Annotated in this window: 57 protein-coding genes (2 of these 57 cut by a window edge); 41 read left to right on the top strand and 16 right to left on the bottom strand. The window is 68.0% G+C overall.

Translation table 11 applies throughout. The features are described 5' to 3' along the window. Positions 1–576 carry the 3' portion of an aminodeoxychorismate synthase component I gene (pabB, locus tag AC0IX4_RS06705; protein ID WP_471828800.1) on the top strand. The gene continues 1,533 nt to the left of window position 1, outside the view, so only the last 576 of its 2,109 coding nucleotides appear in the window; the start codon falls outside the window, past its left edge; its stop codon occupies positions 574–576. Here pabB and AC0IX4_RS06700 read toward each other — a convergent pair. Genes AC0IX4_RS06700 through AC0IX4_RS06685 form a run of 4 tightly spaced genes read right to left on the bottom strand, consistent with a single transcriptional unit; the run spans position 506 to position 3,504 of the window. Beyond that, complete coding sequence (locus tag AC0IX4_RS06700; RefSeq protein ID WP_471828477.1) at positions 506–1,273, bottom strand: class I SAM-dependent methyltransferase; 768 nt, start codon at positions 1,271–1,273, stop codon at positions 506–508. The genes pabB and AC0IX4_RS06700 overlap by 71 nt on opposite strands. Before the next feature lie 31 nt (positions 1,274–1,304). Continuing rightward, a complete protein-coding gene (locus AC0IX4_RS06695; RefSeq protein ID WP_042574921.1) occupies positions 1,305–1,808 on the bottom strand; it encodes a DUF2505 domain-containing protein in 504 nt (167 codons plus the stop codon). Between the two features lie 22 nt (positions 1,809–1,830). Next, positions 1,831–2,349, bottom strand: coding sequence for a DUF2505 domain-containing protein (locus tag AC0IX4_RS06690; RefSeq protein ID WP_042574920.1), 519 nt, complete (start codon positions 2,347–2,349; stop codon positions 1,831–1,833). Between the two features lie 21 nt (positions 2,350–2,370). Next, a complete protein-coding gene (locus AC0IX4_RS06685) occupies positions 2,371–3,504 on the bottom strand; it encodes a glycoside hydrolase 5 family protein (protein WP_471828475.1) in 1,134 nt (377 codons plus the stop codon). 221 nt (positions 3,505–3,725) lie between these two features. Between AC0IX4_RS06685 and AC0IX4_RS06680 the strand changes: the two genes are divergently transcribed. Genes AC0IX4_RS06680 through AC0IX4_RS06665 form a run of 4 tightly spaced genes read left to right on the top strand, consistent with a single transcriptional unit; the run spans position 3,726 to position 10,436 of the window. Next, positions 3,726–5,846 carry a hypothetical protein gene (locus AC0IX4_RS06680; protein ID WP_471828474.1) on the top strand — a complete coding sequence of 707 codons (2,121 nt, stop codon included), beginning with the start codon at positions 3,726–3,728 and terminating at the stop codon, positions 5,844–5,846. Further along, positions 5,843–7,300: a hypothetical protein gene (locus AC0IX4_RS06675; protein WP_471828473.1), complete on the top strand. Its 1,458-nt coding sequence runs from the start codon at positions 5,843–5,845 to the stop codon at positions 7,298–7,300. Before AC0IX4_RS06680 ends, AC0IX4_RS06675 begins: the two co-directional genes overlap by 4 nt. Continuing rightward, positions 7,297–8,805: a glycosyltransferase gene (locus AC0IX4_RS06670; RefSeq protein ID WP_471828472.1), complete on the top strand. Its 1,509-nt coding sequence runs from the start codon at positions 7,297–7,299 to the stop codon at positions 8,803–8,805. Before AC0IX4_RS06675 ends, AC0IX4_RS06670 begins: the two co-directional genes overlap by 4 nt. Then, positions 8,802–10,436 carry an ArnT family glycosyltransferase gene (locus AC0IX4_RS06665; protein WP_471828471.1) on the top strand — a complete coding sequence of 545 codons (1,635 nt, stop codon included), beginning with the start codon at positions 8,802–8,804 and terminating at the stop codon, positions 10,434–10,436. The genes AC0IX4_RS06670 and AC0IX4_RS06665 overlap by 4 nt, the downstream gene beginning before the upstream one ends. An 8-nt stretch (positions 10,437–10,444) precedes the next feature. Here the strand turns inward: AC0IX4_RS06665 and AC0IX4_RS06660 are convergent, their stop codons facing one another. Beyond that, a complete protein-coding gene (locus tag AC0IX4_RS06660) occupies positions 10,445–11,998 on the bottom strand; it encodes a Rieske 2Fe-2S domain-containing protein (protein WP_471828470.1) in 1,554 nt (517 codons plus the stop codon). A gap of 97 nt (positions 11,999–12,095) precedes the next feature. Here AC0IX4_RS06660 and AC0IX4_RS06655 point away from each other — a divergent pair, with 97 nt between their 5' ends. Both AC0IX4_RS06655 and AC0IX4_RS06650 read left to right on the top strand, forming a co-directional pair. Next, positions 12,096–13,163, top strand: a complete 1,068-nt coding sequence (locus AC0IX4_RS06655; RefSeq protein ID WP_471828469.1) for a UDP-N-acetylmuramate dehydrogenase — start codon at positions 12,096–12,098, stop codon at positions 13,161–13,163. 37 nt (positions 13,164–13,200) lie between these two features. Beyond that, positions 13,201–14,382: a L,D-transpeptidase gene (locus tag AC0IX4_RS06650; protein WP_471828799.1), complete on the top strand. Its 1,182-nt coding sequence runs from the start codon at positions 13,201–13,203 to the stop codon at positions 14,380–14,382. A 10-nt stretch (positions 14,383–14,392) separates the two neighbouring features. Here the strand turns inward: AC0IX4_RS06650 and AC0IX4_RS06645 are convergent, their stop codons facing one another. Together AC0IX4_RS06645 and AC0IX4_RS06640 are read right to left on the bottom strand one after the other, a co-directional pair. Then, positions 14,393–15,133 (bottom strand): SDR family NAD(P)-dependent oxidoreductase, encoded by a 741-nt coding sequence (locus AC0IX4_RS06645; RefSeq protein WP_471828468.1) that lies wholly within the window; start codon positions 15,131–15,133, stop codon positions 14,393–14,395. A 26-nt stretch (positions 15,134–15,159) separates the two neighbouring features. Continuing rightward, entirely contained in the window at positions 15,160–16,047 is an 888-nt protein-coding gene (locus AC0IX4_RS06640) for a TauD/TfdA dioxygenase family protein (RefSeq protein ID WP_471828467.1), read from the bottom strand. A gap of 324 nt (positions 16,048–16,371) precedes the next feature. Between AC0IX4_RS06640 and AC0IX4_RS06635 the strand changes: the two genes are divergently transcribed. After that, a complete protein-coding gene (locus AC0IX4_RS06635) occupies positions 16,372–17,655 on the top strand; it encodes an ROK family protein (protein WP_471828466.1) in 1,284 nt (427 codons plus the stop codon). Between the two features lie 22 nt (positions 17,656–17,677). Beyond that, complete coding sequence (locus tag AC0IX4_RS06630) at positions 17,678–18,406, top strand: mycothiol-dependent nitroreductase Rv2466c family protein (protein WP_471828465.1); 729 nt, start codon at positions 17,678–17,680, stop codon at positions 18,404–18,406. On the opposite strand, the gene AC0IX4_RS06625 is transcribed toward AC0IX4_RS06630, so the two are convergent. Then, positions 18,407–19,630: an alkane 1-monooxygenase gene (locus AC0IX4_RS06625; protein WP_471828464.1), complete on the bottom strand. Its 1,224-nt coding sequence runs from the start codon at positions 19,628–19,630 to the stop codon at positions 18,407–18,409. Positions 19,631–19,719: 89 nt separating this feature from the next. On the opposite strand from AC0IX4_RS06625, the gene AC0IX4_RS06620 reads away from it, so the two are divergent. Beyond that, complete coding sequence (locus tag AC0IX4_RS06620) at positions 19,720–20,547, top strand: alpha/beta fold hydrolase (protein ID WP_471828463.1); 828 nt, start codon at positions 19,720–19,722, stop codon at positions 20,545–20,547. A 19-nt stretch (positions 20,548–20,566) separates the two neighbouring features. Here AC0IX4_RS06620 and AC0IX4_RS06615 read toward each other — a convergent pair whose 3' ends face one another. After that, positions 20,567–22,039, bottom strand: coding sequence for a DUF222 domain-containing protein (locus AC0IX4_RS06615; protein ID WP_471828462.1), 1,473 nt, complete (start codon positions 22,037–22,039; stop codon positions 20,567–20,569). A 162-nt stretch (positions 22,040–22,201) separates the two neighbouring features. Here AC0IX4_RS06615 and mshA point away from each other — a divergent pair, with 162 nt between their 5' ends. From mshA to AC0IX4_RS06595, 4 genes are all read left to right on the top strand, one after another. Continuing rightward, positions 22,202–23,581, top strand: a complete 1,380-nt coding sequence (mshA, locus tag AC0IX4_RS06610) for a D-inositol-3-phosphate glycosyltransferase (RefSeq protein WP_471828798.1) — start codon at positions 22,202–22,204, stop codon at positions 23,579–23,581. Further along, complete coding sequence (locus AC0IX4_RS06605; RefSeq protein ID WP_471828461.1) at positions 23,578–24,111, top strand: type III secretion system chaperone family protein; 534 nt, start codon at positions 23,578–23,580, stop codon at positions 24,109–24,111. The genes mshA and AC0IX4_RS06605 overlap by 4 nt, the downstream gene beginning before the upstream one ends. A 140-nt stretch (positions 24,112–24,251) precedes the next feature. Continuing rightward, complete coding sequence (locus AC0IX4_RS06600; RefSeq protein ID WP_471828460.1) at positions 24,252–25,853, top strand: AMP-binding protein; 1,602 nt, start codon at positions 24,252–24,254, stop codon at positions 25,851–25,853. 98 nt (positions 25,854–25,951) lie between these two features. Continuing rightward, the gene (locus AC0IX4_RS06595; protein WP_471828459.1) at positions 25,952–27,418 is read left to right on the top strand and encodes a carboxylesterase/lipase family protein; all 1,467 of its coding nucleotides are present in this window, start codon (positions 25,952–25,954) and stop codon (positions 27,416–27,418) included. Here AC0IX4_RS06595 and AC0IX4_RS06590 read toward each other — a convergent pair. Further along, entirely contained in the window at positions 27,415–28,233 is an 819-nt protein-coding gene (locus AC0IX4_RS06590; RefSeq protein WP_471828458.1) for an esterase/lipase family protein, read from the bottom strand. The two genes, AC0IX4_RS06595 and AC0IX4_RS06590, sit on opposite strands and share 4 nt — an antisense overlap. 111 nt (positions 28,234–28,344) lie before the next feature. Between AC0IX4_RS06590 and AC0IX4_RS06585 the strand changes: the two genes are divergently transcribed. From AC0IX4_RS06585 to AC0IX4_RS06575, 3 genes are all read left to right on the top strand, one after another. Then, complete coding sequence (locus AC0IX4_RS06585; protein ID WP_197074869.1) at positions 28,345–29,109, top strand: phosphoglyceromutase; 765 nt, start codon at positions 28,345–28,347, stop codon at positions 29,107–29,109. Between the two features lie 105 nt (positions 29,110–29,214). After that, positions 29,215–30,381 carry a sensor histidine kinase gene (locus tag AC0IX4_RS06580; RefSeq protein WP_056073906.1) on the top strand — a complete coding sequence of 389 codons (1,167 nt, stop codon included), beginning with the start codon at positions 29,215–29,217 and terminating at the stop codon, positions 30,379–30,381. 16 nt (positions 30,382–30,397) lie between these two features. After that, the gene (locus AC0IX4_RS06575) at positions 30,398–31,081 is read left to right on the top strand and encodes a response regulator transcription factor (protein ID WP_042576719.1); all 684 of its coding nucleotides are present in this window, start codon (positions 30,398–30,400) and stop codon (positions 31,079–31,081) included. 81 nt (positions 31,082–31,162) lie between these two features. On the opposite strand, the gene AC0IX4_RS06570 is transcribed toward AC0IX4_RS06575, so the two are convergent. Continuing rightward, a complete protein-coding gene (locus AC0IX4_RS06570) occupies positions 31,163–32,032 on the bottom strand; it encodes a DUF559 domain-containing protein (RefSeq protein WP_471828457.1) in 870 nt (289 codons plus the stop codon). 181 nt (positions 32,033–32,213) lie between these two features. Then, positions 32,214–33,014: a DUF3109 family protein gene (locus AC0IX4_RS06565; RefSeq protein WP_471828797.1), complete on the bottom strand. Its 801-nt coding sequence runs from the start codon at positions 33,012–33,014 to the stop codon at positions 32,214–32,216. Positions 33,015–33,159: 145 nt separating this feature from the next. Between AC0IX4_RS06565 and AC0IX4_RS06560 the strand changes: the two genes are divergently transcribed. The 10 genes from AC0IX4_RS06560 to AC0IX4_RS06515 all read left to right on the top strand — a co-directional run bounded on the left by AC0IX4_RS06560 (position 33,160) and on the right by AC0IX4_RS06515 (position 41,444). Next, the gene (locus AC0IX4_RS06560; protein ID WP_056073899.1) at positions 33,160–34,116 is read left to right on the top strand and encodes a Ppx/GppA family phosphatase; all 957 of its coding nucleotides are present in this window, start codon (positions 33,160–33,162) and stop codon (positions 34,114–34,116) included. Beyond that, entirely contained in the window at positions 34,113–35,075 is a 963-nt protein-coding gene (locus AC0IX4_RS06555; RefSeq protein ID WP_471828456.1) for a hypothetical protein, read from the top strand. Before AC0IX4_RS06560 ends, AC0IX4_RS06555 begins: the two co-directional genes overlap by 4 nt. Beyond that, positions 35,072–35,926 carry a sugar phosphate isomerase/epimerase family protein gene (locus tag AC0IX4_RS06550; RefSeq protein ID WP_471828455.1) on the top strand — a complete coding sequence of 285 codons (855 nt, stop codon included), beginning with the start codon at positions 35,072–35,074 and terminating at the stop codon, positions 35,924–35,926. The genes AC0IX4_RS06555 and AC0IX4_RS06550 overlap by 4 nt, the downstream gene beginning before the upstream one ends. 52 nt (positions 35,927–35,978) lie before the next feature. Continuing rightward, the gene (locus AC0IX4_RS06545; RefSeq protein WP_471828796.1) at positions 35,979–36,635 is read left to right on the top strand and encodes a MerR family transcriptional regulator; all 657 of its coding nucleotides are present in this window, start codon (positions 35,979–35,981) and stop codon (positions 36,633–36,635) included. Further along, a complete protein-coding gene (locus AC0IX4_RS06540; protein WP_471828454.1) occupies positions 36,632–37,483 on the top strand; it encodes a thioesterase family protein in 852 nt (283 codons plus the stop codon). The genes AC0IX4_RS06545 and AC0IX4_RS06540 overlap by 4 nt, the downstream gene beginning before the upstream one ends. 44 nt (positions 37,484–37,527) lie before the next feature. Next, positions 37,528–38,343: a pyrroline-5-carboxylate reductase gene (proC, locus tag AC0IX4_RS06535; RefSeq protein ID WP_042576714.1), complete on the top strand. Its 816-nt coding sequence runs from the start codon at positions 37,528–37,530 to the stop codon at positions 38,341–38,343. A 124-nt stretch (positions 38,344–38,467) separates the two neighbouring features. Further along, complete coding sequence (locus tag AC0IX4_RS06530; protein ID WP_027504502.1) at positions 38,468–38,713, top strand: helix-turn-helix domain-containing protein; 246 nt, start codon at positions 38,468–38,470, stop codon at positions 38,711–38,713. A 260-nt stretch (positions 38,714–38,973) separates the two neighbouring features. Beyond that, positions 38,974–39,075: a 30S ribosomal protein bS22 gene (locus AC0IX4_RS06525; RefSeq protein WP_003402602.1), complete on the top strand. Its 102-nt coding sequence runs from the start codon at positions 38,974–38,976 to the stop codon at positions 39,073–39,075. A 123-nt stretch (positions 39,076–39,198) separates the two neighbouring features. Continuing rightward, positions 39,199–40,335 carry an NAD-dependent epimerase/dehydratase family protein gene (locus tag AC0IX4_RS06520; protein ID WP_082518413.1) on the top strand — a complete coding sequence of 379 codons (1,137 nt, stop codon included), beginning with the start codon at positions 39,199–39,201 and terminating at the stop codon, positions 40,333–40,335. Further along, positions 40,332–41,444: a lysophospholipid acyltransferase family protein gene (locus tag AC0IX4_RS06515; protein ID WP_056073891.1), complete on the top strand. Its 1,113-nt coding sequence runs from the start codon at positions 40,332–40,334 to the stop codon at positions 41,442–41,444. Before AC0IX4_RS06520 ends, AC0IX4_RS06515 begins: the two co-directional genes overlap by 4 nt. A gap of 3 nt (positions 41,445–41,447) precedes the next feature. On the opposite strand, the gene AC0IX4_RS06510 is transcribed toward AC0IX4_RS06515, so the two are convergent. Then, a complete protein-coding gene (locus AC0IX4_RS06510; RefSeq protein ID WP_471828453.1) occupies positions 41,448–42,965 on the bottom strand; it encodes a phytoene desaturase family protein in 1,518 nt (505 codons plus the stop codon). After that, positions 42,962–43,927 (bottom strand): HAD family hydrolase, encoded by a 966-nt coding sequence (locus tag AC0IX4_RS06505; RefSeq protein ID WP_471828795.1) that lies wholly within the window; start codon positions 43,925–43,927, stop codon positions 42,962–42,964. Before AC0IX4_RS06505 ends, AC0IX4_RS06510 begins: the two co-directional genes overlap by 4 nt. 203 nt (positions 43,928–44,130) lie before the next feature. On the opposite strand from AC0IX4_RS06505, the gene AC0IX4_RS06500 reads away from it, so the two are divergent. The 12 genes from AC0IX4_RS06500 (at position 44,131) to AC0IX4_RS06445 (ending at position 53,297) form a co-directional block, all read left to right on the top strand. Then, positions 44,131–44,391, top strand: a complete 261-nt coding sequence (locus AC0IX4_RS06500; protein WP_042574100.1) for a glutaredoxin family protein — start codon at positions 44,131–44,133, stop codon at positions 44,389–44,391. A gap of 233 nt (positions 44,392–44,624) precedes the next feature. Beyond that, the gene (locus AC0IX4_RS06495; protein ID WP_471828452.1) at positions 44,625–45,485 is read left to right on the top strand and encodes a redox-sensing transcriptional repressor Rex; all 861 of its coding nucleotides are present in this window, start codon (positions 44,625–44,627) and stop codon (positions 45,483–45,485) included. After that, the gene (locus tag AC0IX4_RS06490) at positions 45,482–46,876 is read left to right on the top strand and encodes a glutamyl-tRNA reductase (RefSeq protein WP_056073883.1); all 1,395 of its coding nucleotides are present in this window, start codon (positions 45,482–45,484) and stop codon (positions 46,874–46,876) included. Before AC0IX4_RS06495 ends, AC0IX4_RS06490 begins: the two co-directional genes overlap by 4 nt. Further along, entirely contained in the window at positions 46,873–47,907 is a 1,035-nt protein-coding gene (gene hemC, locus AC0IX4_RS06485) for a hydroxymethylbilane synthase (protein WP_471828451.1), read from the top strand. Before AC0IX4_RS06490 ends, hemC begins: the two co-directional genes overlap by 4 nt. 186 nt (positions 47,908–48,093) lie before the next feature. Continuing rightward, positions 48,094–49,656 carry a bifunctional uroporphyrinogen-III C-methyltransferase/uroporphyrinogen-III synthase gene (locus tag AC0IX4_RS06480; protein WP_042574096.1) on the top strand — a complete coding sequence of 521 codons (1,563 nt, stop codon included), beginning with the start codon at positions 48,094–48,096 and terminating at the stop codon, positions 49,654–49,656. 16 nt (positions 49,657–49,672) lie between these two features. Then, complete coding sequence (hemB, locus tag AC0IX4_RS06475) at positions 49,673–50,647, top strand: porphobilinogen synthase (RefSeq protein ID WP_471828450.1); 975 nt, start codon at positions 49,673–49,675, stop codon at positions 50,645–50,647. Then, positions 50,644–51,300, top strand: a complete 657-nt coding sequence (locus tag AC0IX4_RS06470) for a DUF5336 domain-containing protein (RefSeq protein WP_156148838.1) — start codon at positions 50,644–50,646, stop codon at positions 51,298–51,300. The genes hemB and AC0IX4_RS06470 overlap by 4 nt, the downstream gene beginning before the upstream one ends. 89 nt (positions 51,301–51,389) lie before the next feature. Further along, entirely contained in the window at positions 51,390–51,527 is a 138-nt protein-coding gene (locus AC0IX4_RS06465) for a hypothetical protein (RefSeq protein WP_156148837.1), read from the top strand. A gap of 282 nt (positions 51,528–51,809) precedes the next feature. Beyond that, entirely contained in the window at positions 51,810–52,265 is a 456-nt protein-coding gene (locus AC0IX4_RS06460; protein ID WP_156148836.1) for a hypothetical protein, read from the top strand. Then, positions 52,262–52,744: a hypothetical protein gene (locus AC0IX4_RS06455; RefSeq protein WP_042574132.1), complete on the top strand. Its 483-nt coding sequence runs from the start codon at positions 52,262–52,264 to the stop codon at positions 52,742–52,744. Before AC0IX4_RS06460 ends, AC0IX4_RS06455 begins: the two co-directional genes overlap by 4 nt. Further along, a complete protein-coding gene (locus tag AC0IX4_RS06450; protein WP_471828449.1) occupies positions 52,741–52,989 on the top strand; it encodes a hypothetical protein in 249 nt (82 codons plus the stop codon). Before AC0IX4_RS06455 ends, AC0IX4_RS06450 begins: the two co-directional genes overlap by 4 nt. Positions 52,990–53,021: 32 nt before the next feature. Further along, positions 53,022–53,297: a metal-sensitive transcriptional regulator gene (locus AC0IX4_RS06445; RefSeq protein ID WP_027504515.1), complete on the top strand. Its 276-nt coding sequence runs from the start codon at positions 53,022–53,024 to the stop codon at positions 53,295–53,297. A gap of 24 nt (positions 53,298–53,321) precedes the next feature. Here the strand turns inward: AC0IX4_RS06445 and AC0IX4_RS06440 are convergent, their stop codons facing one another. Then, positions 53,322–55,313, bottom strand: a complete 1,992-nt coding sequence (locus AC0IX4_RS06440) for an acyl-CoA dehydrogenase family protein (RefSeq protein WP_042574090.1) — start codon at positions 55,311–55,313, stop codon at positions 53,322–53,324. A 42-nt stretch (positions 55,314–55,355) separates the two neighbouring features. After that, positions 55,356–55,595: a hypothetical protein gene (locus tag AC0IX4_RS06435; RefSeq protein ID WP_042574089.1), complete on the bottom strand. Its 240-nt coding sequence runs from the start codon at positions 55,593–55,595 to the stop codon at positions 55,356–55,358. A 107-nt stretch (positions 55,596–55,702) separates the two neighbouring features. Between AC0IX4_RS06435 and AC0IX4_RS06430 the strand changes: the two genes are divergently transcribed. Continuing rightward, positions 55,703–56,197: a GNAT family N-acetyltransferase gene (locus tag AC0IX4_RS06430; protein WP_042574088.1), complete on the top strand. Its 495-nt coding sequence runs from the start codon at positions 55,703–55,705 to the stop codon at positions 56,195–56,197. Positions 56,198–56,237: 40 nt separating this feature from the next. Then, positions 56,238–57,193: the 5' portion of a glutamate-1-semialdehyde 2,1-aminomutase gene (hemL, locus tag AC0IX4_RS06425; protein ID WP_042574087.1), read on the top strand. 382 nt of this gene lie beyond the right edge of the window; 956 of the gene's 1,338 nt are visible here — the first part of the coding sequence; its start codon is at positions 56,238–56,240; its stop codon lies off the right edge, out of view.

Genomic DNA, 57,193 nt, shown 5'->3' with positions numbered 1-57,193 from the left:
GAGGACGTCGCGGCGCGGGAGGATCTGCGGTCCAGCGAGAAGGACCGCGCCGAGAACATCATGATCGTCGATCTGGTGCGCAACGATCTGAACAGAGTGTGCGAGTCCGGGTCGGTCCGGGTGCCCGTGTTGTTCGACGTGGAGACCCACACTCATGTGCACCAGTTGGTGTCCACGGTCGTGGGGCACCTGCGGGCGGGAGCGACTGCCGTCGACTGTGTGCGCTCGGCGTTTCCGGGTGGCTCCATGACCGGCGCGCCGAAGCGTCGGACGACGGAGATCATCGACCGTCTCGAGAACGGTGCGCGCGGCGTGTATTCCGGTGCGCTGGGCTGGTTCTCGCTGTCGGGCGCTGCCGACCTCTCCATCGTCATCCGGACGATCGTGCTGTCGGGCGGTACGGCGAGCGTCGGTACCGGCGGCGCGATCGTCGCGTTGTCGGACCCCGAGGATGAACTCCGTGAGATGCACCTGAAAGCGGCAGCGCTGCTCGGTGTCCTCGGGCTCACGCCGGTGCGACCGCCTCCCACGGCAGCTGGAGCACGTTGTCCCGCATCCGACGTCGCGGGACCGTGATCGGAAGGCCCTGTGCAGCAAGCGCTGTCGCCGCCGAGCGCCACCGCACCCGCGGGCCGAACGGCGCCAGGGGAGCGGCGACGTCCCACGCACGGTCGGCGGCGCGCAGCACGTCGTGGATGCGTTCGCCGGGAACGTTGCGATGGATCAGGGCCTTGGGTAGGCGCTCGGCGATGTCCGACGGGCGGTCCACCGTGAACGGATCCCAGGCAATGGTCAGGGACACCGGTCCCTGCGCGGCCACGGTCACCCATGTCGCGCGTCTGCCCAGTTCGTCGCACGTCCCGTCGATCAGCAGACCTCCGTCGGCGAGCGAGGACGTGATGCGGGACCACGCCCCCGGCACCGCCTCCTCGGGGTACTGACGCAACACGTTGAACGCGCGCACCAGGTGGGGGCGCAGCCCGGCCAGTTCGAAACCGCCGCGTCGGAAGCTCACGCCGTCCTGATCGGGGACCACTCGCCCCGGGTCGATCTCGAGTCCGACGACGGCGATATCGGCACGGACGGTCCGCAGTCGAGAGGCCAACTCCAGCGTCGTCACCGGGGACGCCCCGTACCCCAGATCGACGACCAGCGGCGCCGACGAGGAGATCAGCAGCGACCGGATCGCCGGATCGTGCACCAGCCTGCGATCACTGCGACGCAACCTGTTGATGTTCGTCGTGCCGCGGGTGACGACACCCTCGAAGGCCATGAGCCGACGGTCCGGAAGCGCAGAGGGGGGATCAGGCGTTCTTCGTCAGCCACTCGTGCGTGACGTCGCCCTCGCCGCGCCACAGATCGACGAGGTTGACCAACATCAGCTGTTCGAGCTTGCCGCCGATGAACGGGATGTAGACCTTCGCCTCGGACGTGGTGCGCAGCGTGGAGCCGGTCTCGGTCGCGAACAGCGACGTCGTGCCGGTGAGGCTGCCGGGACCGGCGGGGATGGACGCGTCGTACTTGCCGGCCGTCGTCTCCGAGTACGCGTCGTGGTGGATGTTGCGGGTGATGACCATGTCCTTCTTCATCACGGCCTGCGCCACGTCGGGAAGCGTGTTGCGAGGGATGATGTGGCGCATGACGACGTCGACGCCGTCGGCGGTGACCTCGAACTTCGTCAGCTCGTTCTCGGACAGTTTGCGCAGTTCGACGATGATCGCGTCCCAGTAGTCCCGGGTCGTCAACGCTGCGTACACCTGTTCCGTCGTGAACGGGAGTCGAGCCGAGTAGTTCATGCGACGTGCCATGGTCGATGAGGTTACCGGTGAGTCAGAGGTGCTCCGGCGCCCAGGTGTCGGTGAAATCCTGTTCGGCGTCGATGAGGGCGAGGACCTGCTCGATGACGGCCTGCTCGATCTTCCCGCCGAAGATGGGCACCTTGACCTCGGCCTGACCCGTCGCGGTGAGCGCGGATCCGGCACCCTTCGACCGCAGCGCGAGAGTTCCGGTGATCGAGGCGGGAGCGCCCTCGACCTTGGCCTCGAACGTGCCCGAGGCGCCCTGGGCGTCCAGTGAACCCCACGACTCGGTGCGGTGGATGACCAGGTCACCGGGGCGGATGGAGGTGATCGCGCCCGGCAGCAGCTCCTCGGCGATGGCCTGCGTCATGGATACGGACACGGTGCGGGTGTCGGCCGTGTCCCCGGAGACGGTGACATCGTTCAGCACGGCCTTGGGGCCGCCCACGGCCTCGAGGCGATCCGCCCAGTACTTCTCCGACGTGAGCGCGGCGTGCACCGTCGCGGCGGAGAGGGAGGACGGGACCGTGTGATCGAACCTGCGTGGCATGGACTGAGATTAGCGTGCCGGTCAGCCGGACCCGTGGCGCGCCACCACGGAGAAGAGCGGATCGTCGTACCCGATGTCGAAGGTGCACTCGCCCGGCCGCGGATCGGGCACGAACGCCCACAGAAGGAAGCCCGCGGTGCCCGCGTCACGCTGGCCGACGATCTTGGTCTCGATGTCCGTCGCCCGCTTCTCCAGCGAGGTGCAGGACCCCGCAGTCTGGCCGATCTCGCCCATGAGCAACGGCTTCCCGGCCTCCCGTGCCTGCGTGAGGCGACGTGCGAGCCCGTTCCACTGATCCCCCGGCAACGCGACGCCGTCCGCGCCGTAGTCGTGGTACTGCACGATGTCGACGAACGGAGACTCGGCGATGGTGCGGTACTCGTCTCCCTGCGTTCCGCACTGTCCGCCGCCTGTCAGGCCCGCCGTGATCGGAGTCGACGGATCCGACGCCCGGATCAGCGCACCCGCGTCGTCCATGAAACGCCGCAACACCGCGCCGGCGTCGGACGGGCACGTGCGCTCGGACCAGTCGCAGGAGTCGCCGCACACACCGGGCTCGGGCTCGCCCACCAGTTCCCACGCCGCGACGGCGGGATGGCCTGCCCATCGCTGGACGGCCGTGTCGACCCAGTCCTCGAAGCTGACGACGGCGCGCGTGTCCGCCACGTCGTGCCATCCCTCGGTGTACCAGTAGCGATCCTTGAACTCGTCGTTCTCGCACGCGCCGTCCTGCGCGGCCAGCACCGGGATCACGAGCTGGTCGTGCGTCCGTGCCGCCTCCAGCACCGCGTCGATCGGCGCGAAGTTCAGGGTGCCGGTGGTGCGGTCGACGGCCAGCGCCTGGAATGCGTCGAAGCGGGTGATCGATCGCGGGGGCAGGGAGGCGAAGTACTCGTCGAGGTCGACCATCGCTCCGCAGCCCTCGTTGATCGACCAGTTCGTCGCGAGTTGATAGGCGTCGAACCCTGCGGGCCACCAGGGCCGGCCGTCGAGTGTCAGACCGTCGACGGTCGAGCCGACCCTCGACGACGGCGTGGTGGGAGCCGCGACGGACGGCGCCTGCTGCGTGCAGCCTGCGATGAGCAGCAAGGTCAGCACGACGATCACCCGTGTCGCCGCGAGGGGCCTGCGGCCGTGGCCGGACGCGGATGGCATTGCGCGACTCTATCCCGAACCGGCGCGTATCGAATGCGTCCGGGCGATGCGCAGCCGTTTTGTTTAGACGACGAAAACCGCCCATGACAATGGTTTGACGGTGGATAGTCACCCTCCGGGATGGGTTTCGTTCTTGTCGGTAGTTCTGCGAAAGATGTTGTGCTGGTTGAACATGTAACGGAACGGTCACCGCCCTCTTCGAATGCACAACTGGTCGGTTCGTGACTTACGATCAACATCCGTTCGCCGTCGTGCGGGTCCGTTCATCCTTTGTCGAGAAAGCCGAGCCCGCACCGATGCGTAGTTGTTCCCTTCGCGGACGAGGTGCATTCGTCGTCGTCTCCGTGCTCGCGTTGTCCCTGGGGTCGATTCCCGGGGCCGCAGCTCAGGAGGACACCGACGTCACCGCCGAGTCCGCACCGCCGATCCCGTCGACAGCCCTGACGTTCGGCTCCATGGGTCTCGGTGGCTCGGTAGCACTGACGGGGCAGCGGGGAACGGCGGTGGCGACTCTTCCGGTGCCGCCGGGAACCATGCCCACCGCACTGCGCGGCAGTCTCGACGTTCCCGCGGGGATCGATCGCGGGTGGCTCGACGTGACGTCGGGCGACCGGATCATCGGTCGGGTCGATCTCTCGTCGGGAGCTCCGAACGTTCCGGTGAACGTCCCGCTGGCCGGGCTCGAGGTCGTCGACGACACCGTCACGCTGCAGATGACCACGTCGGTGATCCCCGCTGCGGGCTACTGCCTCGACTCACGCGACGCCTCGACGGTACGTCTGCAGGATCCGGTGATGGACGTGGCAGGGGTACCCGCCGTGCCGACGGTGGTGGCCGACTTCCTGCCCCCGGTGCTGTCCACACTCACGATCTACGTGCCCGACGAGCCCACGGCGGACCAGTCGACCGCCGCCCTGACCCTCGCGACGTCGGTCGTCGACTTCTACGGGTCGCAGCCGGTCCGAGTGGTGGTCCGTCCGGAGCGTGATCTCTCCACCGCGGCACCCGACGGTCCCTTCGACCGCTCGGTCGTCCTGCAGTCCAACTCGGACGGCGACGCGCAGCTGATCTTCACGGACGCACCCGATGCCCCGCCGCAGCTCTACGTGTCCGGCGAGGGGACGGTGCTCACCGATCAGATCGCGCTCCTGACCAGCGACATCTCCGCGCTAGCGGTGTCGACCCGGGTGTCCGCGGGCGCCGTGGCGGCCGTCCCGACCCTGACGGCCGACACGATGACCCTCGCCGACATGATGCTCGGACCGCTGACGGCGTCGGGATCGGGAAACGTGACGGTCACCGTCCCGCTGGACCAGACGCGACTCGGTCGCGCCGCGTCGGACATGCGCGTGCACGTGCTGGGCGACTACACGCCGATCTCGTCGGGAATGGCGGGCGCACTCCGGATCTCCGTCGGCGACACCGACCTCACGTCGTGGCCGGCCGACGCATCCGGGACCATCGACCGCTGGGTGGATGTCCCCGCCGACTTGGTGGAGCGCGTCACGTCCCTCGACGTGTCGATGCAGACGTCGGGCAACGGTGACACCTGCAGCTCGGGCGGTTCCCTGTCGCTGACGGTGAACGACGACACCGCCGTCGAGAGTGCCGGCGGAACGCCCGACGCGGGTGGATTCGCGTCGGTCCCCCAGGGGTTGATGCCCAGCGTGGACGTCGCCTTCACCGACGCCTCGTTCGAGAACACCGTGCGCGCGACGACGCTGCTGACCGGGTTGCAGCGGCTGTCCGCGCGTGTCCTCTCACCCTCCGTGGTGCCGTTCGAGGACGTCCTGAACGGGACCGACCCCGCGATCGTCCTGGCGCCGAACGGGTTCGACGATTCGGGCGCGAGTGCTCCGCTGGACCTTCCGCTGGCGACCACCGGAACCAGCATTCTCACTCTGCAGGACCAGGGCGGTAGCGACGACGGCGTGCAGGTCACCGTCGACAGCGGCGTGCCGTTCGCGTCTGTACAGGTGACTCGCCAGAACGACCGGACGCTCCTCGTCGCCACCTCGTCCGATGCGTCCCAGCTCGACGGTCTGGTGTCCTGGTTGGGCGAGGACCCGACGCGGTGGGACGGACTGACCGGCAACGTGTTGTTCGGAGCCGGTGCGCGGGAACCGGTGTCACTGTCGTCCGCGAGCGACGAGGTGGCCGCCGAGCCGGTCGCCGGTGGATCGACGGCACCGTCCGGCGTGATGTCCATCCTCGTCGCCGGGGGCATCGCGGTGGCCGTCGGAGTGCTGGCCGCGGTCCTGGTGTGGATCCGGAGCCGGGGCAAGCAGGACGTACGTCCCGGCGATTCCGGCGCCCGGGACAGGGATCCGGACGCGTCGTGACACCGGCCGTCCGCACGATGATCGTGCGGTGGAGCATCCTCCTCGCCTGCGTCACGCTGGCGTTCTTCCCCACCTGGACGCGCCTGCTGGACGAGGCGCAGGCCGGCGCGGTCACGAGCTACATCTTCATCCTGCCGGTGTTCGCGGTGGTGGCCGGAGTGGGGATCCAGCGCCGCAGGGCGAACGAGCTGCCGATCCACGACCGTCAGACCGACATCATCGTCGGCGGCATCGGCGCGCTCGTCGCGCTGGCCGTGCAGGCGCTGTGGCTCCCGCGGTACTCCGATCAGTACGCACTGCTGCACATCGACGTCGCGGCGGCCGTGATCTTCACCCTCAGCGGGGCCGTCCTGCTCTTCGGGCTCCGGCCCGTCGGGCGGTTCTGGCCGCTGCTGGTCCTGACGCTCTCGCTGTCGCCGGTGGTGTACCGCATGACGGCGGTGGCGCTGGGCGGTAGCCGCTTCGCGTACGGAATCGTCCTCGTTCTGCTGGCGGGTGCGGCGGTCGGCATCGCGGTGGGGCGCACAGGACGGCGAGCGGTTCTGGGTTTCCTGATGACCGTGGCCGTGGGGGCCGCGGTTCTTAAGGTCGTCCTCGTCCTGCGCCCCACGATCCATATCGCTGCGCTGCAACTGATCCCGACGGTGAGCGCCGCGGTCGCGACAGGCGCACTCTTCCTCGTGCTCGCTCGTCGTGACCCGACGCTGTCGGCCCGTGAGCGCCCGTCGTCCGCACCTCCGACGAAGTCCGTTCGATCCGCGGTGGGCACCGTCGTCGTCGTGGCGGTCGTGCTCTTCCTCCTTCCGCTTCCCGACGAACCACGGCCGATCGAGACCGCCGGTCCGCCCGGTCTCGAGACGGCGCTTGCGGTACCGACAGGGTGGCGTCAGATCGACGACGAGTCCTACTCCTGGGTGCGCTCCTACTTCGGATCCCGGTCGTCACTCGTGCGCCAGGAGTGGCAGGCCGCGACCGCGAACCCCGACTGGGACAGCCGGAATCGGCCGCGAACGGTGGTCGTCGACACCTTGACGACGACCAACGCGGCCAGTCTCGCGATCTACCCCGAACGCACGCTGTACCGCCTGGTGAACACGCGCACCAGTACCTCGCTCCCCGTGACGCTGGGACGCGGCGTCACCGCATCGCTGTACACGTCCGTGAACGACGCGCTGCTGCTGACGTGGACCAAGCTGGTCTTCGACTGGGTACGGGACGGAGCCTTCCAACGCGTCACGATCATCAGCGTCGACAATCACGAACCGGATGCCGACTTCCCCGTTCCGACGCCGTCGATGGCATCGAACATGTCGTCGGTTCTCTCGGTCTTCCTGCGCGGCAACACCATCGTCGCCGACGACGACCCCGATTTCGACGACCGCGACATGCTCGCCTCCGTAGGATCGGCACTGGTGTCCGCGCAGTTCCCGGCGGGAACGGGCGGAGCGCCGTGACCGCGCAGCGGCCACCGCGGGTGGGTTCCGAAACGGCCGAGTTCCGTGCCGCGGCACTCGAGGACGCCATCGACGGTCTGGCCCGACGTGACCCGCTGGCGTCCGCCGCGGTGGCATTCGTTCCGTGGCAACGCAATCTGGGCATCGGGGTGCTGGCGGTGCTCGTGGTCGCTCTGGTGCTGGCGCCGATCGCGACGATGGTCACGGTCAGCGTCGTCTGCACCGTCGGCTATCTCGCCATGATGATCGACCGGGTGCTGCTGTTCGCGCGGGGGCTCGACGCGTCGGCGATCGTCACCGTCACCGACGCCGAAGCGCTCGCCGTGCCGGATGCCGACCTACCGGAGTACACCATCCTGGTCCCCGCCTACGACGAACCCGAGGTGGTCGGCGATCTGATCGCCGCGATGACCGCGTTGAACTATCCCCCGGAGAAGCTGCAGGTGTTGTTGCTGCTCGAGGAGGACGACGACGTCACCATCGAGGCCGCGCGACGTACCGGGGTGAGCCAGGTCGTCGAGGTGGTCCTGGTGCCGGCCGGAGATCCGCGCACCAAACCCAAGGCGTGCAACTACGGTCTGCACTTCGCTACGGGCACGATCATCACCATCTTCGACGCCGAGGACCAACCCGACCCGTTGCAACTGCGCCGGGTCGTCGTCGCGTTCGGTCGACTGCCGTCGACGGTGGCGTGCGTGCAGGCGAAGTTGGCCTTCCACAACGGTTCCCAGAATCTGCTGACCGGATGGTTCACCGCGGACTATGCGCTGTGGTTCGGCTACCTGCTGCCCGGCCTGATGAAGAGCAAGTCGCCCATCCCGCTGGGCGGGACCTCCAATCACCTGCGTGCCGACGTCATCGCCGAGGTCGGCGCGTGGGACGGCTTCAACGTCACAGAGGATGCCGATCTGGGAGTGCGGATCGCCGCGTCCGGCTACTCCACCGCCGTCCTCGACTCCACCACCCTGGAGGAGGCCAACAGCGATCCGATCAACTGGGTGCGCCAGCGGTCGCGCTGGTACAAGGGATACCTGCAGACGTGGCTGGTGCACATGCGGCGGCCACGTCGCACCGTCCGCGCACTCGGACTGGTCGGCACGTACCGGTTCACCCTCCTGCTGGCCGGGACACCGATCACCGCCTGCATCAACATGGTCTTCTGGTTCACCACGGCCGCATGGATTCTGGGTCAACCGAGCATCGTCATCCAACTCTTCCCGCCGTACATCTACTACTTCTCGCTCGTCTCGCTCATCCTCGGAAACGTCGCGACCATCTACATGTACCTCGTGGCCAGCCGGGAGAGTGGCAACGCGTATCTGCTCGTGCCCAGCCTGACCATGCCGTTGTACTGGGTGATGATGAGCGTCGCGGCGCTCAAGGGGTGTTGGCAGTTGCTACGGAACCCGTCCTACTGGGAGAAGACGTTCCACGGATTGTCCGCACCCGGGCCGGCGCCCGCACCCGGGCCGGCGCCCGCACCCGAGCAGGACACGACGCCGTGACGACACGACTCTTCACCGGGGTGTTCGCCGCTTACGCACTCCTCGGTGCGGTGCTCTCCGTCCGGTTCGGCTACCTCATGGGCGACGCGCTGAGCCGGACCTACGCCGCGCAGGCCGTGCTGTTCAGCCGCGATCCGCACGTGTCGGCCATCGGATTCGTCTTCACCCCACTGACAGCGTTGCTCCAACTGCCGCTCGTCGCCTTCTCGGATCTCGTTCCCGCACTGACCCGATGGAACATCTCCGGCATCGTCGTCTCGGCAGCATTCATGGCGGGCACCGTCGTCATGGTGTACGGAATCTGCCGGGACCGCGGGTGCGAGCGCTTCCAGACGATCGCGCTCACCGCCGTCTTCGCGATCAACCCCATGATCGTGTTCTACGGCGCCAACGGGATGAGCGAAGCCATCTTCCTGTTCTTCCTGTGCTGGACCGCGCGTCGACTGCTGCGCTGGACCAGTACCGACGACGTCCACGACCTGCTGATCGCCGGGGTGGCCCTCGCCCTCGCCTACCTCACGCGGTACGACGCCGTCGCCGCCATTGCCGCCGCAGCCTTCCTCGTGTGCGGCGTGACACTCGCGAGACGAGGACGCGCCGGATGGCGCTCCATGCGTCGGCAAGCGGTGCTGGATGCCGTGCTCGTCGCCGGTCCCGGACTGATCGCGTTCGTCGTGTGGGCGATGATCAGCTGGGTCATCACCGGTCAGGCATTCGCCCAGCTGTCCTCGACCTACGGCAACGCCGCGATCCTCGAGCAGTCCGGCGGACCCAGCGGAGACCCGCTGGGCAACGCCGCGTACGTCGTGACCGCGATCCTGGCCATGGGACCCGTTCTGCCGCTGCTGCTCCCGTCCGTCGCGGGCCTGTCGTGGCGTCGGCGCGATCTCGAGTTCCTGGTCGCGCCGGCACTGTTCGGCTCGGTCCTCGCGTTCCAGGCCGTCAGCTACATCGGCGGGTCCACGTTCGGATTCCTGCGCTTCTTCATCGCCGCGATCCCGCTGTCCGTCATCGCGTGCGCGCAGGTGTTGTCGCCGCGCGGCGTGATGGTCAGCCGGCGGCCCGGAGTGTTCGCGCACCGGCGCCTACGGCCCGACGCCGCCACCGACCGGGCACGGTTCCGCCGCGTCGTCGCCGTGGGAACGGTGGCGGCGTCCGTGCTGTCGCTGCCCGTGACGACATACGTCTTCCTTCGCCCGTCCCTGTCTCCGCAGCAGTACGCGCTCGGCCAGTTGTTCGCCGACACACCGTCGGAGGAGGCGGCGCGCATCATCGCGTCGTTCTCCACGGAGCGGTCGATGGCCGACTATCTGGACGCGCAGAACCTTCCCGACGGATCCGTGCTGACCGATTCGGTGTTCGGCTTCGCCGTCGTGGCGGCGTCGAGCAGGCCGAAGCAGTTCGTGGTGCCGTCCGACGAGGACTTCACCACCATCCTCAACGACCCGGCGGAGGCCGGCGTCCGGTTGATGCTCACGGTGCCCAACACCGGGCGCGGCGAGTCGGACGCTCTCAACCGCCGATATCCGACGGTGTGGGACAACGGCGCCGAGGTGGGCACCCTGGTCGTCGAGGTGCCCAACGACGGTGCGGATCAACCGATCTGGCGCATCTATCGCGTGATCGGCTGACGCAGGGGCTAAGCCTTCGCCGACCGGAGCTGGTGACCCTTCGAGGTCAGGCACTTGCCCGTCTCGAGGTTCCAGTCCCAGCCGTGCAGGTTGCACGTCAGCGTGTTCCCCTCGATGACACCGAACTTCGACAGATCCGCCTTCAGGTGCGGGCACCGGCGCTGGATCTCCCAGCCGTCCTTGACGATGGTCGCCGTGTCGTCGTGCGCCTCGGCGAACCAGCCGTCCGCGTACGCGATGCGCTCGTCGGTGAGGCACTTGAAGAACGTGTACAGGAACTCGTTGTAGCCACCGACCCGCTTCGCGCGGAATCGCGTCGACAAGTAGATCGAGTTGACCCAGTCGGACTCGCCGTCCCGCAGCACCGTGCGGACCAGCTCGGCCGGGATCTCGAATGTGTAGCGGAACTTCTCGTCCTGGATCGGTTCGCGCACGATGCGTTTCGGGAAATCGAGCACCACTCTGTCGGCGCCCTGCAGATTGAGCTCCACCGGGTAGCCGATGCCGTCGGAGATCTGGTCGGTCTGCGCCATGATCGGCTCGAACAGCGCGCGCAGCGGTCCCAGCAGCGGCTCACCGGCTGCGGTCGCCCACGACGCCTTCTCGGCCGCGATGACGTCGGCCTGACGCTGCGCGTACGCCTCGATGTAGTCGGCTTTGCCGGTTGTGAAGATCGCCTCCACCTCGTCGGTGGGCAGTGGGTGCGCCAGCTCGTTCAGGTCGGAACCGGCAAAGTCCGCCGTGGTTCCCGGCATCATCAGCAGGCCCTTGTCGTGGCCGTGGCGGCGCATCTGGTCGAGGAACACCATCTGGTCGGGGAAGATGTTCGCCGGATCGCCGTAGACGTCGTTCAGCGAGCGCAACTCGTCGTCGAGGAAGCACGGGGGACCGGCGGACGGGATGACCCACGTCGCGCCGACCTGCTCGATGTACTGCCGACACCGGTCCATCTGCCGCTGCCGCTTCTGGGTGCCGAAGGCATCCTTGGCGCGCTGTGGCATGTCGTAGACCATCGGGTACCAGATGGCACCGGAGTACTGCAGCATGTGGACGTCGATGTGGCCGAACGCCTCGGTCATCATGTCCAGGTCCACGGGCCGGGCGTCGTTCATGTTGAACGCGGTGGTCTCCCCGTCGCTGACGACGAGGCCGGAGTCCCCGATGGGGCCGTCGGCGGGGGCGCGCAGTGCGACGATCATCACGTCGAGGTCGCCCTTCGGGCCGGACACCGTGTGCTTGACCGAGTCGGTCGTCTCGAAGAACTTGGTGAAGCCGAGCTTCTCGAGCTCCGTGCGCAGATCCGGCACCGGGTAGTCCGGCAGCAGCACCACGGCGTCCTTGTTGACGTGCTTCGCCAGGTGCTTCGGGTCGAAGTGGTCCTTGTGAAGATGCGAGACGTACAGGTAGTCGCAGTTGCCCAGGTCGTCCCAGTCCAGCTGGGAGTTGTCCGGGAACGGGAACCACGACGTGAAGTACGCCGGATTGACCCACGGGTCGCACAGAATGGATCCCGCTGTTGTCCGAATGTGGAATCCGGCGTGTCCGACGCTGGTGACCTGCACGTGAATCCTTCCGAAAGACCTAGTCCGTTCACCCTCCATGGTAGGCGCGCTCGCGCGGGTGCCTGCCACCCCGACCGGCCAGGTACCGTTCACCCTCGTGACCAGCAGTCCTCACCTGTCCGCGGACCTCGTTCGCAGCGGCGATCCCGCGCGCACGACCTTCGCCGATCTCACCACCATCCGCGTGGGCGGTTCCGTCGGCACGTTCGTCGACGCGACCACGTCGGAGCAGCTCGTCGACGCCGTGCGCAGCGCGGACGCCGACGGTCGGCCCCTGCTGGTGATCAGCGGCGGGTCCAACCTGCTCGTCGGCGACGACGGCTTCGACGGTGTCGTCGTCCACATCGCCACCTCCGGGTTGCGCGTCGACGGCACCCGCATCCACGCCGATGCGGGAGTCGAGTGGGACCTGCTCGTGCGGACCGCACTCGACCACGGACTCGCCGGTGTCGAGGCCCTGTCCGGGATCCCGGGCAGCGTGGGCGGCACTCCCGTGCAGAACGTCGGTGCCTACGGGGCATCCACCTCGGACTGCCTCGAATCGGTCACTGTTCTCGACCGCGAGAGCGGCGAGGTGGAGGTATGGGACAACGCCCGCTGCGGGTTCGGATCGCACCGGTCCTCGGCGTTCAAGTACACCGACCGCTACGTCGTGGTGAACGTCACGTTCGACCTTCAGCGCAGCGACGAGTCGGCTCCCGTGCGCTACGCCGCTCTCGCCGAGCGGCTCGGTGTCCGCATCGGCGACACGGTGTCCGCTCGGGAGGTCCGCGACGCCGTCATCGCCCTGCGCACGGATCGCGGCATGGTGTGGAACGAGGCGGAGCACGACTCGTGGAGTGTCGGATCGTTCTTCCTGAATCCGATCGTCGAGGTCGTTCCGCCCGAAGCTCTCGGATCACCGCAGTTCACGGACCCCAAGGGCATCAAACTCAGCGCCGCCTGGCTCATCGAACATGCCGGCTTCTCCCGCGGCTACGGCGCGGACTTCGGCACCGGGCGCGTCACGCTGTCCACCCGCCACGTCCTGGCCGTCACCAATCGGGGCGGCGCCACGGCGGCGGATGTTCTCGCGCTCGCGTCGCACGTCAAGGCCGGTGTGTTGCAGAAGTACGGGATCACCCTGACCCCCGAGTGTCGACTGGTGAACTGCTCGCTCGACTGACGAGTCTGTTTCCACAGGTACCGTTGTGCGCGTGAAGATGCAGGGGAAGACACCGATCGCGGCCGTTCTCGCGGTGCTGGCGCTCGTGGTGGCGCTAGTGGCGGGATGCTCGACCGGCTCCGGTTCCGGGGGGTCGGCCGCAGCGCCGACCACCGAGGCCGCGCCCGTCGCCGCGGTGACCTACACACCCGCGGCCGGCTCCACCGACGTGTCGCCCTCGACGCCGGTCTCGGTGACCGTCGCCGACGGGACCTTCCAGCAGGTGGCGCTGACCACGGCCGACGGCCGGACGGTCGCCGGAAGCCTGGATCCCGCGAAGACCACGTTCACCGTCACCGAACCGCTGGGCTACGACGCCGTCTACACCTGGACAGGCACCGCCGTCGGGAGCGACGGCAAGACGGTCCCCGTCGAGGGCACCGTCGGAACCGTCGCCCCGGCGTCCATCACCTCGGTCTCTACGAACATCGGTGACGGGCAGGAAGTGGGCGTCGCGGCGCCGATCATCCTGAAGTTCGACGATGCGATCGTCGACAAGAAGGCCGTCGAGAAGGCGTTGACCATCACGACGAACCCGCCCACCGTCGGATCCTGGGCCTGGTTGCCCGACGACGGCGGGTCGCGGGTGCACTGGCGTCCGCAGAACTACTGGGCACCCGGCACGTCCGTGCAGGTGTCGGCGAAGTTGTACGGCGTGAACTACGGCGGCGGCGCGTACGGCGACTCCGACGTGAGTATCGACTTCTCCATCGGTCGCAGCCAGGTGGTCATCGCCGACGCGACCAGTCACCGCATGCAGGTGGTCCGCGACGGCGTGACCGTCATGGACATCCCCGTCAGCTACGGCGAGGGCAACGAGGACCGCAACGTCACGCGCAGCGGCATCCACGTGGTGTCGGAGAAGTACGAGGACTTCCTGATGTCGAATCCGCCGTTCTACGAGAACGTGCGCGAACGCTGGGCCACCCGTATTTCGAACAATGGCGAGTTCATCCACGCTAATCCGCTGACCACCGGCGTCCAGGGATCGTCGAACGTCACCAACGGCTGCATCAACCTCTCCACCGAGGACGCCCAGACGTACTTCCAGATGGCCGTCTACGGCGATCCGGTCGAGGTCACGGGCACGCGCATCGACCTGTCGGCGGCCGACGGCGACATCTACGACTGGGCTGTGGACTGGTCCACGTGGCAGTCGATGAGCGCCCTGGCCGCCTGACCGATCGGTCTCAGCGTCGGCTGAAGCGCCCGCCCGGAGCCTGATCGCGCGGGCGCATGACGATGGTGTCGAGGTTGACGTGCGGCGGACGCGACGCCGCGAAGGCGATCACGTCGGCGATGTCCGAGGCCACCAGCGGGTCGATACCCTCGTAGACCTTCGCGGCTTTGTCCGCGTCACCGTCGAAACGCACCAGGGAGAACTCGGTCTCCACGGCGCCCGGTGCGATCTCCGTCAGGCGGACGGGCGTGCCCAGCAGCTCGCCGCGCAGCGTCCGGTGCAGAACACCCTGCGCGTGCTTGGCCGAGGTGTAGCCGGAGCCGTTGTCGTAGGTCTCGAAGGCCGCGATCGAGGTGATCGTGACGATGAGGCCGTCACCGGACTCGATCAGTTTGGGCAGCAGCGCCTTCGTCATCCGCAGCGTGCCCAGGACATTGGTCTCCCACATCCAGCGCCAGTCCTCGAGGTCGGCCTCGAGAACGGGGGCCAGGCCCTTGGCGCCGCCGGCGTTGTTCACCAGGATGTCCACGCGCGGAATCACCGCGGTGAACGCGGCGACGGAATCCTCGTCGGTGACGTCGAGAGCCAGCGCCGTGCCGCCGATCTCCTCGGCCAGCGCCTCGAGCCGGTCCACCCGGCGTGCGCCGACGACGACATGGAATCCGTCGGCGGCCAGTCTGCGGGCGGTGGCTTCCCCGATTCCCGAACTCGCTCCGGTGACGACGGCGGTGCGCTGAGGTGACTGAGTCATGAGGACAAGCCTAGGACGCCGGTGTGTCAGCTCGCGATCGCGCTGTACCCGGACGCATCCCCGGCGACGACGCGGGAGTACTCGCCGTGCACGCTCGCCGGGACGTCACCGGCGAGGGTGATGCGCTCGAGGCGGCGGTACTGGTCGTCGTAGTCGGAGACGGCGTAGTGCTGGGTGGACCGGTTGTCCCAGATGGCGATGTCGCCGGGCTCCCACGACCACCGGATGGTGTTCTCGAGGCGCGTCACCCGGTCCTGGAGCAGCTCGAAGATCGCGCGGAACTCCTTCGAGGACAGGCCGGTGAAGGATTTGGCGAAGTGGCCCAACACGATCGAGCGCTTGCCCGTCTCCGGGTGGACGCGGACGACGGGGTGTTCCGTCTCGAAGTACTCGCTGCGGAACTCCTCGCGGTACCGCTGGGCGGTCGACGACACGGACTTCTCGGCCGCGACGGCCGCGTAGTCGTAGACGTTGGTGTGCACGGCCCACAGAGAGTCGGCCAGCGCCGCGATCGCCGGCGGCAACTGCTCGTACGCAGCGGTCGTCGACGCCCACGTCGTGGTGCCGCCGTAGGCGGGCAGGGTCACCGCTCGCAGGATCGACGCCTTCGGGATGCGGTCGACGAACGTGACGTCGGTGTGCCAGCTGTCCGCTTTGTCGTACGTGGAATCGATGGCGAGCGTGCGGGTTCCGCGCGAGCGCACCGTGGGGTGCGGTGTCGTGGGGATACCGAGGCGCTCCGCGAACGCGTACTGGACCTTCTCGTCGACGTGGTGCTGTCCTCGGAAGAACACGACCTCGTGCTCGAGAAGTGCGTCGTTGATGTCGGCCACCACGTGCGACGGCAGATCTCCGCCGAGGCGCACATCGTCGATACGTGCGCCGATGTTCGCGCCCAGTTTCACGGTCTTCATGGGCTCACTGTGGTCCTGTTCGTGCAGGATGTCGACCTTTCGAATCACCTCGAGCGAAACAGGCGATTCTGCAGCGCGGCGACATCAGTGCTACTTTTCGGTCATGGCACCAGCGAGGAAGACCGCGCCGCGGGTCACCTATGTGACCGCTGCTCTCGGTTCCCGCCTGCCTCTCGCTCGCGAACTCTGTTGTCGACGCGGACTCGTCCGAGACTGATCGCGCGTCGCTCGGTGAACTGACCCTTCGGTTCGTCGCACGGGTACGACCGGCCTCGGCACTCTCGCCTCCGGCTCACCCCGTCACTTCAGTTCCGAGGAACCTTCATGTCTGTCTCGACATTCGCTGCCTCCACCCCGGCTCGCTCCCCGCTCGGCCGGCCCCCGCACACCAGAACCGGCCGCGCACGCCCCGCTCGCGTCGTCGCTCCCGAACTCCGTGTCAGTGACACTCCCGCCGCCGTCGTGTTCCGCGCCGTCGTCCAGCGCGGGCCGGTCTCGCGCGACGTCATCGTGGGCGCCACCGGCATCAGTACCGCGACCGTCAATCGTCATGTCAGCGCCCTGATCTCGGCAGGACTGCTCCGCGAACGCGCGGACCTGTCGACGTCCGGCGCCGTGGGACGCCCCCGTGTACCTGTCGAGGTCGACCACGAGGGGCAGTGCACTCTGGGCGTCCACATCGGCGCCACGACGACCCGCATCGTCGCCGTCGATCTCCGCGGGACCGTCCTCGGCGGAGTGGAGATCCCCACCCCGACCGGCGGCCATTCCGGCGCACTGCGATCCATCGCGGAGAGCGCCGCGGCCTTCGCCGCGCGGTGGCACCGACGTCGCATCCTCTTCGTCGGCGTGGCCATCGGTGGCCGTGTGAACGCACAGAAGGGCACCGTCGATCACCCCCGCCTCGCCTGGTCCGATGCCCCGGTGGGTGCTGTTCTGGGGGAGCGGCTCGGCGCCGTGGTGGCCGTGGCGCCGCACGTCGAGGCGATGGCGGCGTCGGAGCTGTTGCTCGCACCGGAGACGGCGGACAATGATCACACGGGCACTTCGCTGTACTTCTATGCGCGGGAGATGACGGGGTTGGCGCTGACCATCGACGGTCGGGTGCACACCCCCGCGGGCGGCCCAGGGTCGATCGCTCATCTACCGACCGGCTCGTCGGCCGTGTGCGACTGCGGCCGTACCGGATGCCTCGAGGCGACCGTGAGCGATCGATCGGTGCTAGCGGCGGCGCGCGCGAGTGGTCTGGTCGACGAGTCCGAGCGGTCGATCTCCGCGGTGTACCTCGCCGCGCGTACGGGTTCACCTGTGGCGGAACAACTTCTGAACGATCGCGCCGATGCGCTGGGCCGCGCCCTCGCGCTGGTGCACGACGTGGTCAATCCGGACAGCGTGCAGGTGGGTGGGCAGGCGTTCACCGCGTACCCGGCGGCGATGGAGCGCGTCGAAGCCGCGTTCGCGGCAGCGAGTTCGGTGGCCACGTCGGGGCGGGTGCGCGTGACCACCTTCGGCAAGCGCGTGCAGGACCACGCTGCGGCGGCGGTGTCCCTCGGCTCGCTCTACGCCGATCCCGTGGTGACGATGCGCAAGATCGACGCTCAGCGCTGATCGCGCGGGGAATACTGTGGACATGACAGCACCCGATCTCCGGTTCTACTTCGACCCGGTGTGCCCGTTCGCCTGGATGACCAGTAAGTGGGTCCGCATCGTCCAGGCGCAACGGGACTACACCGTCGACTGGAGCTTCATCTCCCTCCGACAACTCAACGCGCACATCGACTACGAGGCGCACTTCCCGCCCGAGTACGAGGCGGGACACACTGCGGGACTCCGGCTGCTCCGGGCGGCCGCGAGCGTGCGGGCCGAGCACGGCCGGGAGGCGATGGGGCCGCTGTACGCCGCGTTCGGCGCCCGGATCTTCGATGCGGAACCGGTTCCCGATGAGGCCGGTGCTCACGCGCACCGCGGAACGGCCGAGTTCCTTGCACCGATCCTCGCCGAGCTCGGCCTGCCCGAGCATCATGCTCGGGCTCTGGACGACACGTCGTTCGACGAGGAGATCCAAGCATCGACCGACGAGGCGCTGTCGCTCACGGGCAAGGACGTCGGCACACCGATCATTCACGTGGAGCCGCCCGAGGGCGTGGCGTTCTTCGGCCCGGTCATCAGCCGACTCCCGTCGGACGCCGAGGCGGCCGAGCTGTGGGACCACGTCGTGGGACTGGCACGCTTCCCCGGGTTCGCGGAGCTGAAGCGAAGTCTGCGGGAGCTACCCCAGCTGCGAGCCCTCGGCGTGTCGGACGACGAGGCGGGCGTGCAGCAGGACTGGCACGGCGGTAGTCGGCGCCGGAAGAAGTAGCTACTGCGTCGGTACGGGGTACTTCGCGAGGTACTTCTCCCGCTTGGCGGGCGCGATGTTGGCACGGGTGACGTCGCCGTCGTAGTGCGCGACCACGCGCTTGTCCATCAGCGCCCGCCACAGGAACGGGAAGTACGACACGAGGATCAGGGGCGCGTAACCCGCAGGGAGCTGCGGAGATTCGGGCATGCTGCGCAGGATCTGGTAGCGACGGGTCGGGTTCGCGTGATGGTCGCTGTGGCGCTGGAGGTGGTAGAGGAAGATGTCGGACACCGCGTAGTCGCTGTTCCAACTGTGCACGGGTGTGCAGCGCTCGTAGCGGCCGTTGTCCTTGGTGCGTCGAAGCAATCCGTAGTGCTCGAGGTAGTTCACGGCTTCGAGCAGCGAGATGCCGTACACCGCCTGCAGAAGAAGGAACGGCAACAGTTCGAGACCGAACACGGCGACCAGTGCGCCCCAGAGCACCAGGCTCATCGCCCAGGCGGTCAGGTTCTCGTTCGACGGTGACCAGGTCCGCTTGTTCGTGCGCTGCAGGCGTTCTCGCTCGAGCACCCAGCCCGATCGGAACCCGCCGAGAACGCTGCGGGGGTAGAACTGCCACAGGGTCTCGCCGAGACGCGAGCTCGCCGGATCCTCGGGCGTCGCGACGCGGACGTGGTGGCCCTTGTTGTGCTCGACGTAGAAATGCCCGTAGAAGCTCTGGGCGAGCACGATGCGCGACAACCACCGTTCCCACTCGATCTTCTTGTGTCCCAACTCGTGTGCCGTGTTGATCCCGATGCCGCCCACCAGTCCGATGGTCAGCGCCAGCCCGATCTTCGAGGCCAGCGACAGACCGTTCTCGAGTCCCAGCCAGGACAGGTCGTCGGCCGTCAGCAGATACGACGACAACACGATGCCGACGAACTGCATCGGGATGTACGCGTAGACGCAGCCTCGGTACCAGAAGTCCGCCTCGAGGGATTCGACGAGTTCCTCGGGCGGGTTCTCGTCGAACGGGACGATGATGCGGTCCGCGATCGGGACCACGACGTAGAGGAACAGTGCGCCGGACCACCAGGCCACCTGGGAGGCGGTCGGTGCCCACCACTGCAAGGCGTAGACGAGGCCCACCGAGATGACGGGGAGCATCGGAGCGATGAGCGCCCACGGCCAGTAGTACCTGTTGAGGTCACGCCACTCACCCGTCTTCGGCGAGATGGAGCGCTGGTGTGTTTCGGTCACGTCGAAACTTTACCGACGCGTCGGCCCTGCTCAGGCTGGTGACGATGCCCTTCTGACATCCCACAATCAGCGCTCGATAAGTTGGTGTCATGGCAATACGCGAGGCCTTCGGCCGCGACGGAACGTCCCTCGTCTACCGCATCACGGGGAACGTCGGGGCACGGCCGTTGGTCCTGCTGCACGGGTGGGCGCAGACGGGAGCGTGCTGGGGCGACGGCTTGCTGGCGCAGCTCGCGGAACGCTACCGGGTGATCGCCGTCGATCTGCGGGGACACGGAGCGTCCGGCGCTCCCGCCGACGGATACGACCGCTCCGAGCTGTGGGCCGGCGACGTCCATGCCGTGCTCGAACAGGAAGGCATCCGCTCGGGCGCCGTCGTCGCCGGGTGGTCGTACGGCGGACTGGTGCTGTGCGACTACCTCTCCGTGTACGGGACCGCGGCCGTCGACGGCGTCGTGTTCGTCTCCGCTATCACCGCGATCGGACCGGACCGTCCGGGCGGAGCGGTCGGATCGTCGATGCGGGCGGCGATCCCCGGGGCGATGAGCGAGGACCCGCGCCTCGCGATCCGCGCGCTCGGCAGTTTCGGCAAGGCTCTGACCGGCCCGGGCGACGGGCTCGGTGAGCAGGCGCAGGCCTTGTTCGGCGCCAGCCTGTCGACGCGTCCGCGGGTGCGATCGGCGGTGTTCCGCCGCGATCTCGAACACGACGCCACCCTGGCGGCACTCGATGTTCCCGCGTTGGTGCTGCACGGCACCGCGGACACCGTCGTCGAGTTCTCGGCCGGGGAGCACGCCGCGTCGGTGATCCCGGACGCGCGGACGTCGTGGTGGGACGGCGTCGACCACGGTCCCTTCGTCGCGGACCCGGCCCGCTTCCTGTCCGAGCTGACGGGTTTCGTCGACTCTCTGGGTTAGTCCACACACGTGATGCATGTCAGAACGGTGGGGGGTCGTCGGTGTCGGCGAATTCGCGGGCCCGTCGGTTGCGGTTGCGTTCAAACCTCCTGCGGGCATGTTTGTCCGCCAGACGTGTTCGGCGTCTGCTGGGGGGAGTGCGGGGCGGACTCGGTGGTGGATCGGGCGTGTCGAAGGTGACGTCGGCGAGTCCGGGGTGGATGTCGTATCCGTTGTGCGCCGGCCCCGGGACGACGAGTCCTTCGGGCGTGGTGACGGTGGAGACGACGCGTCCGGTGTCGTCGTCGGTGTACTGATCGTCGACGAAGTCACCGAACGTCTTGAGGTTGTGGTGGAACCTGCATGTGCCGCCGAGGTTGACGTCGGTGGTCCGGCCGCCGCCGTCGGGGTCCTGGTGGTCGTACTCCGCGATGTGGTCGAGATCGCCGGTCCACACCCCACGGTTGCAGCCGGGCCAGGTGCAGTACTGGTCGCGGATGCGGACGAACGTGTCGAGGGCGCTGGAGGGGCGGTACGGATCGGCCGGCTGTGATGCGGGGTTGGTGGTCGAGACGGGGCGGATGACGGCGTCGTCGCGGTCGGCGAGGTCGGCGACGTGGTCGGGGGAGATGACGCCGTGGCCGACGAGGAACCCCGGATTGCCGTCGGCAGTGTCGCCGGTCATGGTGGTGGTGTCGGTGACGACGTGCACGATGACGGAGGTGAGCAGGCCGTCCTCACCGGTCCATCCGGGCGCGGAGCAGTCCGGGTCGTCGCACTGGCATTCGTACGAGGTGCGGGTGGCGAGGGCGAAGAGGGCGTCGCTGGAACGGGCGCCTGTGCTGCGAGGGTCCTTGCGGCAGACGCGCCCGGCCAACTCCTCCACAGCGGCAGCGAGGACGACGGCATTCTCGGCTGTCATGGTTGCGCCCAGGTATGCCATGCCGTCGGGTCCCGCGTCGATCCAGACGCTGCGGTTCTTCTCGGCGAGCACACGTCGTTCCCTGACGGCGTCGCGGTCGTGGCGGTAGACGATGCGGTCGATCATGTCCCGCATGCGTGTGTCCGACCACGACCCGCGTCGCTGGAGGGCCGCGGCGATCTCGGTGTCGACGTCCCGCGCGTACGTGGTGCCGTCGACGAGGTCGGTTCGGCCGATGATGGTGTGGATGTGTTTGGGGGCGATGAGGCCGTCGCGGAGGCATTCGGCCACACGGGGAAGCCGGTCGCGGAGTGCGACGGCGCGGGTCAGGATGCCTTCTCCGGCGCCCTGACTGATCGACAGGACGGCCGAGATGCGGGCGGCGCAGTGCGTCGTCGCGTCCATCCGGCGGTGATCGGACATCTCGTGAGGGAGGACGAGTTGCGTGTGCAGTTCCGCTGCGGCCCGGTACCGGGTCCATTCGAGGTAGGACAGTCCGGCCGAGGCGTAGGACATCGTGGACAGGAGGGTGTTCACGGGTGCGTCGAGGAGCGTTCCGGGTAGGCCCATGGCCTCCGGATCCCGCGTCACCCACCCCTATTCGAACATGTGTGCGAAGGTAGCAGCGCCCTCCGACATGTTCCCATGACTCCCGCGGGGCAGTGTTGTACGTGTTCCCGGCGCTGTGAATGTCGGCGGGTTCCCGCGCGTGTGTCGGCACGCTCGTAGGGGGATGGCCGGGTAGGCGGGAGCCTGCGCCGCAATCGGACAGGGCACACTGGGAGCGTGGTCCGCCGTCACAGCCCGCATCGGGTAGCCGTGTTGTCGCTGCACACGTCTCCGCTGGCACAGCCAGGGACGGGGGACGCGGGCGGCATGAACGTCTATGTCCTGCAGACTGCGGTGCAGATGGCCGCACGCGGGGTCGAGGTCGAGATCTTCACCCGGGCGACGTCGTCGCGCGACGAACCGGTGATCGAGGCGGCTCCCGGGGTCCTGGTGCGGAACATCGCGGCCGGCCCGTTCGAGGGCCTGGACAAGCAGGATCTCCCCACGCAGCTGTGTGCGTTCGCGGCCGGTGTTCTCCGTGAGGAAGCGCGGCACGACCCCGGCTACTACGACATGATCCACTCGCACTACTGGCTGTCCGGCCAGGTCGGCTGGCTCGCTCGCGACCGGTGGAAGGTGCCGCTGGTGCACACCGCGCACACCCTGGCCGCGGTGAAGAACCTGTCCGTCGCCGCCGGAGACAAGCCGGAGCCCGCTGCCCGACGCATCGGTGAGAAGCAGGTGGTGGAGGAAGCGGACCGCCTCACCGCGAACACGGACGACGAAGCGCGCGCATTGGTGGACCTGTACGACGCGGCCGAGGACAAGATCGACATCGTCGCCCCGGGCGCGGATCTCGCGATGTTCCGTCCCGGTGACAAGACAGCCGCCCGTCGCGAACTGGGACTGGACACGGACGAGTCGTTGGTGACGTTCGTCGGGCGTATCCAACCGTTGAAGGCGCCCGACGTCCTGATCGCCGCTGTCGCCGAGATGGTTCGCCGCGATCCGCACACGCGGGTACGGGTGCTCATCGTCGGCGGCCCGTCGGGAACCGGTCTCGAGCGTCCCGATTCGTTGATCGACCTGACGCGGTCCCTGGGCATCGAGAACCGTGTCACCTTCCTTCCGCCGCAGCCGCCGGAGCGGTTGGCGCAGGTGTACCGCGCCTCCGATCTGGTTGCGGTGCCCAGTTATTCGGAGTCGTTCGGTCTGGTCGCGATCGAGGCTCAGGCGTGCGGAACCCCGGTGGTCGCCGCCGATGTCGGGGGACTCGGCGTGGCGGTGCGGTCGGGGGTGACCGGCCTGCTCGTCCAGGGCCACGACCCTGCCGACTGGGCCACCGCGGTCCAGTCGTTGCTCGGTGACGACAGTCTGCGAGCGCTGATGGCGTCGAATGCTTCCCAGCATGCGGAGAATTTCTCGTGGGAGCACACCGCGGATGCACTGCTGGACACCTACGCCCGAGCGGCGTGGAGGTTCGGACGTGGACCGACCGGGCAACGTCCTACGGGCGAGTTCTCGCCGCGCAGGCCGAGGGGTCTGTGGCGACTACGACGAACAGGATCGGTGGGAGCGCTGTGAGCAGCACTGCGGAGTTGATCGACTCGGTTCTCAGGGACCGGGAACTGGACTACACGCGACCGTCGGACGCGCAGTTCGTCGTCGACCTTCCGGGCGAGAAGAAGCTGAAGACGTCGACACTGCTGACCGTCGGCATTCACGGACTGAAGATCGAGGCCTTCGTCTGCCGCAAGCCGGACGAGAACTTCGAGGGTGTCTACCGATACCTGCTGCGCCGCAACCGTCGTCTGTACGGCGTCCACTACACGATCGACAAGATCGGTGACATCTACCTCGTCGGCAAGATGTCGACGCACGCGGTGACGGGCGACGAGCTCGACCGAGTGCTCGGCCAGGTGCTCGAGGCTGCGGACGGCGACTTCAATGTCCTGCTCGAACTGGGATTCGCCGAGTCGATCAAGCGCGAGTGGGCGTGGCGGGTGTCGCGCGGGGAATCGCTGAAGAACCTGGAAGCGTTCGAGCACCTGGTCAACGGCCGCCCGGACAACGGTCCTGCCTCGTGGGTACAGGTCGACGAGTCGGCCGAGTAGCGCCTCTGAATCGGACACCCGGCAGGTACTGTCATGCTTGTGACGACTGTCACCCACGGCGTCGTGCTGGTTGGTGTGACAACTCGACACAGTAACGTCGTGCCAGCAGTCCCCTGTCTCGCGCTGTCCAGAGGAGTTCCATGAGTTTCCGCAGCCCGTATCCCGATGTCGAGATCCCGGAGAAGTCCGTCTACGACTTCCTCTTCGGCGACCTGTCCGAGGACGATCTCGCACGTCCCGCTCTGGTGGACGGCCCCAGCGGTGCGGTCACCGACTACCGCACTCTCGTCGCCCAGATCGGCGGCGTCGCCGGTGCACTCGCATCGCGTGGCGTGAAGGTCGGCGACGTCGTCGCCCTGCACTCGCCCAACGTCCCGGCCTTCGCGTCGGTGTTCCACGGCATCCTGCGCGCGGGCGCCATCGCGACGACCATCAATGCGCTCTACAACGCCGACGACATCGCCAAGCAGCTCACCGACTCGTCGGCCACGATGATCTTCACGGTCTCGCCGCTGCTCCCGCAGGCCAAGGCCGCCGCGGAGAAGGTCGGCCTCGCCGACGACAAGGTGATCGTGCTCGACGGAGCCGACGGTCATCAGTCGCTGAAAGATCTGCTCACCGAGGGCGCGTCGGCTCCCGATGTCAGCTTCGACCCGTCTACGCATCTCGCCGTGCTGCCGTACTCGTCGGGAACGACGGGGCGTCCCAAGGGCGTGATGCTGACGCACCGCAACCTCGTCGCCAACGTGTCGCAGATCGAGCCGCGCATGGGCGCGAACCGGGACGACGTCCTACTCGCCGTGCTGCCGTTCTTCCACATCTACGGCATGACCGTGCTGCTCAACCTCGGCCTCAAGGTGCGCGCGTCGCTGGTCACGATGCCGCGCTTCGACCTCGAACAGTTCCTGAGCCTCACCACCGAGAAGAAGATCACCTACCTCTTCATCGCGCCGCCCGTCGCCGTCGCGCTGGCCAAGCACCCGATGGTGGACCAGTACGACATCTCCAGCGTGCGGATGGTCTTCTCCGGTGCGGCCGCGCTCGACGAGAACCTGGGCAACGCCGTCGCGAAGCGACTGAAGACCAAGGTGCGTCAGGGTTACGGCATGAGCGAGTTGAGCCCCGTCTCGCACGCCATCCCGTTCGACGGGGACGACATGCCGCTGAGCAGCTGCGGCACCGCCGTCGCCAACTCGGAGAACAAGTTGGTCGACCCGGCCACCGGCGAGGAAGTTGCCTACCCGGAGGCCGGCTCCGACGCGGTCAGCGAGCCCGGCGAGCTGTGGATCAAGGGCCCGAACGTCATGGTCGGCTACCTGAACAACGACGCCGCGACGGCCGAGACCCTCGACGCGGACGGCTACCTGCACACCGGTGACATCGCGGTCGTCGACGGCCACGGCTGCGTCAGCATCGTCGATCGGCTCAAGGAGCTGATCAAGTACAAGGGCTACCAGGTGCCGCCGGCCGAACTCGAGTCGCTGCTCCTCACCCACCCGCAGATCGCCGACGCTGCCGTCATCGGCGTGCTCGACGACGAGGGCGAAGAGGTGCCGAAGGCGTTCGTCGTGCTGCAGCAGGGCGCCGAGCTCACCGCCGACGAGGTCATGGCGTTCGTGTCCGAGAAGGTCTCGCCGCACAAGAAGGTGCGCAAGGTGCAGTTCATCGACACGGTCCCGAAGTCCGCGTCGGGCAAGATCCTGCGCAAGGACCTGCGGTCCGCGGAGCCTGCCGCGAGCTGACACTCCCTGCCCCACCCGAACACCCTCTTCAGCGTGCTGGAGAGGGTGTTCGCGTCATCGTGGGGGTGTGGGGTCGCTCGGGGTGGTACTCATGAGCCATGGACACGATCACCGTCGACACACCCCAGGGCCAGGTACGCGGACGTACCGAGAACGGCGTCGCCACGTTCCTCGGGGTTCCCTACGCCGAGGCGCCGTTCGGCGCCAACCGATTCCAGGCACCCACCGCCCCGCCGCGCTGGTCCGGCACCCGCGATGCGCTGGAGTTCGGCGCCACCGTTCCGAAGGTGGGCTACCGACCGCCCACCAGTGAAATCCTCAGCGAGCCCGTCGTGGCCGGCGAGGACTGCCTCAACGTGAACGTCTACAGCCCCGACGTCACGGGCTCCGCGCCCGTGTTCGTCTGGATCCACGGCGGCGCCTTCGTCAACGGCAGCAACGCCGTTCCCGCGTACGACGGAACGGCATTCGCGCGGGACGGTGTCGTCGCTGTCGTGATCAACTACCGACTCGGTGTCGACGGCTTCGCCCGTATCGACGGAGCGCCCGCCAACCGCGGTCTGCTGGACCAGGTCGCGGCGCTCGAGTGGGCTCGCGACCACATCGCGTCGTACGGCGGTGACCCGGCGCGCGTGACCGTCGCGGGGGAGTCCGCGGGCGCCATGAGCGTCGGCACGCTGCTCTCGATGCCGCGCGCCGAGGGGCTGTTCCACCGCGCGGTCCTGCAGAGCGGAGCCGGCCATCACGTCATCTCGGCCGAGACCGCGGGGACCATCTCCGCCGCACTGGCGACGTCGCTGGGGGTCGAGGCGACCGTCGAGGGTCTCGCGTCCGTGCCTGTCGACGCTCTCGTCGACGCCCAGCGCACGCTGTCGGATCGCATCGCTGCCGAGGCCTCGAGCGGTGCGTGGGGTGAGGTGGCGCTGAACATGATGGCGTTCGAGCCGTACATCGACGGGGAAGTCGTTCCCGCGCTTCCGTATTCGCGTATCGAGGCGGGCGCCGGCGCCGACGTGGAACTCATGATCGGCACCACCAGCGAGGAGCATGCCTTCTTCCTCGTTCCCGCCGGGATCGTTCCTCACATCACCGAGGACTACCTGCGCCTCGTGCTGGCCGGGTACCGCCTGGACCCGACCGTTCTGGACTCGTATCGCGCACAGAACCCGGACGCGTCACCCGGCGACCTGATGATCGCCGTGATGACGGACTGGTTCTTCCGCATCCCCGCGGTTCGCGTGGCCGAGGCGCATCCGGCTCACGTCTACGAATTCACCTGGCGCTCACCGTTGTTCGACGGAAAACTCGGCGCCTGTCACGCGCTCGACATCCCGTTCGTGTTCGACGTGCTGCACAAGCCGGAGACCTCGCGCATCACCGGACCGAACCCCCCGCAGAGCCTCGCCGACGAGATGCACCGTGCGTGGGTCGATTTCGTGCGTGACGGAGACCCGGGCTGGGCGCCGTACGGGTCCGAGCGCACGGTGAAGATGTTCGGGACCGAGTCGTCCGTGGTGAACGACCCGCGGCCCGACACCCGCACCGTGTGGGACGGCGTCCGCTAGCCGGTGAAGGGCGGAACGAACTCGCACGGAACAGCAACGGGGTTCGCCGGGTCCAACGCGTTCAGGACGAATGCGGCGGCTCTCGGCGAACCCACGATGCCGGCGTGCTCGGAGAAGTCGAGATCGCAGGTGTCCTGGACGACGATGTTGGTGGCGTTCGGGCCCTCGACGTACCCGTCGGTGTACGGCACCACCACCTCGTCGTACCGCGTCATGATGTTGGTGTAGGTGATGCCCGGCGCGTAGCGGTACGACGCGGCGGGCCACGCGACCTGCGACGGGCCCGAGCCCTTCCACAGCGGAGCCAGCGAGACGTACTTGTCGATGTCGTCCGCTCCGCCGAGCACCTGCGCGTAGTAGTTGGGCAGAACCGTGCCCTGCGAATGTCCGACGATGTCGACCTTCTGGGCACCCGTCGCCGACAGCACCTCGTCGACGAACGCGGCGAACTGCGCGCCCTTCTCGGGCACCGGCCCGAGGCCGCCTATCGCGGAGATAGGCCACGGTCCCGGCAGGGCTCCGTAGGTGAGCGCGAAGACGCAGTAACCCTCGTTCTTCAGCAACGGTCCGTACACACCCCACCCGGTCTGCTGCCCGGTTCCGGTGCCGTGCACCAGGATCACCGGGTTCGGGTGCTCGGCCGTCGGCACGCACGAGAAATCGTTGGTCCCGGGCAGCGATCCGCCCGGGTTCGCGATCTCCGCCGGGAAGCCACTGAAGAAGTCGTAGTCGACGGGGAGGGGATCGGCCGTGGCGGTCGGGGCGCACGCGAGCCATGCGCACGCCGCGAGCGCCACCGTCCAGCGGGTTCTCATCTGCAGAGGCTAGCGGTCACGCCAGCTCGGCCCGGCGGAAGCGCAGTTCTCGCCAGTGCCGGTCTCACCGCCGCGTCCGACGGGTCGTGCCGTCGACGGCCTCGTGAGAAACTGGGCGGCATGAGCATCGGAACCCTGATCCTTCTCCGCCACGGCGAGAGCGAATGGAACGCGTCCAACCAGTTCACGGGATGGCAGGACGTGCGCCTGACCGCGAAGGGCGAGGCCGAAGGCAAGCGCGCCGGCGAACTGCTCGTCGAGGCGGGAGTCCTGCCCGACCTGCTGTTCACCTCGATGCTGCGTCGTGCGATCAGCACCGCGAACATCGCGCTCGATGCTGCCGACCGCCATTGGATCCCCGTCGTCCGCGACTGGCGACTCAACGAGCGGCACTACGGTGCGCTGCAGGGCCTCGACAAGGCAGCCACCAAGGACAAGTACGGCGACGAGCAGTTCATGCTGTGGCGCCGCAGCTACGACACGCCGCCGCCGCCCATCGAGGTCGGCAGCGAGTACAGCCAGGACGCCGACCCGCGGTACGCCGACATCGGTCACGTCCCGCTGACGGAATGCCTGAAGGACGTCGTCGAACGGTTCATCCCGTACTACGAGGAAACCATCGTCCCCGAGCTGAAGCAGGGCAAGAACGTCCTGGTGGCCGCGCACGGCAACTCGCTGCGCGCGCTGGTCAAGTACCTCGACGGCATCTCCGACTCCGAGATCGCCGCGCTGAACATCCCCACCGGCATCCCGCTGCGCTACGACTTGGAAGAGTCCGACGGCAAGCTGGTGCCGACCAATCACGGCGGCACCTACCTCGATCCCGAGGCAGCAGCTGCGGGCGCGAAGGCTGTGGCGAACCAGGGCGAGAAGTAACGCATCGGTGAACACGGTGCGAACGTGTGCCGGACGTGCGGTAACGGTCGGAAAACCGGGCCGACCGTGCGTTCGTGCACGTTCGTGTGACCGTACGATCGGCCCGTGACCACACCGACCGTCGTCCTGATCGCCGCCGTCGCGGCGATCGGCGGATACCTGGTCGCCGGAGTTCTGATCCCCTACTTGAACTCGCGGCACGATCGCCGACAGAGTCGCGACAGCGGGCTCACCATGTCCCAGGTGCTCGACCTCATCGTGCTCGCCGCCCACAGCGGCATCGCCGTCGTCGACCAGTTCCACGACGTCGTGTTGTTCAACCCGCGCGCTCAGGAACTGGGACTCGTGCGCGGACGGTCGCTCGACGACCGCGCATGGAAGGCCGCGACCAGGGTTCTCGAGACCGGTGAGAACGTCGAGGTGGACCTCACGGTCCTCGACGCCCGAGGTCGCGCCGGCATCGCCGTGAAAGGCACCGCGCAGCTGCTCAGCCGGGAGGACCGCCGTTTCGTCGTCCTCTTCGCCGACGACGACTCCGAGCAGGTCCGCATGGAGGCCACCCGACGAGACTTCGTCGCCAACGTCAGCCACGAGCTCAAGACCCCGGTCGGCGCGATCAGCCTGCTGGCTGAGGCGCTGCTGCAGTCGCGCGACGACCCGGCCTCCGTCCAACGCTTCGGCGAACGGATGCTCGACGAGTCCACCCGCCTCGGCAACATGGTCAGCGAGCTCATCGCGCTGTCCCGATTGCAGGGCGCCGAGAAGCTCCCCGATCTCGACGTGGTCGACGTCGACAGCGTCGTCAAGCAGGCGTTGGCGCGGTCGGAGATGAAGGCCGAGGTCGCCGGCATCACCGTCACGGTCGACCGTCCCAGCGGCCTCGAAGTCCTCGGCGATCAAACGCTGCTCGTGACGGCGCTGTCCAACCTCGTCGAGAACGCCATCGCTTACTCGCCGAAGGGGTCACCCGTGTCGGTCACCCGGTCGCTGCGTCACGACGAGAACAGCTTGACCAGCATGGTGGCGCTGTCGGTGACCGACCGCGGAATCGGCATCGCCAAGGAAGACCAGGAGCGCGTGTTCGAGCGCTTCTTCCGCGTCGACAAGGCCCGCTCGCGCGCCACCGGCGGAACCGGACTGGGCCTCGCCATCGCCAAACACGTCGCCGCGAATCACAACGGCCGCATCGAGCTGTGGAGCAAGCCCGGAACGGGCTCCACCTTCACGCTCCTCGTACCTGCTCACATCGAAGACGACGGCGAGCCGTCATGACCGAGAAGGACACCCCATGACGAGCGTGCTCATCGTCGAAGACGAAGAATCGTTGGCCGACCCGCTGGCGTTCCTGCTGCGCAAGGAAGGGTTCGACGCGACCGTCGTCGGCGACGGCCCCTCGGCCCTGGCCGAATTCGATCGCGTCGGCGCGGACATCGTGCTGCTCGACCTGATGCTGCCCGGCATGAGCGGAACGGACGTCTGCAAGCATCTGCGCAGCCGGTCCGGCGTGCCCGTCATCATGGTCACGGCCCGTGACAGCGAGATCGACAAGGTCGTCGGCCTCGAGCTCGGTGCCGACGACTACGTCACCAAGCCCTACTCGTCGCGCGAACTCATCGCCCGCATCCGCGCGGTCCTGCGCCGCGGATCCGACACCGAGGAGATCGACGACAACAGCATCCTCGAAGCCGGGCCCGTGCGCATGGACGTCGAGCGCCACGTCGTCATGGTCGGGGGACAGCAGATCACGTTGCCGCTCAAGGAGTTCGACCTGCTCGAGTACCTGCTGCGCAACTCCGGCCGAGTCCTCACCCGCGGACAGTTGATCGACCGGGTCTGGGGCGCCGACTACGTGGGCGACACCAAGACTCTCGACGTGCACGTCAAGCGTCTGCGCTCGAAGATCGAGGCCGACCCGGCCAAGCCGGTGCACCTCGTGACCGTCCGCGGGCTGGGGTACAAGCTCGAGGAGTGAGGCCGTCCGTTGCGGCGAGTACGTCCAAAACGTCGCTGGCGGAGCCGGGATCACGGCACTTTCGGCGTACTCGCGGGGGTATCAGGCGGCGAGTAGCCGGCGGACACGACCGACCAGGACATCGGGTTCGCGCCGTACATCGTCCGACGTGATCTGAAGAACTCGCCACCCCTCGTCTGCGAGCAGTGCAAGGCGCGCCTTGTCGCGTCGCACACTCTCGGGTGTTCCGTGGAATTCGTCGCCGTCGTACTCCACTGCGACTCGCCGGGCAGGCCAAGCGAAATCGAGGTAGAAGACGCCGCGTTCGTACACCACCGGCCACTGCAGTTCGGGCACCGGAAGTCGACCGTCGTGCAACACCAGGCGCGTCTCCGACTCCATCGGTGAACCGGATCTGCAGTCGACGAGCGGTGTGAGGCGGCGGACCTCGACGATGCCCCGCCGGCCTCGTTGCGAGACGACAGCCCGTTCCAGCGAGCGGGGACTACAGCCCACCTGCGCCGCGGCATCGAGAACGGCGAGCGCGCGACCGGGAGAACGTTGCCGTGCGACCTCGACAGCAGTCCAGGCGGGCTCCACGACGAGTCGGGTGCCGATCTCCATCAGCGGCGCACCCCGCCGCTGATGCACCACTACCCCTGGTCTGCTCTCGATGCGCCGATCCTCGGGCTCCACCACATGTAAGTGCTGCGTCCGGTCGAGGTCGAAACCGTGCATCGCCGCCGCGGTGTCCAAGGATGCGGCGACCCGCGTTCCGAGCTCGATGCTCAGAGCGTCGAGTCGCGCAGAGACAGGGAGCGTTCCGACCGCGTACAGCCCGTGCCGTACGCGGGTCAGCTGACGAGTGTGCACCAGCCACCGCACGCGGCTCGGGGACATGCATCGGAGGAGATCGGTCGTGTGCAGGAAGCCGCCGTTGGCTCTCATGGCGTCGACAAGTGTTGGGTCCATGGCGCAGACCGTCACGAGCCGCACCGACAGGCACTGCGTCCCGGGATCGGCCCGCGAGAAACTTGGGGATGACGGGGTGCCTGTGGATAGAGCTCTACCCGCCCCGGCGAGTACGTCGAAAGTGCTGCTGCGAGCGCTCAGATCACGACGATATGGACGTACTCGCGGGGGGGGTAAGAGGTTAGGTGCGCTGAGACTGACGGGTCGCGGGGTGCACGGCGATCAACCCCAAACCTTGCCGACGCCGACACAGCGCGGCCAGCTCGGTGTAGACGTCCTGCCCGAGCAGTTCCTTCAGCTCCGGCGCGTAGGACTGCCAGACGGGCTCGGTGCCCACGTGGGCGTCGGGGGAGGCGGTGCAGTACCAACTGAGGTCAGCGCCGCCCTCACCCCACCCGCGTCGGTCGTACTCGCCGACGACGGTCTGCAGGATCTCGACGCCGTCCGGGCGGGTGACCCAGTCCTGGGTGCGGCGGATGGGCAGCTGCCAGCAGACGTCGGGCTTCACCTCGAGCGGTTCGACGCCGGTGCGCAGCGCCATCCGGTGCAGTGCGCAACCGATGCCGCCCTCGAATCCGGGACGGTTCAGGAAGATGCACGCACCCTTGTACTTGCGGGTGCGCAGGGCCTGTTCGCCCTCGAGGTCGTCGACCTCGACGAAGCCCTTCTTGCCGTGTCCCTTGTCGAAGAACTGCCAGTCGTCCGGCGTCAGCATCTCGACGGAGGCGGTGAGCTTGGCGTGATCGTCGTCGTCGGAGAGGAAGGCGCCGTGCGAGCAGCACCCGTCGTCGGGCCGATCGGGGACCGTTCCCTGGCACGCGGGAGTTCCGAAGACGCACGTCCAACTCGACAGCAACCACGTCAGATCCGCACGGATGACGTGTTCGGCGTTGGTGGGATCGGGGAACTCGATCCACTCTCGCGGGAAGTCGGGCGAGACTTCCGGGGCCGGGTCGAGCTTGCGGGTCGCGGCGGGTTCCAGCACATCCGCGGGCCGCCCGGTGGCCTCACCCGACTGCCTCCCGGCCTCCGGCCTACCTTGCTTTGCGGCCCGGCCGGCCTCCGGCCTACCCGCCTTGTCAGCACGTGTCACAAGCCACGACGCTAGACCCAGTACGGTGTTCCCTGTGCGGTTAGGGGTGCTCGACGTCGGAAGCAATACGGTTCATCTGCTCGTGGTCGACGCCCATCGCGGCGGACACCCGACACCGATGAGCTCCACCAAGGCTGCCTTGCGCCTGGCGGAGAACACCGACGACGCCGGTGACATCACCCAGTCCGGCTCCGATCGATTGGTGCGTACGGTCGCGGACTTCTCGTCCATCGCCACGTCCTCGGGCTGCGGGGAGTTGATGGCCTTCGCCACCTCCGCCGTCCGTGATGCCCGCAATTCGACCGCCGTGCTGAACCGAGTGCGCGACGAAACCGGTGTCAGCCTGCAGGTTCTCTCCGGTGAGGACGAGTCGCGTCTTACCTTCCTCGCCGTGCGTCGGTGGTACGGATGGAGCGCCGGCCGGATCCTCGACCTCGACATCGGCGGCGGTTCCCTCGAACTCAGCACCGGCATCGACGAGAACCCCGACGTCGCGATGTCCGTTCCTCTCGGCGCGGGTCGCCTGACGCGGGACTGGCTGTCCGAGGACCCGCCCGGTAAGCGACGCGTCGCCGTCCTCCGCGACTGGCTCGACGCCGAACTGGTCGAGCCGGCACGGAAACTTCTCGAGCCCGGGGTTCCGGACCGTGCGGTGGGAACGTCCAAGACGTTCCGCTCGTTGGCACGCTTGACCGGAGCCGCACCGTCGGCTGCCGGTCCGCGAGTGGTCAGAACCCTGACCGCCGACGGACTTCGTCAGGTCATCTCCTTCATCTCGAGGATGACCTCGGCGGACCGTGCAGAATTGGAAGGTGTGAGCGCGGATCGATCGAGGCAGATGGTGGCCGGCGCACTGGTCGCCGAGGCGAGCATGCGCGCACTGTCGATCGATTCGCTGGAGATCTGTCCGTGGGCTCTGCGTGAGGGACTGATCCTGCGCAAGCTGGACACGGAGACGTTCGGCGAAGTGGTGGAGAGTCGAGAGACATGAGCGACGAGAACAACGACGGCGCTGCGGACACCGGACAGGTGTCGGTGGCCGAACTGCTGGCGCGCAACGGCGCGAAGGTGGGCACACAGGCAGGCGGAGGTCGCCGCCGCCGCGGAATGGCGGGCGGCATCTCCGTCGCGGAACTGACGGGTGAGATCCCGATCGTCCGCCCCGTGGAGAACGCCGCTCCCGAGGCTGAAGCACCCGAGAACGCAGCATCCGAGGTTGAAGCACCCCAGGACACGGCTCCCGAGGCCGACGAGCCTGCGGTCGCACCGGACGAGCCGGCAGCCGACGAGCACATACGCGACGAACGACCCGAACCCGTCCGACCGACGCCTGCGCAGGCAGTCCGCCCGTCACGTCCGACACCGGCTTTCGGGCCGGCTCGGCAGGTACGTCCGGAACCGGCGCTGTTCTCGGGCGCCCCGTCGGTGGCTGTCGACAAGTTGCGTGCGGACACCCGTGATCGTGCGGACGACGCGCGCCCTGTCGATTCCCGTCCCGTAGACCCCCGGCCCGTCGAGGCGGACGACGAGGTGACGAGCGAGAACGACGTCGTGGACACCGCGAACGCGGAGACGACCATCGTTCCCGCGATCGACCCCCACGACCACGAGACCGACCACGAGGGCCCGGAGACGAAGGCCGAGACCGAGACCGAGGACGCCCCGGCGGCACCGGCCAAGGGTCGCAGCCCGGTTCGCCAGTGGCTCTCGTTGCTCGGCCAGGGTGTCATTGCGATCGTGCTGGGAGCCCTGCTGTTCAAGGGCTTCGAGCGCCTCTGGGAAATGCTCCCGTGGGTGGCGCTGGTGCTGGCGTTCTTCGTCATCGTCGGGCTCGTCGCCGTGGTGCGTGTCCTGCGCCGTACCGATGACATCGTGTCCATCCTTCTGGCGGTGGTCGTCGGTGGGTTCGTCACGCTGGGCCCCTTGGCCTTCATGCTCAGCACCACGTGACACCCCGCCACGTTCCCGTCGGCCTGTCGACGGCCTCGGTGTATCCGCAGAACACGGAATCAGCCTTCCGATTCGCCGCGGACCTGGGCTACGACGGCATCGAGTTGATGGTGTGGGCGGAACCGATCAGCCAGGACATCGGCGCGATCAAGCAACTGAGCCGCAGGTACGGCGTTCCCGTGCTCGCGATCCACGCCCCGTGCCTGTTGATCACGCAGCGCGTGTGGGGATCCGATCCGGTGTCCAAGCTGGTGCGGTCCGTACACGCGGCGGAAGCGCTCGGCGCCGACACGGTCGTGGTGCACCCCCCGTTCCGGTGGCAGCGCATCTACGCCGACGGTTTCGCGGACCAGGTGGCGGAACTCGAAGAGGACAACGAGGGCATGATCGTGGCCGTCGAGAACATGTTCCCGATGCGCGCCGATCGGTTGTTCGGCGCGGGCACCGGCTCGGTCAAGCGTCTGACCAAGCGAGGCGGGAAGCCGGGACTCGGTTTCACGGCGTTCGCGCCGTCGTACGACCCGACCGACGTCGGTCACCGGCACTACACGTTGGACTTCTCCCACACGGCGACCTCGGGCCTCGACGCCGTCACGCTCGCCGCCCGGATGGGCGACGGACTCCGGCACCTGCACCTCGCGGACGGTCGTGGGGCGTCGGTCGACGAGCACCTCGTACCCGGCGACGGAACCCAGCCGGTCGCCGAGGTCTGCCACACGCTGGTGGCGCGCGGATTCCAGGGGCAGGCGGTGCTCGAGATCAACACTCAGAACGCGCGCACGGCCACCGAGCGCTCGGCAGCGTTGGAACGGTCGTTGGCCTTCGCGCGGAAGCATCTCGCACCGGTCTGAGCGGTACTGGATAGTGTCACTATCCATTTTCGGTTAGAGTCACCTCGTGCGAATGTCCGAGCTGGTCGACCGAGCGGGGATTCCGCGCGCGACCATCAAGTTCTACCTGCGTGAGGGCCTGCTGATGCCCGGAGTGGGACCGACGCCCGATGCACCCACTGCCGCAGCCGACTACACCGAGGACCATCTCGAGCGCGTCCAGTTGATCAGAGCTCTCACCGGAGCATCCCTGCCGATCGGTCGTATCCGAACGGTCCTCGACGCGTTGGACGCGACATCCGAGACGCTCTATCCCGCGATGGGTCGAGCACTGCGCGCCCTGCCTCCCTATCTGGACGAGTCCGACGAGCCATTGCGCGCCCTGCGGATCCTGCAGCGATCGGGGCAGACCGTCGACGGGCCGGCTGCGCGGCAGCTCGAGCACGCACTGCGCGCGGCGGATGCCGCCGGGGTCCCGCTGTCGGACGACGACGTCGTGAACTACGCCCGTGCCGTCCGCGTCATCGCCGAGGGGGAGTGGGCGAGGGTGGCCGAGCAGGGTGATCCGCGCAGCGCGGTTCGCTTCGCAGTCCTCGGCACCGTCCTCTACGAGCCCGTCATCGCCGCACTCCGCCGTCTGGCCCACCAGGACCTCGCCCGCGCGGACAGCCTGCATTCGACACCGGATACGACCTCAGAGAACCCCACGACAGATTCGAGTGACACGTGACCGACGCATCGTTCCGCACCCTGACGACTCTGACCAGAGTCGGCCCCGACACCTTCGAGGGAGTCGTCGACCCCACGTGGACCATCGGCCCGAAGGTTCACGGCGGCGCGCTGATGGGTGTCTGTGCATCGGCCGCGGTGCAGCGGCTGGCACTCGACGACGACCCGGTGGACCTGGCTCCCCTCGCGGTCAGCGCGAGCTACCTCGCCGCCCCCGATCCCGGCCCCGTCACGATCGAGACCACGGTTCTCAAGCGCGGTCGACGCGTCGTCCACGTCGACTCCGTGCTGATGCAGAACGGCAAGCCGGCGGTGCGCGGCGTCGTCACGTTGGGAACGCCGGACGAGGGCGAACCTGTTCATCAGCAGCATGATTCGACACTCGCCTCTGTCCTGGACATGCCGGTGGAGCCGCCCACGTCGGCGCCGCAGATCGTGCCCGGTCACCCCATGGCCGACATCGTCCACATCGCGGCGGGCTGCGACATGCGACACGACCCGGCGACGGCGCACTTCCTCACGGGCAAGCAGGGGTCGATGGAGATCCGGATGTGGGTCCGACCGCGCCCGGAGGACGAGAACGATCCCGCGACTGCCGCCCTCTTCGCGATCATGACCGGCGACATCTGTCCCCCGGTCACGATGAACCGCGGCTTGTTCGGCTGGGCGCCGACGGTGCAGTTGACCACCTATCTCCGCCGACGCCCCGCTCCCGGCTGGTTGCGCGTGAAGTCGTCGAGCACCGTGCTGGGTGGGTCGTGGTTCGAGGAGGACCACACGGTCGTGGACTCGACCGGAGCGGTCGTCGTCCAGAGCCGGCAGCTCGCCATGGTGCCGCTCGCTCCCTGACGGACCGGTGCAGCACGCTCGGACCGACATGGCACGCTGGGCGCATGACGAGAATTGCGGTGATCGGCGGCGGCCGTATCGGGGAAGCGTTGATCGCAGGATTGATCGAGGGCGGAATGCCGGCCGGGCACGTCGTGCTGTCGGAGAAGTACCCGGCCCGCGCGGATGCGGTGGCCGCACAGTTCGGTATCCGGTCCACCAGCGTGACCGACGCTATCGAGGGCGCCGACGTGATCGTGGTGGCCGTCAAGCCCGACGACGTCGATTCGGTGATCACACAGATGTCGAAGGCCGAGCTGAACGGTGAGCGCGAGCAGATCATCGTGTCGATGGCGGCCGGCGTTCCGGCGTCGCGGTACGAGCCGAAGCTGCCGGCGGGCATTCCCATCGTCCGGGTCATGCCGAACACCCCGATGCTCGTGGGCGAGGCGATGAGCGTGCTGGCGCCCGGCCGTCACGCCCGCTCGGAGCACATCGAGACGGTGCGCAAACTGCTGGGAACCGTCGGCAAGACGGCCGTCGTGTCCGAGACGAAGATCGACGCGGTCACCGCCGTCTCGGGCTCGGGTCCGGCGTACTTCTTCTTGATGGCCGAGGCGATGATCGACGCCGCCGTGGGTCTCGGATTGCCCCGCGACACAGCGACCACGCTCGTCGTGCAGACGATGGTGGGGTCCGCAGCGATGCTCGATCGCTCCGACGAGTCCCCCCAGGAGCTCCGTGCGGGTGTGACGTCTCCCGGCGGCACGACCGCCGCGGCGATCGCCGAATTGGAGCGAAAGGGCTTCAGAGCTGCGCTTCTCGACGCGATCGACGCTGCGAAGAGCCGCAGTACCGCCCTGGGTTCGACGACCGAATAAATATTGGTCACCCCCACCCGTCGCATAAGTCACTCGAGTCCCGCTAAGCTCGCTGCAGCACGTGCGTGTCTGTTCCGCCGGAGGGGAAGCCGGCGGCGCGGGCGTGCCGGAGGTATGTGGATCTATGGAATCCGTCAACAAGCCGTCCGGGTCGAGCAAGAGCTCGTCCCACGACGGTCAACCGGCTGTGGCCGGAACCCAGTTCCTCACGGTGGCCGAAGTGGCCTCACTGATGAGGGTGTCCAAGATGACCGTGTACCGCCTGGTGCACGGTGGCGAGTTGCCCGCTGTTCGTGTGGGCCGTTCGTTCCGAGTGCATGCGAAGGCGGTGCACGACTACTTGGAGACTTCGTACTTCGACGCGGGCTGAGCACTCGACGTCCGGATTCGCTGCGCCGAGTCGAATGCCCGGGGAAGGGCATATCGTCCGTGCGCGTCGTCATCCGGCGCGAGTCCGACTCCCGCTGGTCGGTGGGCCGGTCATCGGTCGTCGTGTGAGCTGGGTATGATGGGGCTGAGTTGCGTGAGCGCGCAGTCCCGGTACTGCCGTGTCCGCCGACAACCGAACAGCATCAGCAGCGGTATCAGCAGTGCAGCTGTACAGATACGAAAGAACGCGAGGACACCCGCATGGGTTCAGTGATCAAGAAGCGTCGCAAGCGCATGTCGAAGAAGAAGCACCGCAAGTTGCTTCGCCGCACTCGCGTTCAGCGCAGGAAATTGGGTAAGTGATCCACTAGCCCGCGAAGCATCCACTGCCCGCGACGGTCGTTTGTCGACCATCGCGGGCAGTGTCGTATCCGGAGCGGCCGTATCCGGTGCGACCGGGAGCGGTGACGCCGGCTTCGTGGCACCATGGCGGTGCACGGTGAGACGAACGGGGGTCACGTGAGCCAAGACCGAGTGGAGCGTGACGCTCCGCGAGTCGTGCTCGTCACGGGTGCCAGTCGGTTCCTGGGTGGGTACCTCACCATGCGTCTGGCGCAGAACCCGTCGATCGAGCGCGTGATCGCCGTCGACGAGGTGGCCCCGTCGAAGGACATGATCCGCCGCATGGGCCGCGCCGAATTCGTGCGCGCCGACATCCGTAACCCGTTGATCGGCAAGGTCATTCGCAATGCGGGCGTCGATACCGTCGTACACGCGTCGTTGATCTCCCGGCCTCCGAGCGGTGGCGGGCGCACGGTGATGAAGGATCTGAACGTCCTCGGAGCCATGCAGCTGTTCGCCGTCTGCCAGAAGTCTCCGACCGTGCGGCACGTCGTGCTGCGCTCGTCCACCGCCGTCTACGGATGCAGCGCCAAGGACCCCGCCCAGTTCACGGAGGAGATGGGTGCCAGGTCGCGGCCCAAGGGCGGGTTCGCTCGCGACGCCATCGAGACCGAGGGCTACGCACGTGGGCTCGGCCGTCGTCGGCCGGACATCGATGTGACCATCCTGCGGAACGCTCCGATGATCGGCCCACGTCTCAACGGCGCCGTGTCCCGCTACCTGACCTCACCGGTCACCCCGTCGATTCTCGGCCGCGACGCCCGGATGCAACTGCTGCACGAGGAAGATGCCCTGTCCGCTCTGGAACGGGCCACTCTTTCCGGGCCGGCCGGAACCTTCAACATCGCGGCCGACGGCATCATCATGCTGTCCCAGGCGATTCGACGGGCCGGTCGCGTGGAACTCCCGGTTCCGTCGGCGCTGTTCCGCACCACCGGTCGTGCGGTGATGGGATCGTTGATGCGGAGCTTCTCGACCGAGCAGATCGACTACTTCAACTTCGGATGCGGGGTGGACACGACGCGTATGAAGAACGACCTGAGTTTCACGCCGCGCTGGACCACCGTCCAGGCGTTCGACGACTTCGTCCGCGGTGTCGCCCTGACTCCGGTGATCCGGCGTGAGTGGGTCGACGCCGTGGAGTCCAGGCTCACGGCTGTCCTCGGCGGCGTACCGCCCCGCGGTCCCGTCGAACTCGCGGCCGGGACGGGACGGAAGTGAGCGACGTGGCCAAAGTCATTCCCCTGCACGGCAAGGCGAACGATCGTCTACGCATGTCCGCCAGTGCTCCGGAGGACGTTCGCGGACGACACCCGTCCTCGTACGCGGAGCGGCCTCCCGCGACGAATCCGCTGATCCCGGGGCCGCGTGTCGACGTCCCGACGCCGCTGGTGTTCCCGGACGTCACGTCTACCGACGACGCCGCGTCCGATCTGCCGACGACGGAGTCGGCTACCGAGTCCTCGTCGGCTGTCGAGTCCGTGCGTCGCAGCCTGGTCGAGCGTGTCACCGAGGGAGCGGACTTCCTGCGCACCCGTCTGTCGGGCGACTACGAGGTGGACGAGTTCGGGTACGACCCGCATTTCGCCGACTCCGTGTGGCTGCCGGCGCTCCGACCGCTCTTCGAGAAGTGGTTCCGCGTGGAGGTCCGCGGCATCGAGAACGTTCCCGCTGAGGGCGGCGCGCTCGTGGTGTCGAACCACGCCGGCGTCATCCCCGTCGACGGCCTGATGGCGTCGGTGGCCATGCGCGATCACCACCCCCAGCATCGCGCGCTGCGCATGCTCGCCGCGGATCTGGCGTTCGAGACGCCGCTGGTCGGCAGCATCGCACGTCGTGCCGGTCATACCCTCGCGTGCCAACCCGACGCCGAGCGGTTGCTGCGCGGCGGCGAGGTCGTCGCCGTGTTCCCCGAGGGGTTCAAGGGCATCGGCAAGCCCTTCAGCGAGCGCTACAAGTTGCAACGGTTCGGTCGTGGCGGCTTCGTCTCCGCGGCGCTGCGCACCCAGACGCCTATCATCCCGTGCTCGATCGTGGGCTCGGAGGAGATCTACCCCAAGATCGGTGACCTGACGACGCTCGCGCGCGTGCTCGGGATGCCGTACTTCCCGGTCACCCCGCTGTTCCCGCACTTCGGTCCGCTGGGTCTGATCCCGCTGCCGTCGAAGTGGTACATCGAGTTCGGGGAGCCCATCGAGACGACCTCGTACGATCCGAGTGCCGCGGACGATCCGATGGAACTGTTCGAGGTCACCGACCGGGTGCGCGAAACCATCCAGCAGACGCTGTACAAGCTGCTCACGCGGCGTCGCAACGTCTTCCTGGGCTGAGAACTACTGCCCGATCAGCTGGTCGACTATCTGCGCCGACAGGGTGACCAGCGGTAGTCCGCCGCCCGGATGCGAGGAACCGCCCACGAGGTAGAGACCGGGGACGGGTGAGCGGTTCGCCGGTCGCAGGAAGGCTGCTCCCACCCCGTTCGACGAGGTGCCGTAGATCGATCCACCGGGCGTCATGGTGCGTCGCATCAGATCCGCGGGCGAGATGATGGTCTGTCTCAGCACGCGGTCGCGGACGTCGACTCCGCGTTCCGCCATGACGTCGAGGATGCGGGAGGCGTACCTCTCGCGGAGCCCGGGTTCGTCCCAGTCGACCAACGACCGCGAACCGGTGCCGTGTCGTGCGGCGTTGACCAGCACGAACCACGCTTCGGAGTCGTCGTTCGGCCGCAGCGCGGGATCGTCCGGCGCGCTGACGTAGACGGTCGGCGACGGCGCCGGATGCGCCGGACCAGCCCGTGTCCCGAACACCGCGTCGAACTCGGCGTCGTAGTCGTCGGGGAACAGCACACGGTGGTGCGGAGTGTCCGCGTCGCGTCCGCGCAGTGCCAGCAACATCACGAAGCCCGACAGGCTGGGGGTGGTCGCCGCGAGGCGTCGCCGCGCCACGGCGGTCCGCGGCGCCCGGGGCACCAACGAGCGGTACACCTGCTCCGCGTCGGCGTTCGCGACGACGATGTCCGCGGCGATCCGACCGTCGGTGGTCTCGACACCGCGGACCCGGCCGTCCTCCACGACGACGGAGGTGACGGTGACTCCGGTGCGGATGTCGGCGCCGAGCGACGACGCCCTCTCTGCGACGGCGTCGGCGATGCGGTGCAGACCGCCGGGCACGTGCCACGATCCCCAACGCTGCTCGACGTGGGGGACGGTGGCCAGGGCAGCGGGCGCCCGGCGCGGATCGGACCCGGTGTACGTCGCGTAGCGGTCCAGCATCATCCGCAGTCGAGGGTCGGTCAGGTACTGCCGACCGAGGCTCCGCAGGCTCGACCACGGCGCGATGGTTCGGAGGTCACCGACGCGGCGCGACAGGGTCGCGAGCTCACGTGGCCCGATCGGCGACTCGAGGAAGGCCTCGTGGGTCGCGTCCCAGATCTGCTCGGCACGTGCCGAGAACCGCGACCACTGCGCACCGGCATCACCGCCGAGCGCTGCGTCGAGGGCGGCGGGAATCTCCTCCGCCCGCCCCGGCATGTCCAGCACCGTGCCGTCGGGAAAGCGGTAACGGCACGCGACGGGGAGTCGCTCGAACGTCAGGTCGGCGGGTCCGCCGGTCTGCTCGAAGAGGTCGGCGAAGACGTACGGCATCGTGACCAGGGACGGACCGGTGTCGAAGAGGAAGCCGTCGTGTTCCTCGAGGCCGAGTTTGCCGCCGAGCTGGTCCGACTGCTCGAGGACGGTGACGTCGAAGCCCCGATAGCTCAGGCGCGCGGCTGTGGCCAGACCGCCGATCCCGGCGCCGACGACGACCACCCGCGTCCCGGCCGCCTCGCTGTCGGGGGATGCGGTCACGGGTGGCGGCGGCCCAGCACGGCGGCGACGCCGCCGCCGACCGCGCCCAACGCCAACGCTGTGGGGACGCCGATCTTGGCGGCCTTGCGGCCGGTGCGGAAGTCGCGGATCTCCCATCCGCGGTTCTTGGCCAGCTCGCGGAGGTCGGCGTCGGGATTGACCGCGACGGCCGTACCGACGAGGGACAGCATCGGAACGTCGTTGTGGCTGTCCGAGTACGCGGTGCACCTGCGCAGGTCGAGGCCTTCGCGGACGGCCAGAGTTCGAACGGCGTGAGCCTTGCCACGTCCGTGCAGGATGTCGCCGACGAGCCGACCGGTGAAGACACCGTCCTTGCTCTCCGCGACGGTGCCGAGGGCTCCGGTCAGACCGAGCCGCTTGGCGATGATCGACGCGAGTTCCACCGGCGTCGCCGTCACCAGCCACACCTGCTGACCGGCGTCGAGGTGCATCTGTGCGAGAGCGCGGGTGCCGGCCCAGATGCGGTCGGCGATGATCTCGTCGAAGATCTCCTCGCCCAGCCGGACGATCTCGGCGGTCGAGCGGCCCTCGACGAAGGACAGAGCCTTCTCGCGGCCGGTGCTGACGTCGCCCAGGTTCTCCTTGCCGCTCACGCGGAACTTGATCTGCTGCCAGGCGAACTCGGAGACGTCCTTGGTGGTGAAGTACTTGCGGGCGGCGAGGCCGCGGGCGAAGTGGATGATCGACGCACCCTGCACCATCGTGTTGTCGACGTCGAAGAACGCGGCCGCCGTGAGGTCGCGGGGGACAGTGCCGACGTGGTCGTCCTCGGACAGTGCACTCTCGGCCTGCAGCGCGATGGCGGCGTCGGCGCTCGCTTCGCCGGCCAGCTTCGCGCGGATCTGCGCGGCGGTGGGTCCGAGGGGATTACGGATACGACGTCGGACCTGCTTCTCGGCCTGCTCGGGCTCCACGTCGCGCCGGGCACGGGAGGCGTCCATCACCTCGGGGGAGTCGCTGATCGTCGAGTCGGGTGTGTTCGCGCCCCGTACGACGTCGTCCGGATCCTGTCGATCGGGCACGTGCACCTCCCCCACCTCGAACGGCGAACCCGCGGGCGCGGGCCGAACGGTCCTGCGGCAGCCAGCCTAACCGCGTGCCCGAGGGCGCGGGGCACCCGTGCCGCCGGTGAGATACTGGACTCATGACGACCCCCGGCAGGACCGTGACGTTGCTGACCCGAGCCGGGTGCGGGGCGTGCGACGGGGCATGGCGGATCCTGGTCCCGCTGTGCGCGGAGTACGGGGTGACATGCGAGGCGATCGACGTCGACGTCGCCGCCGCGCAGGACCCTGACCTGCGCGCGGAGTACGGCGACAGGCTTCCGGTGGTGCTTCTGGACGGACGCGAACACAGCTACTGGGATGTGGACGAGCCCCGGCTGAGACGTGATCTGAGCGCCTGACGCGCTGCTGTCGGGCGACGGGGTCGCGGGATCCTACTACATGGTTCGGCGACTTTGTTCATACCTCCACGAGAGGTTACCGTGGAGACAAGATATGGGGCCGGTGACGAACCCACCTGCCGCGCATGCCGGGTAATCGACGTGCGCCTCACGGAGCTGTGATCCGCCGTCGGCCCTGACGATGATCGTGGAGATCGCGTGCCCTGTCACGGGCGCCGGTCGGACGAGGAGCCTTGAACGTGACCTCTCAACGTCGCCTGCCCGGCGTCGGCGGCGCGCGCTCCGGCGCGGTGGCCGACTCGGGTCGCGACGGCGATGTCGCGTCTCGTGTCGTCCCTCAGGCTACGGTCACTCGTTTCGCCGGGTATCTCCGGGTACTCGGTTCGCTGTCCGACAGCCGAGTGATGATCGTCTCGAGCGAGGACTTGGCCACCGCGGCCGGGGTCGGTTCTGCCACGTTGCGCAAGGACCTGTCGTTCCTCGGACCCATGGGAGTCAGAGGGGTCGGATACGACGTCGCCCGCCTCCGCGCCCGCATCGAACTGGCTCTCGGCCTCGACCGCGGCCATCGCGTCGTCCTGGTCGGCATGGGACATCTCGGAACGGCTCTGGTCGGCTATCACGGGTTCAGTCGTCGCGGCTTCACCATGGTCGCTCTGTTCGACAACGACCCGGCCGTCGTGGGTCGCGAGGTCACGGTCGGCAACGACGAGGACGGCTTCTCGCAGCTGGTGGTCCGCCACGTCGACACGTTGGTCGACGTCGCGACGACCCTCGGTGCCACCGTCGGTGTTGTCGCCACTCCCGATGCAGCGGCCCAGGAGGCCGTGGACGCGTTGGTTCAGGCCGACATCGACTGCATCCTCAGCTTCGCGTCCACCGATCCGGTCACGCCGGCGCACGTCGATCTGCGCCGCGTGGACCTCGCGGTCGAGCTCCAGGTTCTCTCGTTCGCCAACGCCCACAAGGCGCCGCGCAACCGTCCCAACCGCCAGGTCTGCCGGGACACCCGGCAATCCGGTGCGAAGAATTTCGCAGGACCCGGTAATCGGGCCGCAGCCGCTAGCAGAAACGGATCGGTGACAGCACCGTGAGTGTCCTTCTCCTCGGGATTTCGCATCGAAGCGCTCCCGTCTCGGTACTCGAACGTGTCGCCGTCAGCGACACCGAACGCCCCAAGCTGACCGACGAGATCATGACGTCCCCGCACGTGTCGGAGGTCATGATCGTCTCGACGTGCAATCGCGTCGAGGTATACGCCGTCGTCGACGCGTTCCACGGTGCCCTGACCGACCTCGGTGCGCTGCTCTCCGAGCACTCCGGGCTCGATCTCGCGGAACTGACGAAGTACGCCTACGTCCGCTACAGCGAGGCCGCCGCCGAGCACCTGTTCGCCGTGGCCGGCGGACTGGACTCGATGGTGATCGGCGAACAGCAGATCCTCGGCCAGATCCGCGCCGCGTACGCCGCGTCGGACGCCCAGCAGGCGTCGGGACGTGCGCTGCACGAACTCGCGCAGCAGGCTCTGCGCGTCGGCAAGAAGGTTCACTCCGAGACGAACATCGACAAGGCCGGGGCGTCCGTCGTCTCCGTCGCACTCGACCGGGCCGGGGACATCCTCGGAGGACTGCAGGGCCGCAAGGCCGTCGTACTCGGGGCCGGCGCCATGGGCGGACTGTCCGTCGCGCACCTCACCCGCACCGGGATCGGCAGCATCGCCGTCGCGAACCGCACCCAGTCGCGTGCCCAGCACCTGTCCGAGACGGCCGCTGCCGGCGGAGTCACCTCGTTCGCGATCACGCTGGACCAGCTGTCCGCGACCGTCGCCGACGCCGACATCCTGGTCACCTGTACCGGCGCGGTGGGTGCCGTCGTCACCATCGCCGACGCCCATCGTGCACTCGCGCACCGCGACACCGCCGCTCGTCCCCTCGTGATCTGCGATCTCGGGCTCCCGCGCGACGTGGAGAGCGCCGTCGCCGGACTTCCGGGCGTCACGGTGCTGGACATGGAGTCGCTGCAGCACGACCCCGCCGCCGGCGCCGCAGCGTCCGACGAGCGCGCAGCGCGCGACATCGTCGCAGCGGAACTGGCGTCGTACCTCTCGGGGCAGCGTCTCGCCGAGGTCACCCCCACCGTGACCGCTCTGCGTCAGCGCGCCGCGGAGGTCGTCGAGGCAGAGCTCATGCGGCTCGACTCGCGTCTTCCCGACCTGGCCGATCCCCAGCGCGACGAGGTGGCCCGCACGGTCCGCCGCGTCGTCGACAAGCTTCTTCATGCGCCCACCGTGCGCGTGAAACAACTGGCCACCACTCCCGGTGGCGATTCCTACGCCGAAGCGCTCCGCGAGCTCTTCGAGCTGTCGCCGGCAACCGTGCAGGCCGTCGCGTCTCCGATGGAGGTCGCGTCGGCCGTCGACACCGACAGCCCGACAGCCGCTCTCGCCGACGACTTCACGGCATTTCACGATCGGAGTGACGAATGAGCGCGAACGCAGGCGCCCTCGGCGACCGAGTCGTGCGCATCGGAACGCGCGGCAGCCTCCTCGCGACGACGCAGGCCGAGACGGTCCGTGCCGCCATCACGGCCACGGGCGTGCGCACCGAACTGGTCGTCGTCGCCACCGCGGGTGACAAGTCCGCCGCACCGGTCCAGGAGATCGGTGTCGGAGTGTTCACGGCAGCGCTGCGGGAAGCGTTGGCGGACAAGACCATCGACGTCGCCGTGCATTCGTACAAGGATCTGCCCACGGCCGAGGACCCGCGGTTCCGCATCGCCGCGATCCCGGAGCGCGAGGATTCTCGCGACGCCCTGGTGGCTCGCGACGGACTCGTCCTTGGTGAGCTGCCCGTCGGATCGACGGTCGGTACCTCCGCGCCCCGACGCATCGCGCAGTTGCGCGCACTAGGCCTGGGTCTGGACGTGCAACCGCTGCGCGGCAACCTCGACACCCGCATCGGCAAGGTCACCAAGGGCGAGCTCGACGCCGTCGTCGTGGCCCGCGCCGGCCTCGCCCGCATCGGCCGGCTCGACGTGGTCACCGAAGCACTCGAGCCTGTGCAGTTCCTGCCCGCTCCGGCGCAGGGCGCTCTCGCGGTCGAGTGCCGGTCCGACGACCACGACCTCGCCGGCGTGCTCGGCACACTCGACGACGTCGCCTCCCGTGCCTCGGTCACGGCCGAACGTGCGCTGCTCGCCGAACTGGAAGCGGGATGCACCGCGCCGGTCGGCGCCATCGCCGAAGTGGTCGAGTCGATCGACGAGGACGGACGGATCTTCGAGGAACTGTCGGTCCGCGGGTGCGCCGCGGCCGTCGACGGCTCCGACGTCATCCGCGCCTCGACCGTCGGGTCGGTGGACGACGCCGACGAACTCGGTCGCCGCGTCGCCCGTGAACTTCTCGACCTCGGTGCCCGCGAACTGGTCGCCATCACAGAACCTTCTTCATCCTCCACCGCCGCCTCCACAACCCAGCGGACGAGCGGCACCGAGAAAGGCGAATCGATCGATGCGTGAGCAGAGGGCCCAGGACCTCGTGGGCGGGCACAGACACGGCCGCGCCAGACGCGGCGCGGCGCCACGCCCCGGGCGATACGAACGCATCGCCACATCCCGGCTGATCCCCAAGCGGGGTCCCGCCACCGAGATCGAGATCCGCTTCCGCAACAACCACGCGGAACAGACTGCACTGGAGAACGAATAATGAGCCGAGTCCGCAAGAACACTCCGGGACGGATCCTGTTCGTGGGATCGGGCCCCGGCGATCCGGCCCTGCTCACCGTCCGGGCACGTGACGCGCTCGCTGTCGCCGAGATGGCGTTCACCGACCCCGACGTCGACAAGGGCGTCATCGCCCTGGTCGGCACGGCGGTACCGGCCGACGCCGAGACCGGCGAGAACGGCGTCGACGTGCGTCCCGCGCTCGGCGAGCCCGCCGAGGTCGCGAAGACGCTGGTCGCCGAGGCGAAGAACGGTCACGACGTGGTCCGCCTCGTCTCCGGTGACCCGCTGACCACCGACTCGGTCATCGCGGAGGTCACCGCCGTGGCCCGCACCCAGGTGCAGTTCGAGGTCGTCCCCGGCCTGCCCGCCGGATCGGCCGTTCCCAGCTACGCCGGCATGGCACTGGGTTCCGAGCACACCGAGGCCGACGTGCGCGGCGACGTGAACTGGGCGTCACTCGCCGCGGCACCCGGACCGCTGGTCCTGCACGCGACGTCCGGGCACCTCGCCGAGACGGCCAGCGCGCTGGTCGAGCACGGCCTGGCTCCGCAGACGCCCGTCGCGATCACCGTCCGCGGCACGACGCGTCAGCAGCGCACCGTCGAGGCCACCCTCGCGACACTGAACGACGCCGGATCCGAACTGGTCGGCTCGCTGATCGTCACCGTCGGCAAGGTCGTCGCGCAGCGCTCCAAGATGTCCTGGTGGGAGAGCCGCGCTCTGTACGGCTGGACCGTCCTGGTGCCGCGCACCAAGGACCAGGCCGGCGAGATGAGCGAGCGCCTGGTCACCCACGGCGCCATCCCCATCGAGGTCCCCACCATCGCCGTCGAGCCGCCGCGCAGCCCCGCGCAGATGGAACGGTCGGTCAAGGGACTGGTCGACGGTCGCTACCAGTGGGTCGTGTTCACCTCGACCAACGCGGTGCGCGCCGTCTGGGAGAAGTTCGAGGAGTTCGGCCTGGACGCCCGCGCGTTCTCCGGCGTGAAGATCGCCTGTGTCGGCGAAGCGACGGCGGACAAGGTGCGCTCGTTCGGCATCAACCCCGAGCTGGTGCCGTCCGGTGAGCAGTCCTCCACCGGTCTGCTCGACGACTTCCCGCCGTACGACGAGGTGTTCGACCCCGTCAACCGGGTGCTGCTGCCGCGCGCCGACATCGCGACCGAGACCCTCGCCGAGGGCCTCCGCGAGCGAGGCTGGGAGATCGACGACGTCACCGCGTACCGCACGGTGCGCGCTGCGCCGCCGGCCGCCGAGACCCGCGAGATGATCAAGACCGGCGGATTCGACGCCGTGTGCTTCACGTCGAGTTCGACCGTGCGCAACCTGGTCGGCATCGCGGGGAAGCCGCACGCGCGCACTCTGGTCGCATGCATCGGACCGAAGACCGCCGAGACGGCCGTCGAGTTCGGTCTGCGCGTCGACGTGCAGCCCGAGACGGCTCAGGTCGGACCGCTGGTCGAGGCGCTGGCCGAGCACGCCGCTCGTCTGCGCGCCGAAGGTGCACTCCCGCCTCCGCGCAAGAAGTCGCGCAGGCGCTGACCGAAGTGAGGGTTTCTTGTTCCCCGTAGACCGTCCCCGGCGACTGCGTCGTACCCCCGCGATCCGCCGGTTGGTGGCGGAGACGTCGCTCGAACCGCGGCATCTCGTGCTGCCGATGTTCGTGGCCGACGGCCTCGACTCCCCGCGGGAGATCAGCTCCATGCCCGGCGTCGTCCAACACACGCTGGACTCGCTGTCCGCCGCGGCGGACGAGGCCGTGCGTGCGGGCGTCGGCGGGCTGATGCTCTTCGGCGTTCCGCGTCCGGAGGACAAGGACGGACAGGGGTCGATGGCCTCGGATCCCGACGGCATCCTGAACAAGGGGCTGCGTCGACTCCGGGACGACCTCGGCGACACGACCGTGGTGATGGCCGACACGTGTCTCGACGAGTTCACCGACCACGGTCACTGCGGGGTGTTGGCGAGCGACGGCAGCGTCGACAACGACGCGACCCTGGTGCGCTACGTGGACATGGCTGTGGCGCAAGCGGAATCGGGTGCTCACCTCCTCGGACCCAGCGGCATGATGGACGGGCAGATCGGCGCGATCCGCGAGGGACTGGACACCGCCGGATTCGCCGACGTGGGTCAGCTGGCCTACACGGCCAAGTACGCGTCGGCTTTCTACGGCCCGTTCCGCGAGGCCGTCGGATCGACCCTGCGCGGTGATCGCCGAACCTATCAACAGGATTCGGCCAATCGGCGCGAGTCGATGCGCGAACTCGACCTCGACATCGCCGAGGGCGCGGACATGGTGATGGTCAAGCCCGCCATGAGCTACCTCGACATCCTGCGCGAGGTCGCCGACGCGTCGCCCGTGCCCGTCGCTGCCTATCAGATCTCGGGGGAGTACGCGATGATCACCGCCGCCGCGCAGAACGGATGGATCGATCGCGACGCGGCGATCATGGAGTCCGTCACCAGCATTCGCCGAGCGGGTGCCGACATCGTGTTGACCTACTGGGCCACCGAGATCGCGACGCGGCTGTGAACGACAGCGCACCGGGCGGAAATCCGGAGGATCCCCGCTACGACAGTCCACAGGGCAACTGGCAGCAGCCGCAAGGAAATTGGCAGCAGCCGCAGGGCAACTGGCACCCGGAGGGTTTGCCGCCCAGTGCGATGAAGCCCGTCCTGCCCCCGGAGGGCGGGGACGCACCGGTCGACATCGAGACCTCTCGGCACCTCTGGTTCGCCGTGATCGCGCTCGGCGTCGTGTCGATGCTGATCGGCCTGTCGGCGCTGTACTCGGATCGGGACGCATTCCTCGACTCGTTCCTCGCCGACCTCGAGGCGCAGGACCCGTCGCTCGCGCTGCCGCCCGACACCGCGAACACCGTGCTGATCGTGGCGATGGTGATGTCGCTGGTCTTCGCGCTTCTCATCGCCGGCGCCGTACTGCTGGTGGTCCGCAAGATGCGCGCCGGCAAGCTGTGGGCTCGTGCGGTTCTGACGGTCATCGGTGTCGTCATCGTCGTGACGACGATTCCGACGTTGTTCGGCCTCGGGTCCGTCACCGGGCCGATGGCGGTGTTCACGGCGGTACTCGGGATCCTGCAGGCAGTCGCCGCCGCCGGAGCCGTCTATCTAATGCACCGACGCGAGTCGACGGAGTACTTCCTGTCCAAGCGAGCGCCACGCTGAGCGTCGACACGCCGTAACGGGTGTGACGCAAGTTACAGCTGAGGCATTACTCTGAGAACCGGTCGGATGGTCGGTGATCGGAGAATCGGATGACTCAACGCCCCATCGTCGGGAGTGACCCCGGCGAACGTCGCAACGGTCTCGCAGAGGCCTTCGCACTCCTCCTTCTGACGTCGGCGGTCGTCGTCGTCGTCCTGGTCGTCGCGAGCGGATTCGCGGGCGCCTGAGAAGGCCATCGCCGCAGATGGCGTGATGTTTTTGCGCTAAACCGACTGGCGTGTATCGTGACCACTGTCACAAGCGTTCGAACAGGTCGGAGACCGCGTTGCCCGCCGATTCCACCCCCGCGTCCTCTGCGGTCGCTTCTCGCACACACGTCGTGCAGTGCAGCAGCAGCCGTCGGGAACTGTGGCTTCTCGCCATCGTCTTCATCACCGGTGTGTTGATGGCCGCCGTCGTTCTGCTCCCGGCCGTCCTCAGCTGACAGGCGTCCAGGCAGGATGGTCCTCGTGACCTTCGACAAGGCGGAGAACGCTCCGCTCGCACGACCCCGTGTCATCACGTACGCGTTCCTCGCCTGGGTGCTCGGCGCCGTTCTCGTCGTACTGCTCGGGCTCATCTCGCTGACGTTCCCGGCCGACTCGCTCCGCACGCAGTTGACCGACACGGGCGGTTCCGCCGACGCCGTCGACAGCGTCATCACGGTGCTCCGGACCATCGGCATCCTCGAGATCGTCGTCGGTCTCGCTGTCGGATTCCTCGCCGGCCCCACGTGTCGACGCGGTGACCCACGGTTCCGACGAGCGCTCACCGTGCTGTCCGTGATCTTCGGCGTCGTGTTGCTCGGATCGGTGACGGTCGGATTCGCCATCGTCCCGCTGCTGGCCACCCTCGGCTCGATCTTCCTGTTCGTCGCCTGCGTGCTCGCGTATCGACGCTCCGCTGCCGAGTGGTTCGCCGCGTGAGCGAGACCTCGGAGGACACCGTGCTGTTCGCGGAGTACGGCGCCAAGTGGCGGGCGTTGGGCTACGGGCCGGCCTTCTGCCTGCTGGCACTGGGTATCGAGATCTACACCGGGCCCGTCGTGCACTACGTCGCTCTCGTGGTGATCGCCGCGGTCCTCATGGCGTTCACGTACGTCCAGATCGTCGCCGCGCGTCGTCACGCCACCGTCATCCTGACGCCCACCACGCTGAGTCAGGGAACCGAGGACGTCGCCGTCGCCGACATCCTCGAGGTCTACCCGGAGCCCGACTACGAGGCCACGGGGAACAAGCTCGAGCGGTGGCAGACCGCCCGAGTGCTGGGGGAGCTGTCCGGCATCCCGCGTAAGCGCACCGGCGTCGGCCTCAAGCTCGCGGGCAACGGAATCGTCCAGGCCTGGGCCAAGGACGAGGAGACGCTGCGCGAGGAACTACTGGCGCTGGTCGAGGCGGAACGATGATCAGGCGGGTGTTGCCGGGCGTCGTCGCACTGGTGCTTCTCGGTGTGGCTGCCGTGCTGTGGTCGTACTCGCGCGTCACCGATTCCGTCACCGAGACCTTCCCCACGACGGGCGACGTCGAGGGGTTCACCATCACGTACGACTCGATGCACGTGGCGGGTCCGTGGATGGGCTTGTCGGTCGTCGCTGCCACGGTGGCGGTGTACCTGCTGATGCGACTGATGATCCGGCGACCGCGAGACTGATCCTTCTTACCCCCGGGGGGTACATTGGAGGCATGAGCAGTTTCGATCAGGACGACCTTCTCAAGCGTCTACGCCGCATCGAGGGTCAGGTGGCGGGGATCTCCCGCATGGTGGCAGACGATCGCTATTGCATCGACGTGCTGACGCAGGTCTCCGCGGTGACCAAGGCGCTGCAGTCCGTGTCGCTGAAGCTTCTCGACGCCCACCTCGCGGGCTGCGTCGTGGACGCGGCGCGCGAGGGTGGACCCGAGGCCGACGCGAAGGTCAGGGAGGCGTCCGAGGCGATCGCTCGTCTCGTCCGTTCCTGACCCCCGCGAAGGGGCCGTCAGGGCCTAGTCGGCGGTGACGGATTCCTTCACTTCACCGGGCTCGTCGTCGGCGAGCATCGCGGCGCCGAGCAGGGCCTCCGGCACACCGAACGCGTCGATCAGCGTGTGGGCGTGCGGGCGGAGGCTGCGGCAGCGCTCGTTGATGCCGCGCGTCACGGCCTTGGACCGCTCGGTGGAGATGTAGCGGTGCTCGATGAACCACGCCTTGTCCGCGTCGATCGTGGACAGGGCGTAGAGGTCGCACACCTCGCCCAGAAGTTCCTTGGCGTCGTCGTCCTCGCAGTTGTCGATGCCGGCGACGAACGCCTCGAGCACGACGCGATCCACGTGCGCGGTGGCGGCGTGCAGGATGTGGTCCTGCACCGAGTTGAACGCGTCGAACTGGCTCATCTTCTTCGACAAGCCGTTGAGCCGCTTGGCCGCCGTGGAGATCAGGTACTCCTCACGGTCCTCGAACATCGAGATCTGGGTGCCGCGGTTGAAGAGGCTGCCCTCCTCCTCGTTGTCCTGACGGGAGTCGACGAGCGTCTGGATGATCGGCGCGGCGGCGGTGCGCTTCTTGACCACGTCACCGACCGTGCCGGCGGCGAACTTGACCCAGTCGGCGGCACCGAAGGACCGCACCTCGTGCGCGTACGCCGTCAGCAGCTCCTTCGCGACGAGCTGTGTGAGCACCACGTTGTCGCCCTCGAAGGTGGTGAAGACGTCGGAGTCCGCCTTGAGTGCGATGAGCCTGTTCTCGGCGAGGTAGCCGGCGCCACCGCAGGCTTCGCGCGACTCCTGGATGGCCTTGGTCGCATGCCAGGTGTTGGCGGCCTTGAGTCCTGCCGCGCGCGATTCGAGTTCGCGCTGCTCGGTGGGATCGGGATCCTCGGCGCTCTGGATGTCGTGCATCTTCGACACCAACTCGTTCTGCGCGAACTGCAGCGCGAACGACTTGGCGATCAGTGGGAACAGTCGACGCTGATGGACCAGGTAGTCCATGATCGTCACTTCGTCGTCGGTGCCGGGCGCGCTGAACTGCTTGCGCTGCAACGCATATTTGGTCGCGATGGTCAGGGCGACACGTGCTGCGGCGCCGGCGGAACCGCCGACGGTGATGCGGCCGCGGATCAAGGTTCCGAGCATGGTGAAGAAGCGCCGGTTGGCGTTGTCGATGTCCGAGGAGTACGAGCCGTCCTCCGCCACGTCGGCAATCTTGTTCAGCATGTTCTCGCGAGGAACTCGTACGTGGTCGAACATGATGCGGCCGTTGTCGACGCCCGGAAGTCCGCCCTTGTAGCCGATGTCGAACGTCGTGACGCCGGGCAGGTCGCTGCCGAAGTTCTCGTCACGGATCTGGACGACGAAACAGTGGACGCCCTTGCTCTCCGGCTCCTCGCCGGGCCCGGCGGTGATCAGCTGCGCGAACACGGCCGCGTACTTCGCCGATTCCGCGGCGCCGCCGATGTAGTCCTTGCGGGAGGACTTGTCGGGGGTGTGGATGACGAATTCCTGCGTGTCGCGGTCGTACGTCGCGGTGGTGCCGATGGACTGCACGTCGCTGCCGTGACCGGTCTCCGACATGGCGAAGCAGCCGAGGGTCTCGAGGTCGATCAGCGGCTTGATGAACTGCTTGTGGTGCTTCTCGGTGCCGAGGTTCTCGATCGCGCCGCCGAACAGCCCCCACTGGACGCCGGCCTTGACCATCAGCGACAGGTCCGACATGGCGAGCATCTCGATCATGGTCACCGCGGCGCCGATGTCGCCGGTGCCGCCGACCTCCTTGGCGAAGCCCGACTCCGCGGCGCCTGCCGCGGCCAACACACGCAGCTGCTCGAACGCCTTCGTCCGAGCGATGGCGGTGTTCGGCGTGTAGTGCGGAGCGAACTCGTGCCGCTCGAGCTGCTCGCGAGTCTGGTTGCGAACGTCACGCCAGCGCCCGTCGAGCGTGTTACGCAGATGCTTCGCGAGTGCGGTGGCGGAGTCGCTGGTGCCGGTCTCGGTAGTGGTCATACTCGACGGTAACCAAAAGCGGGACCACGTGTGGGCCAGTTGTCAGCGGGGCCACAAATATTCACGCGCGAACTCGCGGATCTTGCGAAACATCACACCGGTCGCGTCCATCGACGCACCCTGAGGGCCGGTTTTCGCGTACGGGCCGTCGCCGAAGAGCGAGGCGCCGTTGTCGGAGATCGCCCGCGACATCAGCGAGCTGAACCCGTCGCACTGCTCGACGAGGTGCTCGCGGAAACCGTCCGGCCACGGGTACCGAGCCGGTTCGTGTGGTGCTGACATAGTTCGAGGATATGCCCGATGTAACGCAGATTTAACACTTTCGATCAGCCGATTCTCGAACCCGAGCCGGCCGGGCACATCGACGGCACGGGAACTACCGTGACGCTGTGCTGATCCGCGACACCGTCCCCGACGACCTTCCCGCCATCCTCACCGTGCACAACGCGGCGATCGCCGAGACGACAGCCATCTGGGACGAAGAGCAGGTGGAACTGGCGGACAGGCAGGCGTGGTTCGATCAGCGCACCGGGGCCGGGCTGCCGATCCTGACGGCGGACATCGACGGGCAGATGGCCGGCTACGCCTCCTACGGTCCGTTCCGACCGAAGACGGGCTACCGTCATACCGTCGAGAACTCGGTGTACGTCGCCGACGGCTTCCACCGCCGGGGTGTGGCGACGGCGTTGATGGCCGAACTGATCGAGCGCGCTCGCCTCGGCGACGTCCACGCGATGGTCGCCGGGATCGAGTCGTCCAACACCACCTCCATGGCCCTGCATGCCAAGTTCGGATTCGAGGTCGTCGGGGTCATGCCGCAGGTCGGCGTCAAGTTCGGGCGGTGGCTGGACCTGACCTGGATGCAACTACTACTCGCGCCGTAGACCAGGAAGAGCACTCTCCGTCCTGTGAAACACTGGAGAGGTGACTCCTTCCAGCGGAACCGACACCGGTGTTCCCACCGCCCGATCCGCAGAACTCTTCGCGCGCGCATCGGCCGTCATCCCCGGCGGTGTGAACTCGCCCGTGCGTGCCTTCCACTCGGTCGGCGGCACCCCCCGGTTCATGGCCGAGGCCAGCGGTTACACGCTGCGCGACGCCGACGGGAACAGCTACGTCGACCTGATCTCGTCGTGGGGACCGATGATCCTCGGACACGCGCATCCCGCGGTCGTCGAGGCCGTGCAGAAGGCCGCCACGACGGGCCTGTCCTTCGGCGCTCCGACCCTCGGTGAGATCGAGCTCGCCGAGGAGATCGTGCGCCGAGTGGACCCCGTCGACGAGGTCCGCCTGGTGAATTCGGGCACAGAGGCGACCATGAGTGCCGTACGGCTGGCCCGCGGTTTCACCGGTCGCTCCAAGATCGTCAAGTTCTCGGGGTGCTACCACGGCCACGTGGACGCCCTGCTCGCCGACGCCGGATCCGGTGTCGCCACGCTCGGATTGCCGACGTCCCCCGGCGTCACCGGGGCGCAGGCCGCCGACACCATCGTCGTTCCGTACAACGACCTCGACGCCGTCGCGAAGGCCTTCGCCGACAACCCGGGGCAGATCGCGTGCGTCATCACCGAAGCTGCCGCCGGCAACATGGGCGCCGTCGCCCCCCAGCCCGGATTCAACGAGGGCCTGCAGCGTCTGACCCGCGCGCACGATGCGCTGCTGATCATGGACGAGGTCATGACGGGCTTCCGCGTCAGCGCCTCCGGCTGGTACGGACTCGACGGAATCGCGGGCGACCTCTACACCTTCGGCAAGGTCATGAGCGGCGGTCTTCCCGCCGCCGCGTTCGGCGGACGCTCCGACATCATGAGCTACCTCGCACCGGCCGGCCCCGTCTACCAGGCAGGAACGCTGTCGGGTAACCCCGTGGCCGTCGCCGC

The sequence above is a fragment of the Rhodococcus sp. AC861 genome, from assembly GCF_979256035.1.
The sequence above is the reverse complement of the archived record's forward strand: the minus strand, read 5'-3'. Positions and strand labels throughout refer to the sequence as shown.

Excerpts from the sequence above, each read along its gene's own strand:
- AC0IX4_RS06520 (WP_082518413.1), top strand. The coding sequence starts at position 39,199 with ATGGCGGTGCACGGTGAGACGAACGGGGGTCACGTGAGCCAAGACCGA.
- AC0IX4_RS06590 (WP_471828458.1), bottom strand. The coding sequence starts at position 28,233 with ATGAGAACCCGCTGGACGGTGGCGCTCGCGGCGTGCGCATGGCTCGCG.
- AC0IX4_RS06545 (WP_471828796.1), top strand. The coding sequence starts at position 35,979 with ATGTCCGAGCTGGTCGACCGAGCGGGGATTCCGCGCGCGACCATCAAG.
- AC0IX4_RS06645 (WP_471828468.1), bottom strand. The coding sequence starts at position 15,133 with ATGACTCAGTCACCTCAGCGCACCGCCGTCGTCACCGGAGCGAGTTCG.
- AC0IX4_RS06505 (WP_471828795.1), bottom strand. The coding sequence starts at position 43,927 with ATGGACGCCTCCCGTGCCCGGCGCGACGTGGAGCCCGAGCAGGCCGAG.
- AC0IX4_RS06530 (WP_027504502.1), top strand. The coding sequence starts at position 38,468 with ATGGAATCCGTCAACAAGCCGTCCGGGTCGAGCAAGAGCTCGTCCCAC.
- AC0IX4_RS06600 (WP_471828460.1), top strand. The coding sequence starts at position 24,252 with ATGAGTTTCCGCAGCCCGTATCCCGATGTCGAGATCCCGGAGAAGTCC.
- hemC (WP_471828451.1), top strand. The coding sequence starts at position 46,873 with ATGAGCGCGAACGCAGGCGCCCTCGGCGACCGAGTCGTGCGCATCGGA.
- AC0IX4_RS06450 (WP_471828449.1), top strand. The coding sequence starts at position 52,741 with ATGATCAGGCGGGTGTTGCCGGGCGTCGTCGCACTGGTGCTTCTCGGT.
- AC0IX4_RS06690 (WP_042574920.1), bottom strand. The coding sequence starts at position 2,349 with ATGCCACGCAGGTTCGATCACACGGTCCCGTCCTCCCTCTCCGCCGCG.
- AC0IX4_RS06630 (WP_471828465.1), top strand. The coding sequence starts at position 17,678 with ATGACAGCACCCGATCTCCGGTTCTACTTCGACCCGGTGTGCCCGTTC.
- AC0IX4_RS06620 (WP_471828463.1), top strand. The coding sequence starts at position 19,720 with ATGGCAATACGCGAGGCCTTCGGCCGCGACGGAACGTCCCTCGTCTAC.
- AC0IX4_RS06445 (WP_027504515.1), top strand. The coding sequence starts at position 53,022 with ATGAGCAGTTTCGATCAGGACGACCTTCTCAAGCGTCTACGCCGCATC.
- AC0IX4_RS06695 (WP_042574921.1), bottom strand. The coding sequence starts at position 1,808 with ATGGCACGTCGCATGAACTACTCGGCTCGACTCCCGTTCACGACGGAA.
- AC0IX4_RS06555 (WP_471828456.1), top strand. The coding sequence starts at position 34,113 with ATGAGCGACGAGAACAACGACGGCGCTGCGGACACCGGACAGGTGTCG.
- proC (WP_042576714.1), top strand. The coding sequence starts at position 37,528 with ATGACGAGAATTGCGGTGATCGGCGGCGGCCGTATCGGGGAAGCGTTG.
- AC0IX4_RS06640 (WP_471828467.1), bottom strand. The coding sequence starts at position 16,047 with ATGAAGACCGTGAAACTGGGCGCGAACATCGGCGCACGTATCGACGAT.
- AC0IX4_RS06635 (WP_471828466.1), top strand. The coding sequence starts at position 16,372 with ATGTCTGTCTCGACATTCGCTGCCTCCACCCCGGCTCGCTCCCCGCTC.
- AC0IX4_RS06465 (WP_156148837.1), top strand. The coding sequence starts at position 51,390 with ATGACTCAACGCCCCATCGTCGGGAGTGACCCCGGCGAACGTCGCAAC.
- AC0IX4_RS06575 (WP_042576719.1), top strand. The coding sequence starts at position 30,398 with ATGACGAGCGTGCTCATCGTCGAAGACGAAGAATCGTTGGCCGACCCG.
- AC0IX4_RS06435 (WP_042574089.1), bottom strand. The coding sequence starts at position 55,595 with ATGTCAGCACCACACGAACCGGCTCGGTACCCGTGGCCGGACGGTTTC.
- AC0IX4_RS06650 (WP_471828799.1), top strand. The coding sequence starts at position 13,201 with ATGCAGGGGAAGACACCGATCGCGGCCGTTCTCGCGGTGCTGGCGCTC.
- AC0IX4_RS06480 (WP_042574096.1), top strand. The coding sequence starts at position 48,094 with ATGAGCCGAGTCCGCAAGAACACTCCGGGACGGATCCTGTTCGTGGGA.
- AC0IX4_RS06700 (WP_471828477.1), bottom strand. The coding sequence starts at position 1,273 with ATGGCCTTCGAGGGTGTCGTCACCCGCGGCACGACGAACATCAACAGG.
- AC0IX4_RS06500 (WP_042574100.1), top strand. The coding sequence starts at position 44,131 with ATGACGACCCCCGGCAGGACCGTGACGTTGCTGACCCGAGCCGGGTGC.
- AC0IX4_RS06595 (WP_471828459.1), top strand. The coding sequence starts at position 25,952 with ATGGACACGATCACCGTCGACACACCCCAGGGCCAGGTACGCGGACGT.
- AC0IX4_RS06570 (WP_471828457.1), bottom strand. The coding sequence starts at position 32,032 with ATGGACCCAACACTTGTCGACGCCATGAGAGCCAACGGCGGCTTCCTG.
- AC0IX4_RS06525 (WP_003402602.1), top strand. The coding sequence starts at position 38,974 with ATGGGTTCAGTGATCAAGAAGCGTCGCAAGCGCATGTCGAAGAAGAAG.
- AC0IX4_RS06685 (WP_471828475.1), bottom strand. The coding sequence starts at position 3,504 with ATGCCATCCGCGTCCGGCCACGGCCGCAGGCCCCTCGCGGCGACACGG.
- AC0IX4_RS06440 (WP_042574090.1), bottom strand. The coding sequence starts at position 55,313 with ATGACCACTACCGAGACCGGCACCAGCGACTCCGCCACCGCACTCGCG.